The following is a 57671-nucleotide window of genomic DNA, read 5'->3' as shown; positions in this document are numbered from 1 at the left end:
CCTGAAAATTTAGGAATTACTCCAGACGAAATAAGAAGAAGAGTTGATAATTCTCTTAAAAAGGTAGATATGTATGCCTATAGAAAACATGCACCCCATCTATTGTCGGGAGGCCAAAAACAGAGAGTTGCTATTGCTGGTATATTAGCTATGGAGCCAGAATGTATAATATTTGATGAGTCTACAGCTATGTTAGATCCTCTTGGAAGAAATGAAGTTATTAATACAATAAAAAGTTTAAATGCTAATAGTAATATGACTATAATTCTTATAACTCATTATATGGAGGAAGCAATTGCTGCTGATAGAATAATAGTTATGGATAAAGGAAAAATCATAAAGCAAGGATCTCCTAGAGAAGTATTTAGAGAAGTAGAGATTATGAAAAATATTGGTTTAGATGTTCCACAAATGACTGAACTTGCATATGAACTAAGGAAAAGTGGCATTGATATAAGGAATGATATATTAACTATAGATGAGATGGTGAATGAATTATGCCGATTAAAATAGATAATTTGACACATATTTATATGCCTGGTACGCCTTTTCAAAAAAAAGCTTTAGATAATGTCAATATAAATATTAGTGATGGTGAATTTGTTGCACTAATAGGTCATACAGGATCGGGAAAATCTACTTTGATACAACATATAAATGGATTATTAAAGCCTACTGAGGGTAAAATAATTATAGATAATTTTGATATAACATTAAAAAATATTAAATTATCTGATATTAGAAAAAAAGTTGGATTAGTATTTCAGTATCCGGAATATCAGCTTTTTGAAGAAACGATTGAAAAAGATATAGCGTATGGACCAATAAATTTAAAACTTACTGAAGATGAAGTTAAAAATCGTGTAAAAAAGGCTATGAATCTAGTTGGATTAGACTATGAGACTTTTAAAGATAAATCTCCTTTTGAATTAAGCGGAGGTCAGAAAAGAAGGGTTGCTATAGCTGGAGTTGTTGCTATGGAACCTAAAATTTTAATTTTAGATGAACCTACTGCGGGTCTTGATCCAAAAGGTAGAGATGATATTTTAGAGCAAATTCTAAAACTTCAAAAAGAATACAGAATGACAGTAATATTGGTATCTCATAGTATGGAAGATGTTGCAAAAGTAGCTAGTAGAATTCTAGTTATGAATAAGGGAAAATGTATTTTAGATGGAAAACCAAGTGATGTATTTAAAGAGATAAATACTCTTGAAAGCGTCGGATTGGCAGTCCCACAAGTAACTTATTTAATTAAGAAATTAAGAAAAAATGGATTTGATATATCAGAAGATATTTTCACTGTTGAAGACGCAAAAACAAATATTTTAAAGATTTTAAGGGGCGGTGAAAATGCTTAAAGATATAACAATTGGGCAATATGTACCAGAGGATTCTTTTATTCATAAATTAGACCCAAGGATAAAGATAATATTATGTATGGTTTATATAATTGATTTATTTTTGATAAATCAATATTTTGGATATATATTTGTAGTTTTATTTATTGGGATAACTATATTAGCTTCTAAAATGAAATTTATATATATATATAAAGGACTTAAACCAATATTTATACTATTAATTATCACAGCTTTATTAAATGTATTTATGACTCAAGGACAAAATTTAATTTTTCAATATGGCATTATTAAGATTTATAGAGAAGGTCTTAATATAGCTGGTTTTATGATTTTAAGATTGGTATTTTTAATTATAGGTACATCATTACTTACATTGACTACATCACCTATAGAACTTACTGACGGATTGGAAAAATTAATGAGTCCTCTTAAAAGAATAGGAATATCATCACATGATTTAGCAATGATGATGACTATAGCATTAAGATTTATTCCAACACTTATAGATGAAACTGATAAGATTATGAAGGCACAAATGGCAAGAGGAGCAGAATTTGAATCAGGAAATTTATTGCAAAGAGCAAAAAATTTTATACCAGTATTAGTACCATTATTTATAAGTTCTTTTAGAAGAGCAGATGACTTAGCTATGGCTATGGAGGCTCGATGTTATAGAGGTGGAGAAGGAAGAACTAGAATGAAAGTGCTAAAATTTCATCCTAGAGATGGAATAGCAGTACTAGTAATTATTGTGCTTGTTTCATTGTCAATTTGGAGTAGATTTTATTATTAACAATTCTAATATCAGTACTATAGAACTATAAATTAGTTAATTAAAAATTTATTTAAAATCTAAGGTATAAAGTATGAAAAATGTTAAACTTATTATTGAATATGATGGAACTAATTACTCAGGATGGCAAATACAAAAAAATGTTATAACTGTTGAGCAAGTCATTGAAAAAAGTCTAAATGATATAACTGGTGAAAATATAAAAATTATAGGATCCAGTAGGACTGATGCCGGGGTTCATGCAAAAGGTTTTGTGGGGAATTTTTTTACTGAGAGTAAAATACCTTGTGATAGATTTAGGAATATTTTAAATGGCAAATTACCTAAAGACATTGTAATTTTAAATTCAGAAGAAGTACAATTGAGTTTTAATTCAAGATTTGATAGTAGAGGTAAAACATATAGCTATACTATTTTAAGTACACCACAGAGACCAGCAATAGGAAGAAATTATGTATATCATTTTAGAAAAAATTTAGATCTAGGATTAATACTAGAAGCAAGTAAGGAGTTTATTGGAACTCATGATTTTGCGGCTTTTAAGAGTAGCGGTGGAAATACAAAAACTACAGTAAGAACAATAAGTAATTTAGAAATTATAAAAAGAGATGACTACATAATATTTACTATAACGGGTGATGGATTTTTATATAATATGGTTAGGATAATTATAGGTACTTTAATTGAAGTCGGTTTGGAGAAAATTAGTCCTAAAAATATTAAAACTATACTTTTGTCAAGGAATAGAAATATGGCTGGACCATGTGTTCCGCCTGGGGGCTTATGCTTAGAAAAGGTATATTATTAAATATATATAATTATTGACACACCTGGCAGATTGTATTATAATATATATGTTTGTATAACGTTGCTTAAAAAAGATCCACTAGCCCCGGATCTTTGACATAGAACGTAATTTATGTAAAGTTCAGGGAGGGAAAAAAATGAAATCATACATTGCAAAACCGCAGGAAATTGAAAGAAAATGGTATGTTGTTGACGTTGATGGATTAACTTTAGGTAGAGCAGCAAGTCAAATTGCATCAATATTAAGAGGTAAAAATAAGCCAATATTTACACCTAATGTAGATACTGGAGATTTTGTTATTGTTATAAATGCTGAAAAGGTAGTTTTAACAGGTAAAAAATTAGACCAAAAAATGTTAAGACATCATTCATTATATCCAGGTGGATTAAAAGAGATTTCTTATAAAGAAGCATTAGCTAAAAAGCCTGAATTTGTTTTTCAGGAAGCTGTTAGAAGAATGATTCCAAGTGGAGTATTAGGAAGAGAAGTTCTTAAAAAGCTTAAAGTATATAGAGGAAATGAACATAACCATGAAGCACAAAAACCAGAAATATTAAAATTGACATATTAATTTGTGATTGAAAGGAGGATGTAAAATGGCTAAAGTACAATATATTGGAACAGGTAGAAGAAAAAAATCTATTGCAAGAGTTAGACTTGTACCAGGAGAAGGTAAAGTTATAGTAAATAAGAGAGAAATAGAAAATTATTTTGGATTAGAAACTTTAAGAGTTATAGTTAATCAACCATTGGTTTTAACTGATACAAAGGATAAATTTGATGTTCTTGTAAATGTAAATGGTGGTGGCTTTACAGGTCAAGCTGGAGCTATTAGACATGGTATATCAAGAGCATTATTAAAAGCTGATGAGTCATTAAGAGGAGAACTTAAAAAGGCAGGTTTCTTAACAAGAGATCCAAGAATGAAAGAAAGAAAGAAATACGGTCTAAAAAAGGCAAGAAGATCTCCACAATTTTCAAAGAGATAATCGGACTTTTAAAGGGGAGGAATATCCTCTCTTTTTTTATTGTTAAAAATAAATATATTATATATTATTTATTAAGTATATTTCCTAATTTATATATAATAGTTATTCATGAATTTTTACTTATATTACTATAAAAGATAAGTTATTTTATTAAAATAAAATTACATATTACATAGTTTAGGTATGATTATCATACTCTTATAATTTATATAATTGTATGATATAATTATTCAGTTATGAAATATTTATTCAATAACAGTTGATATTATAATGAATTTTATAGACGATAGTAATGGATTTGTGAGGAATGAATTTAAATTTATTTAGAATAGCTTGTTATTTATTGATATTAATATAGGAGGGTTAGTATGTTTAGTTTATCTCCAAAAGATGAAAAATTTTATGATTTATTTATTGAAAATGCACGTACTATTTATGAAACTTCTTTATTATTTAAGAATTTTGTAGAAGACGTTTCTGATCCAGATGAAAAATTAAAAGAAATAAAGCAAATGGAAAAAATAAGTGACAATCAGCAACATAATATATTAAATGAACTTAATAAAACGTTTATAACACCCTTTGATAGAGAAGATATATATTCTATATCTAAAGAAATGGATGATATAGTAGATTTTATAGAAGCAAGTGCTAGCAGATTTGTCATGTTTAACGTAGATGTAGTAAAAGATGAATCAAAAAAGTTAGTGGATTTTGTGGTTAGTTGTTGCTTTTACATAATAAAGTTAATGGAAGAATTTAAAAATATGAAGAATAATGATAAGCTTACAGAAATCATTATAGAAATAAATAAAATTGAAGAAGAGGGAGATTATTTATTTAGAAATGCAGTAAGAGAGTTATTTATAGATGATATACCAGTTTTAGATGTAATTAAGTGGAGAGAAATATATCAGTATATAGAAAATACTTTGGATGCTTGTGAGGCGGTTGCAAATATTATTGAAGGAGTTGCTATGAAGAATGCATAGTTCGATAATATATTTATCTGTGATTATTGTAGTTTTAGCCTTAATCTTTGATTTTATAAATGGATTCCATGATAGTGCAAATGCAATTGCAACTTCTGTATCTACTAGAGTATTGAGTATGAAATGGGCTATAATTATGTCAGCGGTACTTAATTTTATAGGGGCTTTTATGAATGAAAAGGTGGCAAAAACTATAGGAGATGGTATAGTAAATACTAACTTGATATCACCTAGTGTTATAATTATAGCAATTTGTAGTGCTATAATTTGGGATTTATTAACTTGGTATATAGCTATTCCAAGTAGTTCTTCACACGCATTAATAGGAAGTTTGATAGGAGCTTCTATTGTTTATCAAACATCTTTTTCAGTAGTCAATTGGACAACCTTCCTTATTAGAGTTATTATACCGTTATTTTTATCTCCAATAGTAGGATTTATTTTTGGATATTTATGTATGATTATTCTTCAGTGGATACTTAGAGGTATAAAACCATCAACTGTTTCTAGCTTTTTTGCAAAAGCACAAATAACATCAGCAATGCTTATGGCATTAAACCATGGAGGAAATGATGCTCAAAAATCAATGGGAGTTATATCTATGGCATTAGTAAGCGGAGGATTAATTAGTAATTTTTATATTCCTACTTGGGTAAAGGGATCTTGTGCTTTAGCAATGGCATTGGGGACTTCTATTGGTGGGTATAAAATAATAAAAACAATGGGGATGAATATGGCAAAGCTTGCACCTGTAAATGGATTTGCAGCTGAAACCAGTGCAGCAGCCGTTATTTTTTCATCTACAATGATGAATGCTCCGGTTAGTACTACTCAAATTATATCATCATCTATTATGGGCGTAGCTGCATCTCATAGGTTGTCATCTGTTAGATGGATAATTGCAAAAAATATATTATGGGCATGGATAATTACTATACCTGTGTGTATTTTAATTTCAAGTATAATATCTTTAGTAATAAAAATGTTATAATTAATGCAAAAATAATTTTTTATATTTAATAAGCATAAGTAGAAATTTAATCTATTTAATGCTTATTATTTTTTTATATAAAAATATGTGTATTAGGTAAAAATATTTATGAGATTATTGTTTTATGGATGTAATGATGAAAGTATATTTATTAATTAGATTTTATATTAAGGTTATAAATTAAATTAGTCCGGATAAAATTGCTATAAAATTTCAGATTAAAAGTATTTAATATAGTAAATAATAAAATTTGACTAAAAATTATATATTTTTTATAGAGGTGAACATAATGAAAAAGAAATTACAATTTTTTAACATAGCTTTATTATTAATAGCCATATTTTTTTTAATGAATGATTCTATTAATGCCCTTGAAATTGAAAAAGATTCAGAATTTAAAGTTGATGATAAAAAAATAATATTAATAGATCCTGGGCATGGAGGAATGGATGGAGGAGCTATATCTAAAAATGGCACTGTAGAAAAAAATATTAATTTAAGTATAAGTTTGAAATTGAAAAAACATTTAGAAAAAGAGGGCTTCAAGGTAGTAATGACCCGTGAAGAAGATAAAGGATTATACAGTGATTCTGGTAAAATCAGAAAGAAAAAGAATGAAGATTTAGAAAATAGGTGCAAGATGAAAGAGGATAGTAATTGTGATATGTTTATAAGTATACATCTTAACATGTTCCCTCAGAGTAAATATTATGGATCACAAGTTTGGTATTCATCTAATCCAAATAGTGAAAAACTTGCACATATAATACAAGAAAACTTTAGAGGTGATTTAAAAGATGATAGTAAAAGAATTGAGAAGGCAGCATTAAATTCATATAAAATTTTAAGATGTGGTAAAGATATACCTTCTGTCATCGTAGAATGTGGGTTTCTATCAAATCCATCAGATGAAAGTAAGCTAAAAACTGAAGATTATCAACAAAAAATAGCTGATTCATTATTAAAATCCATAAAAGTATATTATAATAATAGTAAATAATAGATAATAATAGAAAAAGTTTTTTAGCAAGTATTTAATTTAGTAATTTATTAATAGAAATAAACTTTAATATATAGAATTTAAACAATATGTACTTCATAAGATTAAATATAATAAACTGTATAAAGTACTATTATGCAGTTTATTATATTTATTAACATGTATAATAAAACTAATTTTTTAATTGATTATTAAATTTAAATAAGTTTTATAAAAGTGTATAATTATATAAATAAATAATATGGTATTATTAATAATTTAAATTAGTTATTGCAATTCTTTACTATATATAGTGTAATGAATATATGATAAATATAGAATAGGAAAATGAAAGGTAGAAGCATATGAGACAAATAGATTCTAAAGAAATAACCAATGTTGTGAAAAGTCTCTGTATGGAGGCTAATTATTATCTTCCACAAGATATTTTTGATAAAGTTGAAAAATCATACTTTGATGAAACATTTCCTATAGCTAAAGATACTCTTGAAATAATAATAAAAAATAGCAATATAGCTAAAGATGATAAGGTACCTATATGTCAGGATACTGGAATGACTTGTGTATTTATAGAAATAGGACAAGATGTACATATTGTAGGTGATTTAATAGATGATGCTATTAACAAAGGGGTAAGATTAGGATATGAAGAGGGTTATTTAAGAAAATCTGTAGTAAAAGATCCAATTGAAAGAATAAATACTAAAGACAATACACCTGCTGTAATTTATTATGAATTTGTAAAAGGTGAAAATATAAAAATTACTGTGGCACCTAAAGGATTTGGTTCTGAAAATATGAGTAAAATTAAAATGTTAAAACCTTCAGATGGGCTGGAGGGTGTTAAAAATTTCATATTGGATACAGTAAAAGAGGCAGGACCTAATCCATGTCCACCAATTGTTGTTGGGGTAGGAATTGGTGGTACTTTTGAGAAAGCTGCCCTATTAGCTAAGAAGGCACTTCTAAGGCCTATAGATGTTAGAAATAAAAATTTATTTTATAAAAAACTTGAAGAAGAAATGTTAGAAAAAATAAATGAGATTGGTATAGGACCACAAGGATTTGGAGGAAAAACTACTGCATTAGGTCTAAATATAGAAACATTTCCGACTCATATTGCAGGGTTACCTGTAGCAATAAATATAAGTTGTCATGTAACTAGGCATATAAGTAGAATCTTATAAGTTTATAATAAATATCAGTATGATTAGATTAATTTCAGAGTTGTATAAATGTAACTATAATAGAAGTGTAAATTATAAAATAAGTTATTAGATTTATTGTAATAAGGTTAATATTTAGGAGGGATATGATGGCTATAAGTATTAATATTCCATTTACTGAGGAAGAAATATGTAAATTAAAAGTAGGAGATAAAGTATTGATCTCAGGAACAATATATACTGCTAGAGATGCTGCTCATAAAAGATTAATTGAGCTTTTGGATAGGAATAAAGATTTACCAATAGAAATAAAAAATCAAATTATATATTATGTAGGTCCAACACCTGCAAAACCGGATAAAATAATTGGGTCAGCGGGACCAACTACTAGTTATAGAATGGATTCTTATACTCCAAAGCTTTTGGATATGGGGCTAAAAGGAATGATAGGAAAAGGATTAAGATCAAAAGAGGTTGTGGAATCTATCGTAAAAAATAAAGCTATTTATTTTGGAGCTATAGGTGGGGCGGCTGCCTTAATATCTAAATGTATAAAAAAATCAGAAATAATAGCTTATGAAGACTTGGGGTCCGAAGCTATAAGGAAGCTTCAAGTAGAAAATTTCCCTGCTATTGTAGTAATCGATAGTTTAGGAAACAATCTATATGAATATGGTCAAGAAGAATATTTGAAATATACAAAAATGGTCTAATAATTAGTTTTATAATGGGGATGTTGGAAGGGAGATAGAGGAGAATATATTAAGAATTAATTCTTCGGTAGATATGGAATATGATAAACGTGAAATATTTTTAGATAGAAAGAAAAGATATGTTTTTCAGAAAAAACTGATAGATAAGTATAAAAAGACACTTTTATCAATTAAAGTAAACCATCCTAGTAATAACACTACTACTGTAAATATAATTAAGTCCATGGATGATATAATAACAGATATTTTTAATGATAAAATTTATTTGAAAATTTTTAGAATTACTTTAGAAGGTCCTGTTGTTATTATTCTTTTAAATATTGATGAGATAGAGGCTAAAAAAGTTTGTATGGAGATAGAAGATAAACATATGTTGGGTGGATGTATAGATGTCTGTGTATATAATTCAAATCATAAGCTTATAAGCCGAAAGGATTTTGGGTATGAGAAGAGAAGATGTTTTATATGTAATAATCTAATTGATTACTGTGTTAAATATAAAATACATACTGATATTGAAATATTAGAAAAAATGAGAAAAATATATTTATCATATGTAAATAAATATTACTCTAGTAGATTTAATAAATAATGAATTTGTTATAAGTAGATTATATAAAAGCACGCTAAAAAGCGTGCTTTTATAAATAAGGGGTAATTTGTAATAAGTAAGTTTTCTATATATATATAAATACTTATTATCTAATTAAATAAAAAAGATCTAATAATATATTTTTTGTAATTAAATAATATTTAATTATAATTTAGCATACTTTTACTTTAGTTTAATAAAAAAATATATTATTACGTTTATAAATTACTTGACACTATATATTGTAATATTATTTTAGAAGTATTACAATATATAGTTATATACAAAAATATACTATAATGCCTATATTTCTACATAAAACGTCAATAGAAATTGAAACTAAATTATATAATTTTTATATCCTATAAAAAATCATGTATAAAAGTTAAAAAAAGGATGATATTTATAATAATTTGTATGAATTTAAATTAAAAATATTTATTATAAATTCAGTAAAAGTATTCATTTAATAAATTAGCATATATGATATAATATGTGCTAAAGAAATGAATGAATATGTGTATAATAATTCATTTAAAATTATAAATTTTAACCTATTAAAATCACTCAATGTGGAATGATTAAAGGAGGAAAATATGTATAAAAATCATAAATTTAAAATTAAATTAATAGTATTAATTGTATTTTGTATAATAGGTATTGGTATATTAGTTTATAATGGGAAAATTAATTACAAAAACAAATATATTGTTAATAAAAATATAAATTCTGTTAGAGAAGAAAGTAAAAATAAAGAAGATAAAAATAAAAAACAATTAGATGCAAAAAGAAAAGAATTAGATGATTTGTGTGAACAGGGATATAATGATTTTGAAGCAAAAAAATATGCTGAAGCTATAGAGAAAGAAAATCAAGTTCTAACTCAGGATCCTGATAATTATAGAGCGTATACTATAAAAGGTATAGCTATTTGTTATTCAAAACTTACTTCTGAAAATTATAAGGAAGGAATAAAGGAAATTGATAAGGCATTAGAAATTAAATCGGATTATGGATATGCACTTTTTAATAAAGCTTTAGCATTTGAGCTATATGGATATTACGATGAGGCGTTAATTTGGTATGATAAAGATTTAGCTGTAGAAAATAGGGTATGGAGTTATTATGGTAAGGCTTCTATATATGGTAGAAGAGGAGATGTTACTAATACAGTAAAAAATCTAAAAATAGCCATAGACATGCAAAACAATATAAAGGATGTAGCAAAAGAAGAAACTGACTTCGATAATGTAAGAGATAGTTATGAATTTAAGCAATTAGTAAATTAAATATTAGTCTAACAATCTACATAGAGTATGTAAAAAATTATTTTGTTTTTTGATAAAACAAGGATTATAGGATTTGTCTTTATTAGTATAAACAAATAAAAATTTAAATATGTAGGAATATGATTACAATACATTATATTTTATAAAATAATTACAAATAAACAAAAAATATATTGACAGTTGATCAGTAAAGGTTTACAATAAAAGCATAAAGTAACATAAATAAAAATTGATCAAGATGAGAGTGATAGGTATGTTTGCAGAAGAACGACAGAGAGAAATTAGTTTAATCTTAAATGAAAACGGCAGCGTAAAGGTAAATGAACTTTCTGAGCATTTTAATGTTTCTGAAGCTACAATAAGACGAGATCTTCAAGAAATGGATAGTAAAAGGCTTTTGAAGAAAACTCATGGTGGTGCAGTAAAAATTGACATTACAAATTTTGAACCATCTTTTATGGATAAAAAAGATGAAAGAAATGAAGAAAAACAATCTATAGCAAAATATGCAGCTAGTATGATTAAAAATGGGGATACTATAATTCTTGATTCTGGTACTACTACTTTAGAATTAGCTAAAAATATAACATCAGAAGATATAACTGTTATAACAAATTCAATAGATATAGCAGCTGAATTATCTAATAACAGTGGAATAAAGTTAATTTTAACAGGAGGGGAATTAAGATGTAGAACTAGGGCCATGGTAGGGCATATATGTGAAGGGATGTTGAAAGATTTTAGAGTGGATAAAGCATTTATTGGTGCTAATGGAGTGTCATTAACTGAGGGAGTAACTACACCGGATATAACGGAAGCTCAAACTAAAAAGGCCATGATAAACTCAGCTAATAAGGTGATACTTGTAATAGATAATTCTAAACTTGAAAAGATATGCCTTTCTGTAATGTGTTCTATTACAGAAATATCTACAATTGTTACTAGTGGAGATGTTCCTAGAGAAGTAGTTAATGATTTTATAAGACAAGGCATTGAATTTATAATTGGTAAATAAATATTATAGAATGAAAATATAATGAATTTATATAGAGATTTAATACTGAAAATAATATTATTTTCAGTATTAAATCTCTATATTATATTTTTTACATTTTAAAGCTACTGTTCTGTGAGTAATTCCGAGAGCCTTTCCAGCTTTATTATAACTTTTATATTTTTTCATTGCTAAGATTATTATTTCTTTTTCATAATCTTCAAGCTTCATTAAATCATCATTTTCTTTAAAATTAATTAGGCCCATATTTTCAGGTGTTATATTTGTAATATACATAGGTAAATCTTTTGCAGTAATAATATTTTTATCACACATGTTAATGGCTCTTTCTATGATGTTTTCAAGTTCTCTTATGTTTCCTGGCCAATGATAGTTTTGAAGATATTGTAGACTTTCACTGTCAATAGAATACATAGGCTTATTTAATTTTAAAGTAAGCTTTTTTATAAAATGTTCTACTAGTAAATTTATGTCTTCTATTCTTTTTCTTAAAGGTGGCAGAGGGATTGTGATGACATTCAATCTATAATAAAGATCCTCTCTAAAATCACCTGTTTTGATCATTTCTTCTAAATTTCTATTAGTTGCAGCTATTATTCTTACATCTACTTTATGTGTAAATAATCCTCCAACACTTTCAAATTCTTTTTCTTGTATTACTCTTAATAATTTTACCTGCATAGGCTTGGGCATGTCTCCAATTTCGTCTAAAAAAATTGTTCCATCATTAGCTATGCTGAATTTTCCAGGTTTATTTTTTAATGCTCCAGTAAAAGCACCTTTTTCATATCCAAATAGTTCACTTTCAAATAAGTTTTCTGGTATAGCAGCACAATTTATTCTAACAAAAGGTTTATCTTTTCTTGAACTATTATTGTGTATAGCTTTTGCTACTAATTCCTTACCAGTACCACTTTCACCTCTTATCAAAACAGTAGAGGTAGTAGCTGAAGCTTTATCTGCTATAATAAGGGCATCTTTTAGAACTCTTGAATTACCAATAATATTATTAAAGTTTCCACTAAGCATAGTATGTCTTTTTAATTCAGATTTGTAATAATTTAATTCTTCTTCAGATTTCTCCAGTTTATTGGCCATATCTTTTATTTCATTTACACTTTTAGATATAGAAATAACCCCTTTAAAATAGTTGTCTATAAATATTGGTTCTACTGTAGATATTATATCCACATCATTTTTACTGTATAATTGATTTTCCATAGGATTTTTTGTATTAAAAACCTTCATTCTATATCCATTTGGTGAAATATCTATGAGATCTTTACCCAGTATGTCAGAAGATTTTAGGTTAAAGATGGTTTCATAGGGAGGGTTTACGTAACTTATTTTTCTGTGTTCATCTACAAAACATATTAAATCATGAGAAGCTTCTAATATTTTTTTGAATTTTTCATTTAATTCTTTCATACCAAGTACTTCCGAAATATCTTGAAACACTCCAATAGCACCTATTAATTCTCCATTTGAAATTATTGGAGAGCGATTTACAAGAACAATTTTATTGTTTATATGTTGAGTTTTACCAAGTTGTTTTTCCTTAGAAGAAAGAATAAAGGGAAGTTCAGAAGTTGGTATAATATCTGAAACAGATTTCCCAAGTACTTCTTCGGATTTTTTTTCAATTAGATTAAGTGCATATTGATTCATTGAAATAATATATGAATGAGTGTCTATTACTATTATTCCTAAAGGGATATTCTCAAGTATTTGTTCTTTTGCAATAGTATTTTGCTCAATTATATCATCTAAATTTGATATAGGAGTATCATCAAGATCTATTCCTGCAGTTATAAAATCACATAGTTCAAGAACCGCTTTTTGACCTAAATTAGTGTCTTCCTTACAGGATATTTGAATCATTTCCCCGTTTTGTATTCTTTGAGAAATTAAAGCAAGTATGCTTATTGCCATAGGTTCTGTAGCATCAATTTTTTTTATATACAAATTTATATTATATTTATCTTTAAGTTCTGAAGATTTATGAACTATCATAGCAGCTATTCTTGTATGAATACCATTTTTACAATTCACAATAATACAATTTTTAAACATGATAATCTCCTTTACTTGTTGTTGATAAAAAATATCAAAACAGCATAAATTGTTTGATATTTTTTATCAATTCAATTGTACACCTTATATGATGATAAATCTAGAGGTTTATTTTAAAAGAATGTAAAATTAATGTAGAAATATGTTGATAAAAAATATCAATAAATTATGTACATAAAAATTTATTTTATATAGAAAACTACTATTTATAAGGCTTATAAATTTTTGTTTTAATTGGCACGATTTTTGCTTTATAAATATATAAAATTATTTATCTAGTGGGAGGAAAAAATATGAAAAAAGGAATTGCGGCTTCAAAAGGATATGCAATAGGTAATGTTGTAATAAAGGCTAACATTGAAATTGAGATTACTGATAAAAAAGTGGATGATATAGATGTTGAAAAGAAGAGATTAAGTACTGCTATTGAGAATTCTAGAGCACAATTACAAAAGATTAAGGAAAAAGCAGAAAAAGAATTAGGCGCTGACAAAGCAGCTGTTTTTGAAAGTCACATTATGCTTTTAGATGATCCAGAATTTACTGGAGCTGTTGAAGGTAAAGTAGCTTCAGAATCAACAAATGCAGAAAAAGCTGTTTCAGAAGTGGTAGAAATGTATATGGGAATTTTTGCAGCTATTGAAGATGAATATATGAGAGAAAGAGCAGCAGATGTTAAAGATGTAGGAAAGAGAATAATAGGAAATTTAGCAGGAACAATAACTGGAGATGGTGATTTAAATGAAAATACTGTAATAGTAGCTCATGATTTGACACCGTCAGATACAGCACAGCTTGATAGAAGTAAAGTTATTGGTTTTTTAACTAATATAGGAGGAAGAACTTCTCATAGTGCAATAATGGCTAGAACTCTTGAAATACCAGCAGTAGTTGGCCTTAATGATATAACAGAAAGTGTTAAAGATGGTGATTTAGTTATTGTAGATGGTATCGAAGGTGAAGTAATAATAAATCCTGATGAATCTACACTTAAGATATATACTGAGAAAAAAGATAAGTTTGAGAAAGAAAGAGAAGAGCTTAAAAAATTAATAGATGTAGAAACCAAAACTAAGGCAGGAAAACGTGTAGAGGTTTGTGGAAATATAGGTAAAGCTCAAGATGTAGAAGGAGTCTTAGCTAATGGAGGAGATGGTATAGGATTATTTAGAACTGAATTCTTGTATATGGATAGAGATTCAATACCAACAGAAGAAGAACAATTTGAATCTTATAAATATGTTGTAGAAAAAATGGAGGGAAGACCTGTAGTTATAAGAACTCTTGATATAGGAGGAGATAAAAAACTACCTTATTTACCATTGCCAGAAGAAATGAATCCTTTCCTTGGATATAGAGCTATAAGACTATGTCTTGGAAGAAAAGATATATTTAAAGTACAGTTAAGAGCATTACTTAGAGCTTCTGCTTTTGGTAACCTAAAGATAATGTTCCCAATGATTTCTTCATTAGAAGAATTTTTAGCAGCAAAGGAAGTTTTATCAGAGTGTATGGAAGAACTTAAAGCTGAGGGAAAAGAATTTAATGCTGAACTTGAAACTGGAATAATGGTAGAAATACCAGCAGCTGCTGTTATGGCCGATGAACTTGCTAAATATGTAGATTTCTTTAGTATTGGAACTAATGATTTAATTCAATATACATTGGCAGCAGATAGAATGAATGAAAATGTATCTTATCTTTATAATCCAATGCATCCAGCAGTACTTAGATTAATAAAGATGACAATAGAAGCAGCACACAAAGAAGGAAAATGGTGTGGAATGTGTGGTGAAATGGCTGGAGATGAAAAAGCTATTCCTACACTTACTCAGTATGGCTTAGATGAGTTCTCAATGAGTGCATCTTCTATATTAAGTGCTAAAAAATATATAATGAATAATTAATTAATTATTATTATATAGAAAAAGCGGTTTTATAACTTATATAGGTTATAAAACCGGCTTTTCATTTATACTATTAGGTTCTTATTTTTAATAATTATGGATAGGAATATTCCTAAATTTAATAATGTTTATTCCTTGTGAAACGGTATTTTTCACAAGGAATATTAATCAAAAAAATACATATATTCTTCATATCCTTCTTCTTTAAGTTTATCCTTAGGTATAAATTTTATAGAAGCACTATTTATACAATATCTTAATCCACCTTTTTTGGCAGGACCATCATTAAAAACATGTCCTAAATGAGAATTTGCGTATTTGCTTCTTACCTCTGTTCTTATTACTCCATGAGAGGTATCCAGATTTTCTTTTATATTTTCCATATCTACAGGTTTTGAGAAACTAGGCCATCCACATCCTGAATCAAATTTGTCTCTTGAAGTAAATAGAGGCTCACCGCTACAGACGTCTACATATAATCCATCTTCATAGAAATTCCAGTATTCATTTTCAAAGGCTTTTTCTGTAAAATTTTCTTGTGTAACTTTATATTGTAATTTTGTAAGCTTTGTTCTTAGTAAATCTGTATTATTTTTAATATAGCTAAATTTTTTCATAATTACCTCCTAAAGTAATTAATATTATCAAATTGTAATAATAAATAGATAATATTAATTAATAGTCGTTAAAAGTATTATACTTTATTTTCAGTATTATGCAATGGGTTATTGTATTTATTTATGATTTACAGTTTAAACAATGAAATAAATATATACTACAATAGATTATGTTAAATATAAAAGATATATTATATTTTCAATTATATAATTTTTAAAAAGTAGTTATATTATATTTGAAAGAATATAGTAATACAGTTTATAATGTAGATAATGATACAAAATAGTATTAGTGTATTAAAGAATGGAGGAGTTATATATTGAAAAGAATAGATAGAATATACGAATACATTATACAACAAACCGAAAAGTTCACTTTAGAAGAACTAAAAAATAATTCGGGCTTTAGTGCAATGGAAATATCTAAAAAACTTAATATACTTAGAAATAATGTAAGTATGGAATTAAATCAATTACTTAGAAATGACAAGATAATAAAGATAAAATCTAGACCTGTGTTATATCTAGACAAAAGATGTGTTGAAAGAATTCTAGATAAGAAATTAGAGAATAAGTCTATTGAAATAAATAGTATAGATGATATTTTATTACAAGGTAATGCAATAAATAGTGAAAGCTCTCCTTTTGATAAACTTATAGGAGCTAAAACTAGTCTTAAAAATCAAATTGAGCAGGCTAAAGCTGCAATTTTATATCCACCTAATGGATTAAATACTTTGATTGTAGGTCAGACAGGGGTTGGAAAAACATTATTTGCCAATATGATGTATAATCAAGCAAAACATGTAGAGAAAATTGGTAAAGATTCACCTTTTATTGTATTTAACTGTGCAGACTATTATAATAATCCGCAACTTTTAATATCCCACTTATTTGGTCATGTTAAAGGTGCATATACTGGAGCGGATGCAGATAAAGCTGGAATAATTGAAAAGGCAAATGGAGGGATTCTATTTTTAGATGAAATACACAGATTACCTCCAGAAGGTCAAGAAATGCTGTTTTACTTTATGGATACAGGCAATTTTAACAGGTTAGGTGAAACAGAGAGAAATAGAAAATCATGTATTCTGATAATTGGAGCCACTACTGAAGATCCCAATTCATCTTTATTGAAAACGTTTATAAGAAGAATACCTATTATTATAACTATACCAAGTTTTGAAGAAAGAGCTTCAAAAGATAAAGTTGACTTAATAAAATTTTTATTTTCTAACGAAGCACACAGAGTGAATAAAGCTATAAAAATTGAAGAGGAAGTAGTAAAAGCTCTCATAGGTAGTACTACTTATGGCAATGTTGGTCAGTTAAAATCCAATATACAACTCATATGTGCCAAGGGTTTTTTGAATAGTATGGCTAATAAGGAGTATATTGAAATTCAATTTAAAAGTCTTCCTTCAGATATTAAAAATGGATTATTCTATTTAACCGGTAAAAGGAAGGAGATGGAAGAAATATCTAATTACCTAGAGTCACAGTTAGTAGTAACACCAGATGGTTATAATGAATTAAGCCATATAGACTCCTATGATTTACCCTTTAATCTGTATAAAATTATAGAAGATAAAGCTGCTATATTAAAGGAAGGTGGAGCAGATAAAGAATATATAAATAATTTTATAACTACAGATATCAATATTCACATTAAATCTTTTTATAATAAAGTTAAGAATAATGAAAATGATAGGAATAAGATTTTAAAAATAGTAGATGAGGATATATTAAAATTTTCAGAAGAAGTAATTCATATGGTTGAGAAAGAAATTAATAAAAAACTATCTGACAGGTTTTTATATGCATTGAGTTTACATTTAAGTTCTTTTCTAAATAGATTAAAGAATAAAAGGGCTTTAAAATATACAAATATGGATGGAATTATTGATGATAAAAGAGAGCAGTTTAATATAGCACTAAATATAAAAGGTATGGTAGAGAAGAAGTTTAATGTAATAGTTCCGGAAATTGAGGTAGTATATTTAACTTTGTTATTAAATTCCATTCAAGAAGAGAAGAGTAATGGCCATGTTGGCATTATTGTAGCCGCTCATGGGAGCAGTACTGCTAGCAGCATGGTTGATGTAGCAAAGCAACTCTTAGGGAATAGCAGTATAGAGGCTCTAGATATGCCGCTGGATGTTAATCCTACGGAAATTCTTGAAAGAATAATAGAAAAAGCAAGAGAGCTTGATACAGGTAAGGGAGTTTTATTATTAGTAGACATGGGATCACTAGCAAATTTTGATACAGTAATATCTGAGAGAACAGGAATAAAGGTAAAAACTATAGATATGGTGTCTACGCCTATAGTGTTAGAGGCTATTAGAAAAGTTAATATTTTAGATATGGATATAGACAGCGTTTATCATTCAATAAAAGATTTTAAAGGTTATGGGCGATCAGAATTAATAAGAAGTGAAGATAACAATTTAAAGGCAATAGTTACTATTTGTTCCACTGGTGAGGGAACCGCAGAGAAACTGAGAGAACTTATAGAAAATATTATTATGAATATAACCAGTGATGAAATAGAGGTTATTCCTGTTGGTGTAAGAAATCTGCAGGAGAATATAAAATCCATAGAAAAAAAATATAAAATTATAGCTTCTGTTGGTATCATTGATCCTAAAATTCAAGTACCTTTTATTTCTATTGAATCTTTAATTGGGGGTAATGGAGAAGAATTATTATCAAATATAATAAAAAACAAATTTACTTTTATAGAAGAAAAACAACATAATATAGTATCAAAAAAAATATGTGAAGATAGTTTAAATCAATTTTTAACTTATCTTAATCCATCTAAAATAATAAGTGTATTATTTGATTTTATAAGTGTATTGGAAAAAAATTTAAATATAAAATTTAATAATTCTATGAGTATCAGATTGATGGTACATGTAGGCTGTGCACTGGAAAGAGCTATAATAAGAGATCCATTAGTGTATAAGTATGATAAAAGCATATTAGATAAAAAAGTTATTGAAAGCATAAATAGAGCAAGTAATATTTTTAAAAGCACAATAAATGTGAAACTTAGTGAAGATGAGATTTATTATATATCAGAAATGATTAAATAAATGTATTAAAGTATCTATAGAGTATCAAAAATGAAATAAGTGTATCAATTATTGAGTTTTTGATACAAAATATTATGTATAAAATCAGTAAAATAGCCAAGTTGTAAAAAATATTTTTTGATACACAAAATTGGCATGGTAGTTGCTATATAAATAAGTGTAAACAATTTAATATTAAAAAACTTAAAGGGGGGAATGGGAATGACAGCAATAATTATAGGAACACATGGTAAGTTCTCAAAGGAAATATTAAGATCATCAGAAATGATTTTTGGAAAACAAGAAAACGTTTCAGCGGTTACTTTTGAACCAGGAGAAGGACCAGATGATCTTTTAGAAAAGTATAAGAAAGAATTAGAACAATTGGATTCAAAAGAGGGAACACTTTTTATGGTAGATTTATTTGGGGGAAGTCCATTTAATGCAGCCAGTAGAATAGTAGCAGAAAATGAAAATATGGATATTGTAACAGGAATTAATCTGCCAATGCTTTTAGAGGTATATGGTGCTAGAAGTTTTTCAAGTATTGAAGAACTGGTTAATATAGCTAAACAGTCAGCTTGTGAAGGAATAAAATCTTTAAAAGAGGCTTTGTTGCAGCAAGATGATGAAGAACTGTAATAAATAAAACCATAAAATTAAATGAATGAAAGTAATATTATCTTGATTTTAAGCAATCATACTAAATTTTATATTTAATGATAACGTTTAAATAATCTGATGAAAAGTTATAAGACCAGCTAGTAAAAGTCAATAAAAATTAAAAAAATAATTTATGAGTAAAAATTTGCATAGCAAATAATCCATTGAAAAAGCACGAACAATGGAATTAATTGTAAGATGATTAGTCTTTAAGTTTTTAGCCGTTAGGCTGCTGTAGTAGAACCATTATTAAGATACATTTTAATATGTATTTTAGGATCACGTATTTCATACTCTTTTTGGTTCCTTAGGACGGAGAATATGTAATTAACAAGTTTATGCATTATTGCCACTAAAGCAACCTTTTTGCTTTTACCATTTAGGTTTTCTTTATAGTAGGTAAGTAAAACTTTGTTTATAGGTTCACCGCTTCTACTGGTTCGTATGGATGCTAATGCCACAGCATATAAGGCTCTTCTGCCTATTCTGGTACCACGTTTAGACATAGTATTTTTATTACTGTTAAACTTACCAGATTGATTGACAGATGGGTCAATACCAAAGTAAGCAACTAAATGTTTAGCTTTTACAAAACCTTTAATATTGCCTATTTCACTCATTATTGTGATGGCAGTTAATTCACCAATACCTGGTATTGAGTAAATCAATTGAACATTTTTCTTAAATTGCTCTGAAATCCTATTGCTTTTCATCAATGAATGAATTTCATTTAATAAATTGTTAAGCTGATTTTCTAAAGTTTCTATTACAGAAATTGTGTTCATGATTTTTACAAACAGGCTAGGCGATTTAAGACCAATGTAAATAGCTTCTTCAGCAGCATCAATTAGCTTTTTATAGATTTTTTCACTATATGTTAGTCCTTTTCTTGAATGACTGCGAATAAGATCTATTAACTCATTTTTATCAGCATTTAAGATAGCTTTAGGACTTGAATATTCTTTTAAAATTGCTATTGATGTTTTGCAAGTAATGTTTGAAAAAACAGAGCTATAGCTAGGAAAAATAATTTTTAAGTCGGTAGAAAGCTTTTTCTTAAAAGTAGATTTACTATCAGTAAACTTATAGTAATCTCTACAGAGAGCTTTTAAGGTATAAATTTCAATATCAAATGCAGAAGTATATTTAACATTTTGAAATTTGCCTATTTTAGCAATGGTTAATGCATCTTTTTTATCATTTTTCACTTTTCTTATGTCTCCATTCTTGTTACAATTAGTAATGAGTGGATTTAAGATACATGTTTCAAATGTATCCCTAAGAAAGTGGAAAAGAGTAAGATGGTATACACCAGTAGATTCCATGAAAATTGCCGTTTTCATGTTAAACTCTTCTTCCGCTTTTTTTATTTGATCTACTAGGTAATCAAAACCATTTCTATTGTGCTTAATTTTAAAAGGCTTTCTATAAACTTCACCGTCAGGTGCTAGTATAGCAACTACTGAAAAGTCTGCTGATACATCGATTCCAACTATTGGTCTATAAAAAAATTTACTCATAAAATAATATCTCCTTTGCTTTGTGAGATAGAATAGATATTCCATTTCTATCAGTAATTCTATAACCTTGTTTGTGACACGGGTAATTCCCAAAGGGAAACCCAACCAGCTAAACATAGAACTCTCACTGATGGAATGATACGCTAATTTTCGGGTATCAATGACTCGTTAGAGTTACTTCCCAGGAGGAATACATCTATCTTCTATTCAGGAGATATTATACATCAATATTTACTAGTATGGATTCCCACTTGGGAAAAATAGAAAACTAAGTTAGATGAGATTAGTACACCCTATCGGGTAGAAAATCTTCGAATAAATTAAAAGAAATGAGTTGTAATGTTCGTTAGAATTCAAGATAGTTTTCTATTGAATGTTATGACTACATTATACAAGGAGGAATTAAAAATGAATATAAATTTTGTAAGAGTTGATGACAGATTAATACATGGTCAGGTAGCTACCGTTTGGGTAAAGGAAACAAAATGTAACAAAATAATAATTTGCAGTGATGAGGTTGCTAAAGATACTCTAAGAAAGACATTAGTTTTACAGGTAGCGCCTCCAGGAATAAAAGCTTATGTATTACCTATTGAAAAAGCCCTTGAAGTCTATAAAAATCCTAAATATGACTCTTTTAAAGCGTTAATACTTTGCACAAATCCAGTGGATGTTTTAAGACTTGTAGAGGGGGGGATGGATATTAAATCTGTAAATCTTGGAGGAATGTGCTATAAGGAAGGAAGAACACAAATTAGCAGTGCAGTATCTCTTGGACCTGAGGATATTAGTGCTCTAAAGAAAATGCATGAAATGGATATTGAGCTTGAACTTAGAAAAATTGCAAGTGATTCAAAAGTTGATGTAATGAGTAAAATCAAAGATCTATAGAAATAGTTTTGAAATTATAGTTAGTCAAAAAAGATATCTCTCTGATTTAAATTAATTAGTAATAATATTTATTAGGATATATTAAGGGAGAAATCTTTTCTGATATATTTCTAATCCTTAGATTTAAAGAATAAGGAAGAGGATAGGAAAAAATAAAATATATTAAAAGGGGGATTATACATGTCTACTATTCAATTTATTTTAGTACTTGTTGTTGCAATGATAACTGGTATGGGAAGTGTACTTGATTCTATGGAAACTCATAGACCAATAATTGCTTGTACATTAATTGGACTTGTACTAGGAGATGTAAAAACAGGAATTATTTTAGGAGGAACGCTAGAACTTCTAGCCTTGGGGTGGATGAATGTTGGAGCAGCTATGGGACCAGATAGTGCTCTTGCCAGTGTAGTTGCTACTATACTTGTAATAACCGGACATCAGCCTATAGCATCTGGTATAGCTATAGCAATACCAATTGCAGCAGCAGGTCAGGTTTTAACTATATTTGTAAGAACTATAGCTGTGTTCTTTCAGCATCTTTCAGACAAATATGCTGAAGATGCCAATTTTAGAGGGATAGAAATAGCTCATTTCACAGCACTTTTGCTTCAGGGACTTCGTATTGCAATCCCAGCTGCACTAGTAGCGGCAGTAGCTGGAACCAGTGGAGTTGAAGCAATGCTTGCAGCAATACCAGTACCAATTACAAGAGGACTTCAAATTGCTGGTGGTATGATAGTTGTTGTTGGTTATGCTATGGTTATTAACATGATGGAGGCAAAATATCTAATGCCATTCTTCTTTGTTGGGTTTGTAATAGCAGCATTTACTACATTTACTCTTGTTGGATTCGGTATAATTGGTCTATGTGCAGCTATATTCTATATACAATTAAATCCTAAATATAGTCAGCAGGCTCAAGTTTACGATGAATTAGATGATCTATAATTAAGAAAGTAAGGGGGTTGTAATATGAGTGAAAATAAATTAACTAAAGGCGATTTAAAGAGTATGTTCTGGCGTTCATGGTGGTTACTTGGTTCCTTTAACTTTGAAAGAATGCAAAGTATGGGATTTTGCGTATCAATGATTCCAGCTATAAAGAGATTATATAAAGACAAAAAAGATCAATCAGCAGCGTTAAAAAGACATTTAGAATTTTTTAACACACAACCATATATGGCTGCACCTATTATGGGGGTTACAGCAGCTATGGAAGAACAAAAATCCAATGGAGCTCCAATCGATGACGCAGCTATCAGTGGTGTAAAGATAGGACTTATAGGACCGCTTGCAGGTGTAGGTGACCCTATATTCTGGGGAACTTTAAGACCGGTTTTTGCAGCATTAGGTGCATCAGTAGCTCTTACAGGAAGTATAATTGGACCCTTGCTATTTTTCATACCATTTAATATATTGAGAATATTAACACTATGGTTTGGTGTACATTATGGATACGAAAAAGGAACATCTATAGTATCAGAAGCAGCCGGAAATACACTTCAAAAAATTACAGAAGGTGCTGCAATAGTAGGACTTTTCATAATGGGTGCTTTAGTTTGCAAATGGACTAATATAAATGTACCATTAGTAATTTCTTCAGTTAAAGGTTCAGATGGAAAGATGGTTGTAACTACTGTTCAGAATATGTTAGATTCATTAATTCCAGGATTATTACCATTATTATTGACATTCCTATGCATGCATCTATTAAAGAAAAAGGTTAGTGCTATTGTAATAATATTTGGAATGTTTGCTCTAGGTATACTTGGATATATTGGTGGATTCTTAAAATAAGTGTTATAATTTAGAAAAGCTTTATTTTGTAGAATAGTCATTAAAGAGGAGTTTGTAATATAAGTTAAGGCTATCTCATATTATAAGAGGTAGCCTTGATTTATATAAACACACCTATATGATTCAGGAAGTAAAGTTTCTTTTTAAATTTTAGAATTGATTATCTAGGGAGTCGGTGCAATTCATAAGTCTTAGAAGTCTTTGTTAACGGTGTTATGTTGTTATCTACAATGAAAGTGGGGAGCTGCAAGGCATCAATATTAGACGGAGGAGGGTATTATAGTATGATACTCAATATTATGATTATTATTGTGGTAGCAATAATAATTATTATATTTTTATACTTATTAATTATTAATTTTTATCAGAAAAAGTATTATGATCAGGCATATAGACCTAGGGCTATAAAGTTTGGAAGAATTCCAAGATATCCTGAAAAATGTATTATAGAAGGAATAGTAGGGTTATCCAGTGAAAAGCAGTATCAAGAGGCAGCAGCCCTTAAAATGATAAATGATAGGATTTATCCTAAGGAAGATATATCTATAGAAAATATTAACTTTCTTATGGGGTATACCTATGGAGTTACTTTTAATACAATAAAAAAAGATTTTATACCCTTTAGGGAACCTATAGAGGGATTGAGAATTGCTGCACCGTTTATAGGACTTCATATGGATTATTTTACAACCTACAGTCCAAATGCTTTTATCAGTACTATGAAAGAATATATTTCACAAGGTTATCTTGTATTAGTTCAAATAGATATGGCTACTCTATTAGGAACAAAGGGTTTTTATTCAAACAGTGAACTTTTGGTGGGTTATAATAGAGCAGGCTTTTATTATTATGAAACTATGGGGAAGGACAACAGGGAAAGAAAATATATTTCTAAGCAGAAGTTGATAGATGCAACAAATAAATTAAACGCTAAATTTAGAAAGCCTTGGAGATATGGGTTTTGCATTTTTACTACTAGAGAGAAGAAGAAAAATATCAATAAGATTTTAAAGAGAAATGGCAATAGTTTAATTGGAGAAAAGGTTAAATCTGTTTTTTCTGGTGTACAGGCAATAGCAGAGTTTGGAAAATATATAGAAGAGACAAAGTCTTTTAACAATGAATGGGTACTTCAAACCTTAGCATATACAAGGGAAGATAATGCAAAGTTTCTTGAAAATTTTTTTAAGAATAATGATGAAATAATTAAGGCGTCAAAGTTATTCAAGATGGCAAGTGAAAATTATGAAAAAGCACTTAAAATAATTAAAAATAACAGTAATGATGAGGGCATAAAAAATTTAAGGGAACTTTTAATTGAAAATTGTAAACTGGAAGAACAAATTGGGAATATTTTTAAGAAAGTTTCGGATTGTAATACGAATTGAAGAAGCAATAAATGAGTATGTGTAATATTGTTGCTTTGTGTTAACAAAATATTAAAATAATATTAAAATAATGTTAAGAGTAGGTTAAATCAAATAATGCCATGTCAATTAATATAAGATGGTGTCGATATATAATATTATATTAACTGAATGGAGAGTGTATTTATGAAATGCTTTAATGATTTAAGAATTTCACAAAAATTAGTATCAGCATTTATTTTAGTAGCATTATTTATTGGAATTGTTGGATTTATGGGAATAAATAATATGAGGATAATAAATTCAAATGCTATTTCAATGCATGATTATAATTTAGAATCCATAAAGAATTTAACCACTTTAAAGCAGAATTTTTCCGAAGCACGGGCAGATTTATTAAAACTTGTTTATCAAAAAAATAAAAGTCAAAGTAATGAAGATCTTAAAAAAGAAATTAACGATTTCATAAATAAGAATAAATCAATTATACAAAAGTATGAAACAACAATACTATCTGATGAGGAAAAACCAGCTTTTTCACAGCTAAAAAAAGATGTGGATTCCTATAGAGCCATTATTGAAGCTGTCATAAAGCATGTTGACGAAAATAACTATGATGCTGCAGGAGATATTTTTTCAAAATCTGAAGTAAGAGAAAAATTATATAATGATTTAAATAAATTAATTGAAATAAATACTAATCAGGCAGACAATTCCTATAAAGAAAATAATGTAACCTATAAAAGCTCTTTATATAGTGCAATTTTTGTGGCTGCTTTAGGTTTAATTATTGCTATTGTATTTGGGACATTAATATCAACTATGATTTCAAGACAAGCAAATCAGGTTTTAACATTTGCTAAGGCCCTTGGAAATGGTGATTTAACGCAATCTATAAATATAAATTCAAAAGATGAAATGGGTAATCTTGCTAAGGCCTTAAATCAAGCAGGCTCTAATGTAAGAAAATTAATATCTGAAATAATAGACAGTGCCAGTGATATTAGTGCGGGCGGTGAAGAATTATCTGCTATTACTGAAGAGGTTTCTTCCAAGGTGGAAATAGTTAGTGAATCAACTGAGCAAATAGCCAGAGGAGCACAAGATTTAAGTGCTACTACTGAAGAAGTAAATGCTTCAGTGCAAGAAATTAGTGCAACTACAAATGAATTTGCAAGTAAGGCAAAGGATGCTACTATTTCCGTAAATAATATAAAAAAACGTGCTTTTGATATAAAGGAAAAAGCTACAAAAAACATAGAAGAGGGAAACTTGATTTATAACGAAAAATATTCAGATATTATAAAGTCTATAGAAGAAGGCAAAGTTGTTGAAGAAGTAAAGACTATGGCTGACTCTATTGGAGATATAGCAGCTCAAACTAATCTTCTTGCGTTGAATGCAGCTATAGAGGCTGCAAGAGCAGGTGAACAAGGTAAAGGCTTTGCTGTAGTTGCAGAGGAGGTAAGGAAGCTTGCTGAGCAATCTTCACAAACGGTTCTAAATATTCAAAATATGGTATCCCAGGTAGAGGAAGCATTTGATAACTTATCTCAGAGCGGACGTGGAGTGTTAGAATATATTGTAAACAATGTAAAACCAAGTTATGAGCTGCTTATGGATACTGGTGTTCACTATGAAAAAGATTCAGAATTTGTACGTAATATGTCTGAGGAGATTGCAACTTCCTCTAAACAGATGAATGAAGTTATAGAACAGGTAAATAGTGCTATACAAAGTGTTTCTACTACAGCGGAAGAATCAGCATCAGGTTCTGAAGGAGTACTAAGTGGTATAAATGAAATATCAATGGCTGTTAATGAAGTAGCAAAATCTGCCCAAAGTCAGGCTGAACTTGCAGAGAGGCTTAATAATATGGTTCAGAAGTTTAAAATTTAATAAACTAATTTAGTAATATCCTAAAATATTGTAGATATAATTGTGGTATATTATAAAAAACAGATATAGTATTATATACTTATGAAATAAAGTAATTAGTTAAAAGGGGATATTATGGATAAAACAAATACATATTATGAAAAAGCATTAAATTATTACCATAAAGGGTACATAGATAGAGCCATAGAATTATGTGAAAGAAACATTTCCGAAAATATAAAAAATAGAGCTGCCATAGATTTAAAAGGACTTTTGTATTATTTAAAAGGTGATATAAAAAATTGTAAAACTCTTTGGAAACTTAATTTACAGTTAAATGATGATAAGGTTGCAAAAAAATATCTTGAAGGATTAGAAAAGGATGAAAAAAGGTTAAAAGTCTATGTGAAAGCAATAAAAGAGATTAATAGTATGAGAATAAATGAAGCTTTGGAACTTCTATTGGAATGTGATAATAGTGATTTTAACACTATTAATGTAAATAATTATCTATGTATTTGTTATATAAAACAGGGAGATTTTGAAAAGGCAAGAGAAAAGTTGGAAAAAGTTATATCTTTGGATAAAAATAATTCTATGGCTTTGGAAAATAAAAGGATATTAGTAAAATACGAAGAATTTAAAAATAAAGTTTTTAATAAAAAATATTTTTATGGTTTAGCAATAATAACTATTTGTTTAGCTATAGTATTTATAGTCAATTTAAATACAAAATTATTTAATATGTCTTTTTTAGAGTCTAAAAAAAGTATTCCTTTAAGTAATAATAAAACTAATGAAAAAGTATCTAATAAATCTTTACAGATTAATTCAGCTAAAGGTAAAAATGAAAATTCTGAAAATATACAATTTCCATATGACAAATTTAAAAAAGCTGTTGATAATAAAGATTTTGAAAATCTATATATTTATGTTGAGCAGTGGAAGAATAGCGATTTAAGGTTGAATTATAAAGAAATGCTATCTCATGGAGAAAAACTTTTAAAAGAAGAAGGTATTGGTTATTTTTATAGACAAGGAACACTAGCTTTTGATAATAAAGATTATAGTAAAGCCATTAATGAATTTTTAAGAGCCTTTAACTATGGTAAGGATAATTATCTGTATCCTCATGTAATATATTTTATAGGAGAAAGCTATAAAAATATAGGAGATTATGAAAATGCTGTAAAGTTTTATACAATGTATGATGAAAAGTTTTATAAAGGCGATTATAAAGATATAGTACTCTATAATATGGCAATGATAAGTAAAAATATAGACATTAATAAAGCAAAAGAATATGCAAAACGTTTATCTAGAGAATATAGTCAGTCTAGTTAGCAACCACCATTTCAAATGGTGGTTTAATTTTGGTCCCTCCAGGACACGTTACTGGCACGCCTAAAGGCGGTTTCGCAAAGCCATTTTTACTGGTTACCTCTCATGCGAGGCCTTTGCTATTTTCTTCCGTCTTCTAGTTTATCACTCTCTTCTTGTTGCCTTATATACTCTATTATTGTATCTTCATTTACATTTCCTACCGTTGCTACATAATAACCTCTTGCCCAGAAATGTCTTTCTCCCCATCTACTTCTATACTCTGGATGCCTATCAAACAACATTAATGCACTTTTTCCTTTTAAATATGCCATACACTCAGATACACATAATTTTGGTGGAATTGCTATATACATATGAACATGATCTTTACAAACCTTTCCTTCTATCAATGTGATCTGCTTCATTTCACATAACTTCTTTAAAATTTCTACTATATCTTTTTTTGTTTCACCATACATTATTTTTCTTCTATACTTTGGAATAAACACTATATGATATGTGCAATTCCATCTAGTATGTGCTATACTTGCATTATCCATTTGGATAACCTCCTTTGATTTGATACGGCCTGCGAAACCTGTATCATTATATCATTGGAGGTTCTTTTACTCTAGCCAAATCTACTGCTTATTCTATTCGCCCCATCTCAGATGGGGGATTAATATACTGTGTCATTTATAATAATTCTAATATAAAGGATATATTGAAAAATTAAGTTATATATATAATAATATTAATCTATAATATTTAATCTATAAGGCAATAATATATTTATAATACGTAGAATTTTATAATTATAAATAAACAAATTTCAATAGTTAATTATTTTAAAAATATTTAAAATAATATTTTTATATTATGTATTTTATAACAATGAACTAACTACAAAAAAGATACTTATTATAGTAATTGGTAATAAAATTAGCGATATATTTAATGATTGAATTATTTTTGTTAAATAACCACAGTAATTAATTTATAATTACTGGTTGGAAAAGTGTATATGATGTATAATTAAACTGATAATTATTTGTAGGCTTTATTGTATTGATAATTAATATTATATAATATATAATATTATATAAGTAAAGTCTAATTGTATAAATAAATTGCTTAATTTATTAATAACTGTATACACAATTTTAAATCTTTGTGTATTTAGGGAGGAATTTTTATGGTTAAAGATATTAATGATAGTAATTTTCAAGAAGAGGTTAAAGCTGGAACGGTAGTAGTAGATTTTTGGGCAGCATGGTGTGGACCTTGTAAAATGCTTGGACCTGTAATTGAAGATTTATCAGAAGAATTAAATGATAAAGCTAAATTTGTAAAAGTCAATGTTGACGAAAATCCAATAGTAGCTAGTCAATATAGAATAGCGAGCATTCCTACTGTGTTAGTATTTAAAGATGGAAATGTAGCTGAGACACTAGTTGGTTTTAGACCTAAAGCCGGACTAAAAGAAGTATTACAAAAACATATATAAGGTTTTATAATGGGTGTAGAATTATAATAGATTTACTTAATAATTCTACACCTGATTCTTTAGTGAATTTATCAAGCCTTACAATTGTAAATTTTAATTTTAGGTATTAAGGAGATGATATATAATGGAAGAACGTTACGATATAGCTATAATAGGTAGTGGACCAGCAGGTCTATCTGCTGCTATTAATGCTAAAATAAGAAATAAGAGAATAATTTTATTCGGAAATAAAAATTTAAGTTTTAAGCTGACAAAAGCTCCTAAAATAAATAATTTTTTAGGTTTCTATGATATATCTGGAGAAGATTTGAAAAATAAATTTAATGAACATATTGATAAAATGGGTATAGAAATTACTGAAGAGAGAATAAATGCTGTTTATGCTATGGGTGATTATTTTACACTTATGGTTAATGAAAAGGTTTATGAATCAAAAGCTCTCATACTTGCTACTGGAATGGAGTATACAAAGCCATTAAAAGGTGAAGAGGAATTACTTGGTAAAGGAGTAGGGTATTGTGCTACTTGTGATGCACCTTTATATAGAAATAAAATTGTGACAATAGTAGGGTATACACAAGAAGCTGAAAAAGAAGCAAATTATGTTAGTGAACTTGCATCAAAATTATATTATGTACCTATGTATAATGAAAGCTATGATCTTGTAGATAAAATAGAAATTTTAAAGGATAAGCCTTTAGAAATAAAAGGACAAGATAAAGTTGAAAAACTTATTCTAAAGTCTAATGAGATAGAAACTGATGGGGTTTTTGTATTAAAAGAAAGTGTGGCACCAGCACAGCTTGTACCAGGACTTTTAATAGAGAATGAGCATATAAAAGTTGATAGAACAATGAAGACAAATATAGATGGATGCTTTGCAGCAGGAGATTGTGTGGGATTTCCATATCAATATATAAAGGCAGCAGGAGAAGGTCAAATTGCTGCTTTAAGTGCTGTAAAATACTTAGATTCACTAAAATAATAAAAAAAAATATATATGAATATATTTTAAGCCTCAACAAAATTCATAGCTTGTTGAGGCTTTTATGTTTTAATAGACAATTTTTTATTTACTAATTTACTACAAAAAAAGTATGATTGCCTATTGGTTTTACATTGGTTTTTTTTATGTTAATCATCCAACTTGAACGGGCTGTTTTAGGATTATAAAAATATAGAGCATTAGTAGTAGGATCCTTTCCATCTAGAGCATCAAATACTGCATTATAGCAATCTTTATTTGCAGTAACATTAATATTTCCGTCTACTACGCAGGAAAATGCGTATTTTTGTTTTACAACATCATTTATACTCTTTGGAAAACTTTTATCTCTAAGTCTATTGAGTATTACAGATGCTACCGCCACTTTTCCTTCATAAGGCTCAGCATTACTTTCGGCATATACTACTTTTGCCATTAAATCAATATCTTCTTTTGTTACAGCGAAGGACCTTCCCTCAGGGCTAAATACTTTTATGGAATCAGATTTCTCATTATATAAATTTATAGCCCCTCTATTGGCAGATGAAGAAGTATTTCCTGAGGGTGTTGTGGTTTTAGCATTTACAATACTTGAGGGTAATAATCCTAAAAACAGAATAAACACAATAGCCCAAATGCTTTTTTTCATTTATATTCTTTCCTCCTTTTATTATACGAGGTTAGCTGACGGGTTTGGTAAAGGCAAAACCTACGCAAAAAGCGATTCACCCCAAAATATGGTTCCCCCGTATGACTTAGGCTAAAGGTATTATTCCCAGTTAAAAAAAAATAATACAATAATAACAAAAAATTTAATATTGAATTAAAAATAGATAGAAATATGGTAGATTTAATTAGTAAAAAACATCTTTGAAATTATTTTTTAAATTATTAAAATTTTTATTCATAATATTGTACTTTGTATCAGAATCTTTATACAAATCTGAAATGTCTAAGGAACTATTTTTTGATTCTGATATATACTTTTCTTTTTTTAAAGCCGATGAAAAACTATTTATATAAGTATTATAATCATTAAGAACTTTATTAAAATTTCTATATACTTCAATTTGATTTTGTGGTACATTTATTTGAGAAAATTGCTCTAATATATTATTAAATTTATCTTTATTATTTTGAACTTTTACAATAGCATTATCATAGGAAATAGAATTTTTTCTTGCACTTTCCGCGTAATAGTATAAGTTTACTCTAACTGAATTGAATTTAGCTAGAATATCATTTATATTATTTTCAAATTCCATATTTTGAGTATTTAATATATCTTTGTCATTTTTTATTCGTGTGAAGTTTAATATATAATTGTAAGAGTTATTTATAAATACAGTGCTATCTTTAGAAAGACTAAAAAATTTATGATTTGATTTTATGTATCCATAATATTTAATACAGTTATTTTTGTAATTAATAAAATTTTGTATAGAGTTATTTATATCATTAGATTCTAAATTATTAAATATAGAAAGTAGCTGCTTGTACATCAATATATTATTATCTAAACCTGATTTAAGAGAATCAAATGTATATTTATATCTGGAGTCAGCATCATAGTTTTCTAGATTTTTATTTATTTTTATTAGAGAATTTATGACCGAAGGAAGTTTATCTTTTGCTTTTTCTATGTCAATAGTTTGTCCTTCATTAATAGATGCAGTTTGAGAATTTATAATATTGATATTTTTAATATATGTATTTAATTGATATTTAGATTTATTATATTTACTTAAAGTAGAAATATTAAAAAATATAAATATTAATAAAAATATATTAAAGGTAATGATAGCAGATAGTAATATTATTTTCTTTGTATTTTTATCAAACATAGAAATTCCACCTCTTTTTATATTTTTAAATATAAGATAATTAGTCTATTTTGTACTACATATAAAATTAATTTAAATAATTAAAATTTAATAGAATACAAAATAGACTAAATTGTTAAGTTTATTATTCTAATGAAGATTCTATGTTAATATTTATATTTGTAAAACTTATTATTTATTCTAAATTTATGAAATTCCTGTTTCAATTGTATGCAATTTTAATTTATTATTTACTTCTTTTATTCCAGGTACTGATTGTATTATAGTAACTAATCTATTTATGTCTTCTTCTTTTTCTGCATATCCTGACAAAGTTACTTTACCACGGATGACAATAGCTGAAATATCATTTACGTTAATTTTAGATTGCATTAATATCATGTTTACATCATTAGTTAAAGAAGCATCATCTTTAAAAGAAGCTAAATTTATTGTACTTACTACACTTCTTATTCCAAAGGTTTTATTGGCTTCACTTATAGCTATTTGTCTATCTCTTTCGGTTTCTACGTCCCCTACTAAAAGAACATTTCCTCCAGATACTTTTGCTGTAACTGATAAAATTCTATTTTTAAAAACACTATTTCTTAAATTGGAATTAACAAGATCAGTTAATTCTTTATCTGTTGTATCGCCATCTAATGATATAGTAATATTATTTCTTACTTCTTTAACACCACCCACCTTATAGGCTATCTCTTCTGCCTTATTTTTTTCCGCAAGTACATTTACAAAACCTTGCATAGATACTATTCCATTAAAAGATTTAACTTTTATATCTTTTGAACTGATATTCATAGATTTAGCCAATGCTGACCTTATTGTATCTTCAATTAATCCATCATTAATTTTCACCATAATACACAACCTTTCTAAATGTATAATTTTATCACAAACTACAAATGTTGTAATTTTATTGATTATATTATAATAAAGCTATTTATAAATAGTATTCCAAAAGTTTATATTAATATTTTATAAAATTTTATCATGTTATACTACATTGAGTTACAATAGTGTATAATTGTTAGTAGGCTAATGGAGGTGAAATTATGGATATTATAAATATTTTAGTTGCTGCAGTTAAATCTCTAAGCATATGGTCTATATTGGATATAATGGTAGTGACATACATATTTTATAAAGGCTATATGTTAATAAAGGAAACCAGAGCGGAGCAACTTTTAAAAGGTATATTATTAATATTGTTATTAATGCCGGTTAGTAATTTTTTACACCTTACTATGCTTAATTGGATTCTTGAAAGGACCATAACAATTGGAGTTCTATCCATAATTATAATATTTCAACCTGAAATTAGGAGAGCCTTAGAACATCTTGGAAGAACTGCCTTTAATGATGTACATATTTTAGAGAATAAAGAAAAAATGGAAGAAGTTATAACTCAAATAGTGAATGCTGTTTATAATCTTTCAAAAACAAGAACAGGTGCACTTATTGTAATGGAGCAAAGAACAAAACTTGAAGATATAATGAGTACTGGAACTAAAATTGAAGGAATTGTATCTTCTGCCATTTTAGAAAATATATTTGTAGTTAATACACCGCTGCATGATGGCGCAACAATAATTAGAAATGATAGAATACTGGCATCAGGATGTTTTTTGCCTCTTTCTTCTAATTATGATATAAGTAAAAAACTTGGAACAAGACATAGAGCTGCACTTGGAATATCTGAAAATTCTGATGCAATTGTAATTGTAGTTTCTGAGGAGACTGGAGTTGTGTCTCTTGCTATTAACGGAAAATTAACTAGAGGATATACTAAAGATAAATTAAAAGATATTTTAATAAGAATAATTCTTATCAGATTTTCAAAGAATAATTCGTTTAAAGAGAAGGTGAAAATGTGGAGAAGAAAACCAAACAGCAAATAGTAATAAAAATATGTTGCGTAATTGCTGCATTTTGCCTGTGGCTATATATTTCAAATTGGGAAAATCCAATAAAAACCTATAGATTAAGAAATGTTTCTGTAGAATTAATAAATACAGATATATTAACGCAATCTAGACTTACTCTTTCACAAGGCCAAAATTTTAATGTAACATTGACTTTAAGAGGAACAGATTTAGAAGTTATGCGAGCAAGACCAGATGATTTTAAAATAGTAGCAGATATGAGTGAATATGCTGTTAAAAAAGGTGAGAATAGAATACCAGTTCAGATAATTCACTATCCTAGTAATATTAATATAGAAAACACTAATACTATGTGGGTAAATGTAAATTTAGATGATTTACATCAAAAAACTGTGCCCATAAAGGCTAAAATAGAAGGATCACCTAAAGAAGGGTATTATTCTTCAGAAGCAGTAATAAGTCCGGGAGATGCAATAGTGAGTGGACCGGATAAGCTTGTAAATACAGTTAAAAATGTAATAGTAGATGCTAATATATCTGATCTAGATAAAGATGTAGATTTAAGTGTACCATTAGAAGCAGTAGATGATTCAGGTAAAATTGTCAATGGTGTAAAGGTACAGCCTCAAAATGCCAGTGTCACAATTCCTATAAAAAAAGCTAAGTCTGTTGGTGTAAATATAAAAACAACAGGACAACCAATTAGTGGAATTGATATAAAGGAGATAAATCCCGTATATCCAACCATAGATATAATTGGAGATAGTGATAATCTAAGCAAAGTATCGGCGATAGATACAGTTCCTATAGATTTATCTAAAGTAACTGAGAATAAAACTATAAAGGTAAAATTAAATCTCCCTAGTGGTATAAATACAGTTAACGGTGATGAATCTATAGATGTAAAGACAAATGTAGAAGGCATAATACAGAAAATATTTACAGTTAATATTAATTTAATAAATGTTCCACAACAATTTAATGCGTCTTTAGAGCAGAAAAGTACGGATATAACTGTATCAGGAGATAAATCAATTGTAAATTCCATAAAAGATGGAGATATAAAGGCCAATGTAGATTGTTCTTCACTTCAAGAAGGAATTCATAATTTGCAGATTTCTGTGGCACTTCCCAAAGGTGTTGCTAATATTTCGGATAGTCCTAGTAATGTAAATGTAACTGTTAGTAAAAAATAAAAGTAAGACATATAAAAAATATTATCTATTTTAATGTGTCTAAATAAAATTATAAAAGGAATGTTAAACATGTCAATTAGAATTAATAATTTAAGTTTAAATATAGAAGAAGATATATCGCAATTAGAAAAGAAAGCTGCTTCAAAATTAAAGATATCGGAAAAGAATTTTAGGAATTTTAAAATATTAAAAGAATCCATTGATGCTAGAAAAAAAGATAACATAAAATTTAATTATGTAGTAGAAGTTTGTCTAGATAGGGAGAAAAAAATAATTAATAAAATTCATGATAGAGATGTAAGTTTTCAAGAAAAAGATAATAAAGAAGAAATTATTTATGGAGATTTACATTTGGATAACAGACCTGTAATAGTTGGTATGGGACCAGCAGGAATGTTTGCAGCACTGTTGCTAGCGGAAAAAGGTTACAAACCATTAGTTGTAGAAAGAGGGGAAAGTGTAGAAAAAAGAACTAATGCTGTAGAAGAATTTTGGAGAACAGGAAGACTTAACACAGAGTCAAATGTTCAATTTGGAGAAGGGGGAGCAGGTACTTTCTCAGATGGAAAACTTACTACTAGAATTAAGGATAAAAGATGTAATTATGTAATTGATAAATTTATAAGCTTTGGTGCACCAAAAGAAATATCATATATAGGAAAACCTCATATAGGTACAGATATATTAAAGAATGTAGTTAAAAATTTAAGGCAAAAAGTAAAAGAACTTGGTGGAGAGGTCAGGTTTAATAGTAGATTAGAGGATATTAATACTAGAAATGGAAAAATTAGATCGGTAATTATAAATGGAGAAGAAATTAATTGTAATGCTTTAATTTTAGCTATAGGACATAGTTCAAGAGATACTTATGAGATGCTTTATAAAAATAATATTTTTATGGAAGCTAAACCTTTTGCATTGGGAGTGAGGATTGAGCATAAACAGAGCATGATAAATGAAAATCAGTATGGAAAATACGCAGATCATCCTAGATTAAAAACAGCAGATTATAGATTAACTTACACCTCAAATATTACCAATAGATCTGTATATAGTTTTTGTATGTGTCCAGGTGGAGAAGTAGTGGCAGCAGCTTCTGAAGATAATAGGTTAGCTACAAATGGAATGAGCTACTATAAAAGGGATAAAGAAAATGCAAATTCAGCTTTAGTAGTAACAGTAGGGGTAGAAGATTTTCGAAAGGAATGTTATAATTTTAACAACGAGACCTTAAATCAGCACCATCCTCTCCTAGGTATGGAAATGCAAAGATATTATGAAAACAGGGCTTTTATTGCTGGAGGAAGTAACTTTAATGCTCCAATACAGCTTGTAGGAGATTTCTTTAAAGATGAAACCAGTAAGAAAATTGGTAGTGTTATTCCAAGCTATAAGCCTGGATATGAACTCTCTAATTTAAAAGACTGTCTTCCAATTTACATAATAGATACTCTGAAAGAGGGAATACTGAATTTTAATAAAAAGATCCAAGGATTTGGAGATGATAATGCAGTGTTAACTGGTATAGAGACCAGAACTTCAGCTCCTGTGAGAATAATGAGAAAGGATAATCTTGAAAGTGTATCGGTATCAGGACTATTTCCTTGTGGCGAAGGTGCAGGTTTTGCTGGGGGTATAATGTCAGCTGCAGTAGATGGATTAAAGTGTGCTGAAGCCGTAATAAAAAAATATATGCCGCTAGATTGAATTTTCTGAAAAAATCATATTTTTATAAAATATTTGATAAAATAGAAATATAAGTTTGTTAATTTTTAGATTTACAATAAAATCATATAATGTATATAATTAAAATATAATAAACGATTTAAAGAAAATATTTTCTAAATATAAAATCTATTTCTTTAAAAATATCCAATCCCAAATAATTAAGAAGAGGTGCTAAAGTATGATTAAAAGTTTTGAAGAGGTTTTATTAAAAGTCAAAAGTAAGGACATTAAAACGGTATCTGTTGCAGTTGCACAGGATATACCAGTACTGGAAGCTATAAGAGATGCTAAAAAAAATGGTATTGCAGAAGCAATTCTAGTAGGAGACAAAGAGGAAATAACTTCTATCGCACTTAAAATTGGAATGGACATAAATCAGTTTAAAATAATAGATGAACCAGATGTTAAAAAAGCTACGCTAAAAGCCGTAGAAGTTGTTTCACAGGGAAAAGCCGATATGGTTATGAAAGGATTAGTAGATACAGCAACTTTTTTAAGATCAGTACTTAACAAAGAAGTAGGTCTTAGAACTGGGAAACTTATGTCACATGTGGCTGTTTTTGAAACAGAAGCATTTAATAGATTACTATTTTTGACAGATGCAGCATTTAATATGTATCCAACATTAAAAGATAAAATACAGATAATTAATAATGCAGTAAAAGTAGCACATGCTGTAGGAATTGAAGAACCTAAAGTAGCACCTATCTGTGCTGTTGAAGTTGTCAATGAAAATATGCCTGCAACTTTGGATGCAGCTATGCTTTCAAAGATGAGCGATAGAGGACAGTTTAAAGGATGCATAGTTGATGGACCATATGCTTTAGATAATGCTTTAAGTGAAGAAGCAGCAAAACACAAAAATATAAAAGGTACAGTAGCTGGTAAAGCAGATGTTCTTTTATTACCAAATATAGAGACGGCAAATGTTATGTATAAAACTTTAACTTATACAACTAATTCAAAAAATGGCGGTATATTAGTTGGAACTGCAGCCCCAGTTATATTGACATCAAGAGCAGATAGTCATGAAACAAAAATGTATTCAATTGCACTTGCATCATTAGTTGCAGGTCATAAATAAATATAATGGATATCTATAATTAGTATAGTAATTGGATTTATGGAATAAATTAGATTATAAAAGGGGGAAATACAATGTATAAATTATTAATAATCAATCCAGGTTCTACATCAACAAAAATTGGGGTATATGAAGATGAAAATCAAGTTTTGGAGGAAAATCTAAAGCATTCAGCAGAGGAAATAGCTAAATATAATACAATATACGATCAATTCCCATTCAGAAAAGAAGTTATTCTCAATGTATTGAAAGAAAAAAATATAGATATTAGTACTTTAAGTGCAGTAGTTGGTAGAGGTGGATTGTTAAAACCAATAGTTAGTGGTACATATGCAGTCAATGACACAATGCTTGAAGATTTAAAAGTTGGAGTTCAAGGACAGCATGCATCAAATTTAGGCGGTATAATAGCAAATGAAATAGCTAAAGAATTAAATATACCATCTTATATAGTAGACCCTGTTACTGTAGATGAAATGCAGGAAGTAGCAAAAATTTCAGGAATACCAGAAATAAAAAGAAGAAGTATTTTCCATGCACTAAATCAAAAAGCGGTTGCCAAAAGATATGCAAAGGAAAAAGGTGTAAAATACGAGAATTTAAATCTTATTGTTACTCATATGGGTGGTGGAACATCCGTGGGTGCTCACTGCAAGGGAAAAGTAATTGATGTAAATAATGCTCTTACAGGAGAAGGTCCATTTTCACCAGAAAGAAGTGGTGGAGTTCCAGCTGGAGATTTAATTGATATTGCTTACAGCGGAAAAGTAAGTTATGAAGAAATGAAAAAGAAAATAAACGGAAAAGGTGGAGCTGTTGCATATGCTAACACAAATGACTTTAAGGTTGTTGCTGATAAAGCAGATGCAGGAGACAAGGAAGCTAAATTAATATATGATGCATTTATTTATCAAATAGCAAAAGAGATTGGTCAAGATGCCGCAGTATTATCAGGAAAAGTAGATGCAATACTTCTTACAGGTGGAATAGCTTATAATAAAGGAATTACAGGTAAAATAGCAGAGAGAGTTTCATTTATAGCTCCAGTAGTAGTTTATCCAGGAGAAGATGAACTTTTAGCTTTAGCTCAGGGTGCTCTTAGAGTATTAAATGGTGAGGAAAAAGCAAAAGAATACGTATAAAATATAAATATACAGTATTAATTTGCCGATGTTATCTTTAGTTTACAAAACTAAGAATAACATCGGTTATTTTTTATTTTCTTTACATCGTAACAATGTTATGTTACACTAAATTTAAGGAGGGGTACTTATGAAAGAAGAGTTAATTTCTAAAAAAGAACTTTTAGAATCAACGGATATATCTTATGGTCAACTTTATAGATGGAAGAGGAAAAATTTAATTCCTGAAGAATGGTTTATAAAAAAATCTTCTTTTACAGGACAGGAAACTTTTTTCCCTAGGGAGAAAATTCTTGATAGAGTGGAAAAGATAAAAAATATGAAGGATGATACATCTTTAGATGATTTAGCACAAATTTTTTCAACTGAAGTTTCAGATATTAAAATTTCTTATAATGAAATTATTGAAAAAAATATTATTATGGAGAATGTTGTAGATATATATAAGGATTTTAGTTCAATGAGTTCAGTTTATTCATTTAATGAAATATTGTATATGACCATACTACAAGAATTTTTAATTGAGGGAAGTATTTCAATTGAAGAAAGTAAAAATCTTCTTCAGACTCTGAAGGACAATTATAATAAATATGCAGGAAAAAGCTGTGAAATATTATTTGTAAGAAAAATGGGTGTAGGAATAGCTATTATGTTATCCGCTTCCAATGAAATTTATTTTGAAAAATTATCAAAAATTGTGATGAGAATAAGTATTAATGAGATTATAGAAAAATTAAAATTAAAAATTAAGGAGCTGTTTTAAATGGAAGCTAAACAAGATCTTAAAATATCCGGAGCAGGATCTGCAGGTGGAGGAATATATGATGAAGTTAAAATTAGTGGGTCAGGTAACATTAATGGTGATTTAGAATGTAATACTTTAAAATGCAGCGGTTCAGCAGATATAGAAGGAAATGTGGCAGCAAAGAATATAAAGTTTAGCGGATCTGCTAAAATCAGAGGAAATATTAAAGCAGAAACAATGGATGTTAGCGGGTCAGTGAAAGTTAATGGAAACATGGATACTGATGAAATTAAAGTAAGTGGTGGATCACAAATTATTGGAGATGTAAAAACTAAGAAAATAAAAATATCTGGTACCAGCAGTATTGATGGAAATTTACATGGAGAAGAAATTGATATATCAGGCAGCATAAATATAAAAAAAGACTGTGAAAGTGAAATTTTTAAAGCTTCTGGCAGCATGAATATAGAAGGACTTTTAAATGCAGGAGAAATAAATATAGCTTTGCATGGAAGATGCAGGGCAAAGGAAATTGGAGGAGAAAATATTAGTGTCAGGTTATCTGCTTTTGGAGACTCAATAGTAGCTAAATTTTTAAAATCAATGTTTTCCTATAGAAGAGAACTTATTACTGAAGCTATAGAAGGAGATAATATTTATCTTGAGGGAACTACGGCAAAGATAGTTAGAGGAAACAATGTTGCAATAGGTAAAGGCTGTTATATAGAAATAGTTGAATATAGTGGAGAGATAAAAATTGTAGATGATGGAAAAGTTGAAAAAAAGGTGAAAATATAGGGGCTGTCATTGTGAATTATAATTAATTTTACCTGATTCTTAGAAATCTGTTGTATTATCAATAAGCTAAGTCATAATTATAAATAGGCTATAGAAATATATAATATGGTTAGATTCAGGGGAAAGGTCCTACGGGCAGGTAATAGAACCTATGAATGTTACATCTAAAATTAAAAAGAAAATTATACAGCTAGTTAATCTATTCGATCTACGGTCTAAAAACGTATATTGACATCTATAATTGTTAATTTATTAGTTTGTAAGCTTTTTTCGTAACATAGCGAAGAAAAAGCATCAATAACTCTTAATTTTTAACTCTTAACTAAATAAATTTGATATTTGAACTTTTTTAATTCTCCACTGTTAACTATCAACTTTCAACTGAAAAAAGTGTTTGGAACTTTTCTCCTTTTATCATCTGTCACCTTATAATTGTTTGACGAATATTAATATGATATAATGTTATGCATGAATATTTTTATTATGTAAATTAAATTAAGATTTATTTATAGAGTGAGGTAGAAAATATTATGAGTAGGATGTTTGGTACAGATGGTGTAAGAGGTGTAGCTAACTGTGAATTAACGCCAGAAATTGCATATAATCTTGGAAGAGCTGGTGCTTATGTATTATCAAAGGGATCACATAAACCAAGGATATTAGTGGGAACGGATACGAGAATATCTAAAGACATGTTAGAGTCAGCATTGGTATCTGGAATACTTTCTGTAGGTGCAGAGGCGGTATGTGTTGGAGTAATACCTACACCAGCTATAGCCTATCTTACAAGAAAATATAAACTGGATGCTGGAATTGTAATATCAGCTTCTCATAATCCTGTAGAATATAATGGTATAAAGTTTTTTAATTCCCAAGGTTACAAGCTTTCAGATGAATTAGAAGATCAAATACAAAATGTTATAGAAAGTGGATGTGAGGGAATTCCATCACCTTCTGGTGCAAATTTAGGAAGAAAGGTAATAGAGGATTCGGCATTGGAGGATTATGTAGCATTTGCCAAAAGCACAATTAATTGTGATCTTAAAGGAATGAAAATAGCTTTAGATTGTGCTAATGGAGCTAGTTATAAGAGTGCGGTTAAAACTTTTAGAGATCTTGGTGCGGAAATCGTTGTAATAAATAATGATCCTGATGGTATAAACATAAATAAATGCTGTGGATCTACTCATCCTGAGGAACTAATGGAATATGTAGTAAAAAAGAAATGTGATTTAGGTTTGGCTTTTGATGGAGATGCAGATAGATGCCTTGCTGTAGATGAAAGAGGTAACCTCATAGACGGTGATTTTATAATGGCTATATGTGGTAAATATTTAAAAGATAAAGGAAAATTAAATGAAAATGTAGTTGTTGTAACTGTAATGAGTAATATGGGACTTTTTATTGCACTTGATAAAGAAAATATAAATACAGTTAAGACAAAAGTTGGAGATAGATATGTATTAGAGGAGATGCTGAAACAGGGTTACAAGCTTGGTGGTGAACAATCAGGCCATATAATATTCCTTGATTATAATACTACTGGAGATGGACTAGTTACCGGGCTTCAATTATCATCTATAATAAAAAATAGCAATAATACACTGTCACAGCTTGCCGGTATGATGAAAAAATTACCTCAAGTATTAGCAAATGCTACTATACCTAATAGTAAAAAGAACATATACAAAGAGGATGAAGAAATTATACAGGAAATAAAAAAAATAGAAGAAAAGCTTCAGGATAAAGGAAGGGTTTTAATCAGACCTTCTGGAACTGAGCCTTTAGTGAGAGTAATGCTTGAAGGAGAAAATCAAGTAGAACTTGATACCATGGCACATTCCTTGGCAAATCTCATAGAAGAAAAGGCTAAAGAGGCTATATTTGAGAGTTAAGGGTTAATTCAATAAAATATATTTACTTAGAAAGTCTTAATGAATGTAAAAATTATAATTTTCATTAAGGCTTTTTTGTTACAAATAATGGCAAATGTGTATTGAAAGATTTAAATAAATAAGATATAATTATGTTCGAGAGTAAAATTATGCAAACTTTGAGTATAATATATTTTAGGAGGTAGGACTATGACAAAAAAATTATCTTTAGACCTAACTAAATTAGATTCTTTTTTAAATGAAAATGAGATTACATATCTTCAGCCAATGGTTACAGAGGCACATAATATGCTTCACAGTAAGACTGGCCAAGGAAACGATTTCTTAGGATGGATTGACCTTCCGGTAGATTATAACAAAGAAGAATTTGAAAGGATAAAAAAATCTGCAGAAAAAATAAGAAATGATTCAGATGTACTTATAGTAATTGGAATTGGTGGATCATATCTTGGGGCAAGAGCTGCTATAGAAACTTTATCACATACTTTTTATAATACTATTTCAAAGGATAAGAGAAAATCACCAAATGTATTTTTTGTAGGAAATAATATAAGTTCTACTTATATGGTGGATTTATTGGAAACGATTGAAGGAAAGGATATTTCAGTTAATGTTATATCAAAATCAGGTACTACTACTGAACCTGCTATAGCATTTAGAATCTTTAAAGATTATCTTGAAAAGAAATATGGTAAGAATGGTGCTAAAGAAAGAATATATGCTACTACTGATAAAGAAAAGGGTGCTTTAAAATCTTTAGCAGATGCAGAAGGTTATGAAACTTTTGTTATTCCAGATGATGTTGGAGGAAGATTTAGTGTATTAACACCCGTTGGGCTTTTGCCAATTGCAACTGCAGGTATTAATATAGATGAACTTATGAAAGGTGCAGCAGCTGGAAGAGAAGCATACAGTTCTCCTAAATTAGAAGAAAATGATGCTTATAGATATGCAGCAGCTAGAAATGCCCTATATAGAAAAGGTAAGACAACAGAAATACTTGTTAATTATGAACCAAGTTTACATTATTTTGGTGAATGGTGGAAGCAATTATATGGTGAAAGTGAAGGAAAAGATGGTAAGGGAATATTCCCAGCAGCAGTTGACTTTTCAACAGACCTTCATTCTATGGGACAATATATTCAACAGGGAATGAGAAATATATATGAAACTGTAATTAATGTAGAAACTCCTAGAAAAAATATTATTATTGAGAAAAGTGATGAGAATATCGATGGTTTGAATTTCTTAGCAGGTCAGACTATGGATTATGTAAATAAAAGAGCATTTGAGGGAACAGTTTTAGCTCATAATGATGGAGGAGTACCAAATATTGTGGTTAATGTGCCAGAATTGACTGATTATTATTTTGGATACTTACTATATTTCTTTGAAAAATCTTGTGGGGTCAGTGGGTATTTGTTAGGAATAAATCCATTTGATCAACCAGGAGTTGAAGAATATAAGAAAAATATGTTTGCTCTTCTTGGAAAACCAGGTTATGAATCTAAAAAAGAAGAACTGGAGAAAAGGTTAGGTAAGTAATAAAGACAAATTCTGCTGATAGTGCTACCATCAGAGGATTTTGTTAAAATAATATTATATAAATTTTAACAATAAATCAGGAAGCTTAGTTGAATTATGTTTTACTGTATAGAAAATAACTAAGATTTCTGATTTTTATTTTTAAAAATTAATTAGATGGCAAAAGATTAAATTCTCATTATTAGGAGGAAATAAATATTATGGAAAAATTAATTAATACTGTACTCCATTTTGACAAATACCTAAATATAATTATTCAAAATTATGGTTCTTGGACTTACGTTTTACTTTTCTTAATTATATTTTGTGAAACGGGATTAGTGGTTACTCCTTTTTTACCAGGAGATTCTTTGATTTTTGCAACAGGGGCACTGGCAGCAAGAGGATCCCTTAGTATAATAACACTCTATATCATATTTTTAGCGGCTGCGATAATTGGAGATACTGTCAATTATCATATTGGTAAAAAAATAGGTATAAAGATTTTTGAAAGGGAAGATTTAAAATACATAAATAAAGAGCATCTTAAAAAAGCAGAAAGCTTTTATAAAAAACATGGTTCTATGACTATAGTATTGGGAAGATTTATACCTATAATAAGGACATTCGTGCCTTTTGTAGCAGGTATTGGAGAAATGCATTATTCTAAATTTATAGTTTATAATATATTGGGGGGATCTTTATGGGTATCTCTATTCTTAATAGGTGGATATTTCTTTGGAAATTTGCCAATAGTAGAAGAGAATTTTTCTTATGTAGTCATAAGTATTATAGCAATATCAATTATTCCCGCAATTATTGCATTTATCAGAGAGAAGAAAAATAGTAAAACTCAAGTGTTAGATATGATGGAAGAATAGATCTAATATTTTAATTAAAACATGAAGAATTTATTATATTAAATTCTTCATGCTTTTTTATTTTAAAATTATCAGTTTATTATAAAAATAAGTAAATGAATTTTATATATAATTAATTATATATTCCCATAAAATCACGAATATAGTAAAATTAAATATATGTTATATTATGTTGAATTTAATTAATAAAATACATAATATAAAGAAATTAAGGAGGTGGTTAAATGTGGAAAAGCATGATGAAAATTTATGGAAAGCATTTACTGGAAAAACCGAATCTTTAAATTTAAAAAATGAAGTTAAATATAAATTGATGTTAGAAGCAGTTAATGATATTATGTGGGAATGGAATATAGAAAATAATAAACTTAATATGTTTGGTAATTATAAATTTATTATTGATTTTGATGCGAAGGGTATAAATAGTATAAATGAATTCATAAATAAGATAGTTTGTTTAGAATATAGGGATAAAGTCAGATCAGATTTACAATCATATTTAAAGGGTAAATCTATATATTTTCAGAGTGAATTTAAAATACATACAAAAAATAATGAGGAAAAATGGATTTTTATGAGAGGAAAAGCATTGAAGAGTCCCTCTGGAAAACCAATTTGGATGGCTGGGTCAATAGCAGATACTACACAAAGAAAATTGGTGGAAGAACGTATTGAATATTTGGCATACCATGATTTATTGACTAGATTACCAAATAATATTTATTTGTCTTCAAAGTTAAAAAAAGTTATGGAAAGTGAACAAGGTGCTATTATTTTTATTGGAATAGATAATTTCAAAAATATAAATGATACTTTAGGCCACGATTATGGAGATCTATTATTAATATTATGTTCAGAACTAATTCAATCCTTAATTGTGGATAAGGGAATGGTAGCACGATTTTGTGGAGATATATTTTCAATAATTTTATATAATACAAAAGAAAAAGAAGTATTGAAAAATATATGTGATGAAATAATTAATATATTTAAAAATCCCTTTGAGCTTAAAGATATTCAAGTATATTGTACTGTAAGTATTGGAATTGCTATTTTCCCCGATGATGGAAAGACAGTAAATGAAATATTAAAAAATGCAGATACAGCTATGCATAATTCAAAGGCTATGGGTAAAAATAATTACTCATTTTATGATGAAAAAATAGCTAAAAAGATTATAAGAAGAAGTAATATAGAAAATGGACTTAGAGAAGCTATAGAGAATAATGAATTACAATTATATTATCAGCCACAAATAGATATAAAAAATAATAAAATAAAAGGTCTAGAAGTTCTTTTAAGGTGGATATCACCTAAATTAGGTTTTGTTTCTCCAGATGAATTCATACCTATAGCAGAAGAAACTGGATTAATAGTAAAAATAGGTGCCTGGGTGCTTAAAAATGCTTGTGATCAATGTAAAAAATGGATTCATAAAGGATATGAATTTCAGACAATTTCTGTAAATATTTCTCCTGTACAAATTAATAAAAGCCACTTTTTAGATCTCATAAATAATGTAATAACTAAAAATGGTTTGAAACCTAAAGTTTTAGAATTGGAAATAACAGAGGGAACTTTAATTAAGTCAATTAAAGAAGATGCTGAATTATTAAATAGAATTATAGATACAGGGGTTAGAATTTCAATAGATGATTTTGGAAAAGGGTATTCATCTTTGAATTATTTAACTGCACTTCCTATAAGTACATTGAAGATTGATAAATCTTTTATAGATAGTATTAATAAAGATAGTAAATATAGAGCTATAGTTAGCTGTATAATCAGACTTGCAAAGGATTTAAAATATAGCGTTATTGCTGAAGGAGTAGAGAAAAGTGATCAGAAAGAATTATTAGAAGCCATGGGATGCAACTATATACAAGGTTATTATTATAGCAAACCATTGCCAGAAAAAGAATTTGAAAAACTATTTATTACTAATAATTTCAGTTAAACAAATATACAATAGGAGGATATAAATATGAAATCCCAAGAACAGTGTAATTTGTATAAAAATATTATTAATAATATAAATGATGCTATTTTGGTTGTTGATTATTTAGGAAATATAACTTTTGTTAATAAATCAGCTATAAATTTATATAGATATAGTTTTGATGAATTTTTAAATATGACTATTTCTCAGTTAATGCATTCTAGTAAATTTTTGGAGTCACAATTTAAAGATAATTATACGGATATGATAAATTACAAAAAGGATAATTCTAGTTTCTTTGCAGTAATTAAATATTTTAAAATGCAAGATTATATTATATTCTATATAAGAGAAAGAACTAAAAGAGAACTAAAAGAAAAAGAAAATAAAAATTTAGCATCTATAGTAGAGTCTTCAGATGATGCTATTTTAGCAAAAGATATAAATGGTATTATATATAGTTGGAATACTGGGGCTGAAAAAATATATGGATATAAAAGGAAAGAAATATTGGGAAAACATATTTCCATTGTTATTCCTGAGGAAAGTGATGATAGTATAGATGTAATTTTAGATAAAATAAAAAGAGGAGAAAAAATAGATCATTATGAAACTATAAGAAAAAGAAAAGATGGTGCTATTATTAATGTTTCGGTTACTATATCACCTGTTTATGATGAAGAAGGAAATATATTTGGTGCATCTACTATAGCAAGAGATATTACTGGAGAAAAGCTAAAAAACCGTGAGCTCGCTTCAAAATATGAAGAATTATCAGCAGTATATGAAGAACTTACTGCAACGGAAGAGGAGCTTAGAGCTAATTATAAAGAATTGGAAATGGCCAAAGAAGAGGCAGATAAAGCCAATAAAGCCAAAAGTCAATTTCTTGCTAATATGAGTCATGAAATAAGGACACCAATGAATGGCATATTAGGAGTTACACAATTATTAGAATTTACAGAATTAAATAAACAACAGATGGAATATTTAGAAATATTGAAAGTGTCATCCCATCATTTACTAGATATTATAAATAATATTCTTGATATATCAAAAATAGAATCTGGTAAATTCCAATTAAATTTTACTTTATTTAATATTAGAGATGTAGTAGATATGATCACTAAAGAAATATCTGTAGCGGCAAATAAAAAAGGAATAGAAATAATGTATTATTTAGATCCATTTATAAAGCAAGAACTTTTTGGTGATGTTTTACGTTTAAATCAGATATTAATAAACTTAATGAACAATGCTATTAAATTTACAGAGCGTGGACATGTATATTTAAAGGTAAAAAAAATATATGAAGATATACGCAAAGTAAAGTTAGAATTTTCTGTAGAAGATACAGGTATTGGTATAGAAGATGATTTTAAGGATAAAATATTTAAAATATTTACCCAAGCAGAAACTACGTATACTAAAAATTATGGTGGAACAGGTCTTGGTCTTGCCATATCAAAAGAACTTGTAAATATGATGAGTGGAGATATATGGTTTGAAAGTGAAACTGGAAAAGGAAGTATCTTTTATTTTACTGCAGAATTTTCTTTAGGTGAAAAATATGTAAATGATGACAGTGAAAAGTGTGTAATAAAAAAATCCTCTGAAAACAGTAATGTGGCTGAAGACAGTATCGTTCTTATAGTAGAAGATAACGAAATAAATAAAAAAATAATATCTAGTTTTTTAAAGCAATTAGGTTGTAAATATTTAACTGCTTCAAATGGACAAAAAGCTATTGATATTCTAGAGAATAAATTTGTAAAATTGATATTAATGGATATTCAAATGCCAATTTTAAATGGATATGATACTACAAAAATTATAAGAAAAAAAGAGATTAATACATCTAAGCATATTCCAATTATAGCTATGACAGCTTATGCAATGATTGGAGATAGAGAAAAATTTATAGAGTCTGGCATGGATGAGTACATTTCTAAACCATTTAGTATAGCTGAACTTGAAAATATATTAAAAAAATATTGTAGTTAATTACTAAAATTTATTCTTTAAATTATTATATTTTAGTAAATAGCTAATCTGGTTACAATAAGAAATAAGTAATTTTATAAATTACTTATTTCTTATTGTTATTTTAGTATAATGAATAGATATTAATTAAATTGTAGGTGATAAATATATGAATATTTCATTTTTAGGGGGAGCTAATGAGGTTGGAGGAAGTTGTATACTTATTAGCGTATCCAATAAAAATATATTATTAGATTGTGGAATAAGACAGAGTAGTTCTAAAGATCCATTACCAGATTTTAAAACTATTCAAGATAAAGGCGGATTAGATGCCATAATTATAAGTCATGCTCATATGGATCATATAGGTTCTTTGCCAATTATAAGTAAAGAATATCCTTTTGCAAAGATATATACTACTATAATGACAAAGGATTTAATGAAAGTTCTTCTTTATGACAGCTTAAAAATAATGAATAATAGAGAACTTGAAATTCCATTGTATGCAGAAGCGGATGTAGAAAATATGATGAATAGAATTGTTGCTATAAATTATATGAGAGAAATAGAAATTTTGAAAGGCATAAAATTAACTTTTCATATAGCAGGTCATATTGCAGGTGCAGCTTGCAGCTATATTATTTCAAATGAAGGTACTATATTTTATTCAGGAGATTTTTCTATATTTTCTCAAAAGACTATAGATGGATTAAAAGTGCCCAAATTAAGGCCAGATGTGGCGATTTTTGAGACTACTTATGGTGATAGACTTCATTCAAACAGAGAGGTTGAAGAACAAAGACTTTTAGATTTCATAAGGGAATGTGAAGTTAACAAAGGCAAAATCTTAATACCCGCTTTTGCACTGGGGAGAGCTCAAGAAATTTTACTTATTATAAAAAAGGCTCTGAATAAAAATATAATAAAGAATATAAAAGTTTATGTAGATGGCATGATAAAGGATATAAATAGAGTATATAAAATTAATCCATTATATTTAAAGAATTCCTTGGGGAAAAAGATATTAAAGGGTGTGGAGCCCTTTTATGATGATAATATAATTCCTGTAGACAATAAAGAACTAAGAAATAAAATATTGGAAGAAAAAGAACCTTGTGTGATAGTATCTAGTTCTGGAATGCTTACAGGTGGGTATAGTCAATATTATGCTGAGAAGATAGCATCTATGGAAAATGGATATATAATTATGACAGGATATCAGGATGAAGAATCTCCTGGAAGAAAGCTATTAAATCTTTTGGATAAAGATGAAGATAGGGTAATTGAAATTAATGGTAAATTAATACCTGTAAACTGTAATGTAGAAAAAGTAGGACTTTCCGCCCATAGCGATAAAAGTGAAATAAAATCACTAATAAATTTATTGACACCCAATAATATATTCATGGTACATGGCAATGAAGAAATAGTAAAAAGTTTTACAAAAGAACTCTTTAAAGAAGTAAGAGGAAGAGTATACGCTCCAGAATGTGGAGAGAGTTATGATATAAATATAAAAAATCCAAGAAAACAATTAAAAAGACAAATAAAGAGAATTATAGGAATTAATGATATTTTAGATGAAAGCAATATAAAGAAATTATGGGAATTTATATTTGAAAATTATGGTGAAAGGCTTTTTACAATAGAAGAACTTATTTATATATGGTATGGAGATAATAAGATAAAGTCTATAGACATTGATAGAATTGAAAAATTAGTATTGAACAGTGTATATTTCGATAATGATATGAGAAGATTATTTTTATTTAAATGTAAAACTATAGATGAAGTAGAAGAAGAAACTAAGGAAAGGGAACTTAAGCCCAATGAGATCAATGAAATTGTAAAAAAATACTTTAATGAATTTCATTTTAAGAAAGCTAGTATTATGTATGAAGAGAAAAAAATAATTTTAAGTTTTGATTTTCCGTATACTGTTAATAAAACTATATATGATAGTATAGAAAATTTTAAAGAGAAAATAAATTGGAAAGTGGAGATAAATCCTTCAGTAAATATAAATGCAGTAAATGTTCTTATAAGAGAATTATTTTACGATGTAAGCATAAAGAAAATATCTTATAGAATGGAAGATAAAAAAATACAGTTAATATTGAATTCACAATATAATTGTAATGGGAGTATACTAAAAGAATTTAAAGAAAAGACAGGGTTAGATTTGTTGATACAAAATAGTGTAGAAATAGATAATGAATTAAATAACTCTATTATAGAGGTTAAAAATAAAATATTTAGGATGGAGCAAAATCAAGCTTTGAATTTCATAGATGATGCTTTTAAAGAAGAAGAATTTAAGCCTTATAAAAAAAGTGTAAAATCATCAGGTGAAGGAAAGTATATAGAATTATTTTTTATAACTTCATCAATAGGTAATAAATATAAAGAAAAGCTGAAAAGTTTGGTAGAAAATACAGGATGGAATATGTCTATATCCCATAGTGCAAATCAAAATGAAATAATAAATTTTGCAGTAATGCTATGTAAAAAAAATGATATAATTTTAAAGAGGAATCCATCATTTAATAGTTCTAATTTAAGTGTTTTATTAAAGCCAGAAAACAAAGATGCAAATGAACTGAAACCTATAAAGGAAGAATTTGAGTATAAAACAGGATGTGTGCTTAATTGGTAGTATATTTCAATAATTATATAAAATATGTTATAATAAAAAGGCTATTAAGATGACATAGAAACATTTCTAGAGATATTTTACTTAAACTTAGCTGTAGTATAAATTACAACTAGGTAATAATCATTGATAGTTCAGATTATATATGCAATGCATAATAAATTTTTAGAGGAGAGTAATGCTATGCCCGTTAAAATAAGGGATGATTTGCCTGCTGCTGAAATTTTAAATAGGGAAAATATATTTATAATGCCTGAAAACAGAGCGGTTCATCAAGATATTAGATCATTAAAAATTGCCATTTTAAATCTTATGCCCAATAAAATATCTACAGAGGTGCAATTATTGAGATTAATTAGTAATACTTCTTTACAGACTGATGTGGAATTATTACATCCCAAAACTCATATATCAAAGAATGTATCTCAAGAATACTTGATGACTTATTATAAGACCTTTGATCAAGTTAAAGAACAAAAATTTGATGGACTTATTATAACTGGAGCACCTGTAGAACAATTAAGTTTTGAGAATGTTAATTATTGGGATGAACTTAAAGATATAATGGAATGGAGTATACATAATGTACATTCAACACTTCACATATGTTGGGGTGCACAGGCTGGACTTAATTATCATTATAATGTACCTAAGTATTCTTTAGAAGAAAAAATATCTGGCGTATTTTCACATAAGGTGATTAAAAAGAATACTAAGCTTTTAAGAGGTTTTGATGATGAATTTTTTGTTCCCCATTCAAGATATTCAGAGGTTAGACGATCTGATATAGAAAAAGTAAAGGAATTATCTATACTGTCGGAATCAGAAGAAGCTGGAGTTTATATAGTTTCTGCTAAAAATGGTAGACAAATCTTTGTGATAGGTCATTCGGAATATGATCCTTTCACTCTTAAAGAGGAATATGAAAGAGACGTAAATAATAAGCTTAATCCTAAAGTACCTAAAAATTATTTCTTAAATGATGATCCAAAAGGAGAGCCCATAGTAAGATGGAGAAGCCATGGAAATTTATTGTTTTCAAATTGGTTAAATTACTACGTTTATCAAGAAACGCCATATGATTTAAAAAAGATAAAGTAAGTTTTTTGCAGGAGACTTACTTTATCTTTTTATATTTCATATTAATTTTGTAATTTAAAACTTTGCTATAAATAAAATTTATTAAAAAATAACTTATATAATTTAATTGGAACTTATATATTTTTCTCGTACACTTTGCAAGTCAGTGGTGTTGAGATCATCAGCTACTTCTATAAGTCCTAATGCAGTATTATTTTTAATAACAGCATATACTCCAACTTCAGTTAATTTAACATTTACTTTAACAATGCCTTTTTTACCTTTAAAACTAGTTAATAAATCACCTGTAGTAGCATTTATTATGGAAAAGTCACCTTCTACATCATTAAATTGACTTAAGTTAAAAGTTAACTCTGCAGGAATATTTTTATTTAACACAGATATAATAGGATTAAATTCATTCTTAATGCCTTTAATTTCTATAGATTGAGAATTTTCATATAAGTTAGCTTTATGAACTAATACATCTGTAGAAATTTTGCTTAAATCATTTCCATATATGCTTTCATTTTGTTGTGAACTGTTTTCTGGATCACCACAATTCATATGGTTATTAGAAGCAGGTGGCAAGTCTGTTGTTTTGGAAGTATCGATAGATTCAACATTATCAACAACTTTTATCACTCCTCGTATCATACCCATCCAGCAGCTAAAGCTTATATCTTTATCCTTAGGAATAAATTCTATAATATTATCTCCAGATTTTAAATTTTGTTGTACATCAATGGATGGAATTATTATTCCATTATTACAAGAGGTAAGCTCTTTACCATTTATTATCCACTTTACAGGTATATTTTTTTGAACATAGAGTACATTTGGAGTGTACCCACTGTTATCAGCAGTCATTTTTATTATTTGGACTCCATTTTCTATTGTTGGTTTAGCAATATTTGATGATGAATTATTAATACCTAAAGCTTCAGTATTTTTGTTAAAGCTTATATTTGGAATATTAATACCTGCTAAAGAAAGTCCTCTTGTTCCCATGATTATACCTAAAATCACTACAATTATTCCACTGAATTTTAGTATATTCTTAGTATATCCCTTAGTTAATATACCAGATAATGCCCCGAATCCTAACATTAGAGGTATAGTTCCTAAAGAAAATAAAAACATGGACAGTGATCCTTTAGTTAAACTTCCAGTTCCCAAGGCATAAAGCTGCATAGTTTGAAGAGGTCCACAGGGCATAAAACCATTTAGTATTCCTATAAAAAAAGGTGTTTTAGGTTTTTTCTTAATTGAACACATGGAAATAGGAACTCTTATGTTGAGTTTTCTAAAAATACTAAAACCTGATATATTTAATCCCATTATAATCATAAATATACCTGCAAATATTTGAAGAGCTGATTTAGTAAATATGGATAATGAAAATGCAGATCCTAAAGCTCCAACAATTCCACCTAATATAGTATAAGAAATTATTCTTCCTAAATTGTATAGAAGAGCTGGTTTTATAGATTGAAATTTATTATATTGATTTTTTGCGATGCTTTGAGAGAGCATAATTCCTCCACACATACCTATGCAGTGAAGTGATGTAAATATTCCTATAATAAATAACATGAAATAAGTGGCACCATTTAGTTTAGAATTCATATCAAATCCGGCAGTGGAGGTTCCTAAAAAAATAATAGCTACAGCAATTACTAAGATTCCTGCAATTTTAAAGTTTTTAGGATTATCAGTACTATAACCACTTTTTTTAATAGCTCCTTTAATTTCATCTATATTGCAGAATTTTGTATCATATTCAATAAGTACTTCTTGAGAATTGAAGTTAGCTAAAACATTTTTTACTCCAGGCAGATTTTTTAAAACCTTTTCGATTCTTATTTCACAGGATGTGCAAGTCATATTATAGACTTTTAATCTTTCTTTTCTAATACTCATTTATTATCTCCTTTGATTTTTAAATTAGATAATATTTAATATCTATAATTACAATTTAATTTATTGTTTAAGTATAGCTTATATATATGTAGATAATATAAAGAAAATATATTTTTATATTAAATATTATTCAATAAACAATTTATCTTTAAACAAATTTAATATGATATAATTGCTAGTGGATATTTTATTTAATTAGGAGTGAATTAGATCATGAAAGTATATGTACTAGATACAGGATGGTTGGAATGTGATAAAAATTCCATGGTAGCAATAAAACATGTATCACAATATTATGAATAAAATTTTAGCTGGACTTATATTTATTTATAAAGTTCAGCTATTACAATTATTTTAAGTTTAGCATTGTTATCTGAAATTTAGAATGTCATTTAACTTTATATCATTAAATTTGTTTAACTTATTTAATGAATAAGTTAATTTTTTATAATCGATATTCTCTGGTATATTTTCAATTTTGGCCCCTTTAATTTTAGAATCAATATAAGTTTCTCCAAAATTTGATAGATCATAAAGAGAAGATGGATTAAATAAAAGAAGTTCTTTATAAGTATTTATATTATAGTTTTTTGCATACTTTTGTATTTCTATAGGAAATATAAAAGTAAAAGTGTTAATTGGATTGATTAATCCTAAATATTGTCCCATTATTGTTATAAAATAGCTTTCAATGAAACATCCAAGTTTGTTAAATAATTGTAAAATTTTTGATTCATTTATTGATAGTTCATTTGGTTTTTTCACAATAAGTGACATTATATATTTTAGGTCCAAATTTAATTTTTTTAAAAAATCATTTTCTATGTCATTTTCCATATGAACTCCATTTTTTATTAATGATTTTAAATAATTAAAATTGAAATAAGTATGTACTTCAGTAAAAGATTCTGATAATTTTCTGGCAGAAATATCAATAGATGATGATACAATTTTTTTAAATTGCATTATACTATCGCTTTCCCAAAAATCAGAATTATAGCAAATTTGAGCACGATTACAGTTTATAGATGGAAGCTTTTTTATAATCTTCAACTGAAAAGATAATTTTGTTATATAATTTATATAGAAAACATCCGGTATAGTAAATTTGTATTTTATGCTTTCAATAAATTTTCTTTGTAAAAGTCCGTTATAGTTTATTTCTCTATCTGGAGTAAAGAAACTTGTAAGAAGGCAAATATCTTTTATAATAGGGTGATTTTCTATATTGTATTCGTAGAAATCAAAAGTTATATCACAAATTTTATTATGATTTAATATTGGCTTTGCTACAGTAAGCATAGTACTGCTAGTAAGATTATTTTGTAAAAATATTTTATTTATTATATTTGATGGAGATAAATAATTATTAAATATCAGTGAAGAATAATACCATCTTCTATAGATATGTTGAAAATATTTTTTCATTAATTTCTTGGTTTCTATAGAAGAATTATTATATTCAATAAAAAAATTTCTTTTAAATAAATCTAGAATTATATTGGATTTATTTTCAATTTTATTTTTCTTAAAATTGTACATAGTACCACCTTCTTGGACTCTTTATAGTATAGATTAATGATAGAATATAATTACAACCTATAATAAATAATTTTGACACTAATTTTATGTTTTATTCAACTGAAGCATAAACAATTATTCTGAGTTTTTATGTAAGTTATAGAATGAATTTAATTTATGGAGTGATTATTTAATGAAATTAAATAGGAAATTTTACAATAGAGATACAGTTGAAGTGGCTAAAGATCTTCTAGGCAAGATATTAGTTCATAGAGTTGAAGGAAAAATAACTTCTGGAAAAATAGTAGAGGTTGAAGCTTATAAAGGATTTAAAGATAAAGCGGCCCATACTTATAACGGACGTAAGACTAAAAGGGTGGAAATTATGTATGGTAAACCAGGATTTTCTTATGTTTTCTTCATATATGGAATGCATTATTGTATGAATGCAGTTACAAGAGAAGAAGGTATAGGTGAAGCAGTACTTATTAGGGCGCTTGAGCCTATAGATGGTATGGAAATAATGAGT

Annotated in this window: 49 protein-coding genes and 1 riboswitch (2 of these 50 cut by a window edge); of the genes, 40 read left to right on the top strand and 9 right to left on the bottom strand. The window is 27.8% G+C overall.

The features are described 5' to 3' along the window. From CLPA_RS17720 to CLPA_RS17655, 14 genes are all read left to right on the top strand, one after another. Positions 1 to 513: the 3' portion of an energy-coupling factor transporter ATPase gene (locus tag CLPA_RS17720; RefSeq protein ID WP_003448038.1), read on the top strand. 333 nt of this gene lie to the left of the window's left edge; only the last 513 of its 846 coding nucleotides appear in the window; its start codon lies off the left edge, out of view; its stop codon occupies positions 511 to 513. Next, on the top strand, positions 498 to 1361 hold the full coding sequence (locus CLPA_RS17715) for an energy-coupling factor transporter ATPase (protein WP_003448039.1): 864 nt from the start codon (positions 498 to 500) through the stop codon (positions 1359 to 1361). The genes CLPA_RS17720 and CLPA_RS17715 overlap by 16 nt, the downstream gene beginning before the upstream one ends. Continuing rightward, positions 1354 to 2157: an energy-coupling factor transporter transmembrane component T family protein gene (locus tag CLPA_RS17710; protein WP_003448040.1), complete on the top strand. Its 804-nt coding sequence runs from the start codon at positions 1354 to 1356 to the stop codon at positions 2155 to 2157. Before CLPA_RS17715 ends, CLPA_RS17710 begins: the two co-directional genes overlap by 8 nt. Before the next feature lie 73 nt (positions 2158 to 2230). After that, positions 2231 to 2965 (top strand): tRNA pseudouridine(38-40) synthase TruA, encoded by a 735-nt coding sequence (gene truA, locus CLPA_RS17705; protein ID WP_003448041.1) that lies wholly within the window; start codon positions 2231 to 2233, stop codon positions 2963 to 2965. A 136-nt stretch (positions 2966 to 3101) separates the two neighbouring features. Further along, on the top strand, positions 3102 to 3536 hold the full coding sequence (gene rplM, locus CLPA_RS17700; protein ID WP_003448042.1) for a 50S ribosomal protein L13: 435 nt from the start codon (positions 3102 to 3104) through the stop codon (positions 3534 to 3536). Between the two features lie 25 nt (positions 3537 to 3561). Then, on the top strand, positions 3562 to 3954 hold the full coding sequence (gene rpsI, locus CLPA_RS17695) for a 30S ribosomal protein S9 (protein ID WP_003448044.1): 393 nt from the start codon (positions 3562 to 3564) through the stop codon (positions 3952 to 3954). 368 nt (positions 3955 to 4322) lie between these two features. Next, complete coding sequence (locus CLPA_RS17690; protein ID WP_003448045.1) at positions 4323 to 4946, top strand: DUF47 domain-containing protein; 624 nt, start codon at positions 4323 to 4325, stop codon at positions 4944 to 4946. Further along, the gene (locus CLPA_RS17685; protein WP_003448046.1) at positions 4939 to 5937 is read left to right on the top strand and encodes an inorganic phosphate transporter; all 999 of its coding nucleotides are present in this window, start codon (positions 4939 to 4941) and stop codon (positions 5935 to 5937) included. Before CLPA_RS17690 ends, CLPA_RS17685 begins: the two co-directional genes overlap by 8 nt. 280 nt (positions 5938 to 6217) lie before the next feature. Then, positions 6218 to 6937, top strand: coding sequence for an N-acetylmuramoyl-L-alanine amidase CwlD (gene cwlD / locus CLPA_RS17680; RefSeq protein ID WP_371877734.1), 720 nt, complete (start codon positions 6218 to 6220; stop codon positions 6935 to 6937). 344 nt (positions 6938 to 7281) lie between these two features. After that, positions 7282 to 8124, top strand: coding sequence for a fumarate hydratase (locus CLPA_RS17675; protein WP_003448049.1), 843 nt, complete (start codon positions 7282 to 7284; stop codon positions 8122 to 8124). A 128-nt stretch (positions 8125 to 8252) separates the two neighbouring features. Further along, positions 8253 to 8816 carry a Fe-S-containing hydro-lyase gene (locus tag CLPA_RS17670; RefSeq protein WP_003448050.1) on the top strand — a complete coding sequence of 188 codons (564 nt, stop codon included), beginning with the start codon at positions 8253 to 8255 and terminating at the stop codon, positions 8814 to 8816. Positions 8817 to 8889: 73 nt separating this feature from the next. Beyond that, positions 8890 to 9408 (top strand): citrate lyase holo-[acyl-carrier protein] synthase, encoded by a 519-nt coding sequence (locus CLPA_RS17665; protein ID WP_003448051.1) that lies wholly within the window; start codon positions 8890 to 8892, stop codon positions 9406 to 9408. A gap of 596 nt (positions 9409 to 10004) precedes the next feature. Beyond that, entirely contained in the window at positions 10005 to 10697 is a 693-nt protein-coding gene (locus CLPA_RS17660; protein ID WP_003448052.1) for a tetratricopeptide repeat protein, read from the top strand. A 253-nt stretch (positions 10698 to 10950) separates the two neighbouring features. Beyond that, complete coding sequence (locus CLPA_RS17655) at positions 10951 to 11712, top strand: DeoR/GlpR family DNA-binding transcription regulator (protein WP_003448053.1); 762 nt, start codon at positions 10951 to 10953, stop codon at positions 11710 to 11712. 69 nt (positions 11713 to 11781) lie between these two features. Here the strand turns inward: CLPA_RS17655 and CLPA_RS17650 are convergent, their stop codons facing one another. Continuing rightward, positions 11782 to 13785 (bottom strand): sigma 54-interacting transcriptional regulator, encoded by a 2004-nt coding sequence (locus CLPA_RS17650; RefSeq protein ID WP_003448054.1) that lies wholly within the window; start codon positions 13783 to 13785, stop codon positions 11782 to 11784. A gap of 293 nt (positions 13786 to 14078) precedes the next feature. Between CLPA_RS17650 and ptsP the strand changes: the two genes are divergently transcribed. After that, the gene (ptsP, locus tag CLPA_RS17645; RefSeq protein ID WP_003448055.1) at positions 14079 to 15692 is read left to right on the top strand and encodes a phosphoenolpyruvate--protein phosphotransferase; all 1614 of its coding nucleotides are present in this window, start codon (positions 14079 to 14081) and stop codon (positions 15690 to 15692) included. A gap of 164 nt (positions 15693 to 15856) precedes the next feature. On the opposite strand, the gene msrB is transcribed toward ptsP, so the two are convergent. Then, entirely contained in the window at positions 15857 to 16309 is a 453-nt protein-coding gene (gene msrB, locus CLPA_RS17640) for a peptide-methionine (R)-S-oxide reductase MsrB (RefSeq protein ID WP_003448056.1), read from the bottom strand. 320 nt (positions 16310 to 16629) lie between these two features. Between msrB and CLPA_RS17635 the strand changes: the two genes are divergently transcribed. Then, positions 16630 to 19410, top strand: coding sequence for a sigma-54-dependent transcriptional regulator (locus CLPA_RS17635; protein ID WP_003448057.1), 2781 nt, complete (start codon positions 16630 to 16632; stop codon positions 19408 to 19410). Between the two features lie 201 nt (positions 19411 to 19611). Beyond that, positions 19612 to 20031 carry a PTS sugar transporter subunit IIA gene (locus CLPA_RS17630; RefSeq protein ID WP_003448058.1) on the top strand — a complete coding sequence of 140 codons (420 nt, stop codon included), beginning with the start codon at positions 19612 to 19614 and terminating at the stop codon, positions 20029 to 20031. Positions 20032 to 20276: 245 nt separating this feature from the next. On the opposite strand, the gene CLPA_RS17625 is transcribed toward CLPA_RS17630, so the two are convergent. Continuing rightward, the gene (locus tag CLPA_RS17625) at positions 20277 to 21572 is read right to left on the bottom strand and encodes an IS110 family RNA-guided transposase (protein WP_003440352.1); all 1296 of its coding nucleotides are present in this window, start codon (positions 21570 to 21572) and stop codon (positions 20277 to 20279) included. Positions 21573 to 21980: 408 nt separating this feature from the next. Here CLPA_RS17625 and CLPA_RS17620 point away from each other — a divergent pair, with 408 nt between their 5' ends. From CLPA_RS17620 to CLPA_RS17595, 6 genes are all read left to right on the top strand, one after another. Further along, positions 21981 to 22463, top strand: coding sequence for a PTS sugar transporter subunit IIB (locus tag CLPA_RS17620; RefSeq protein WP_003445675.1), 483 nt, complete (start codon positions 21981 to 21983; stop codon positions 22461 to 22463). A gap of 180 nt (positions 22464 to 22643) precedes the next feature. Next, on the top strand, positions 22644 to 23414 hold the full coding sequence (locus CLPA_RS17615; protein WP_003445677.1) for a PTS mannose/fructose/sorbose transporter subunit IIC: 771 nt from the start codon (positions 22644 to 22646) through the stop codon (positions 23412 to 23414). 24 nt (positions 23415 to 23438) lie between these two features. Continuing rightward, complete coding sequence (gene manZ, locus CLPA_RS17610; RefSeq protein ID WP_003445679.1) at positions 23439 to 24263, top strand: PTS mannose transporter subunit IID; 825 nt, start codon at positions 23439 to 23441, stop codon at positions 24261 to 24263. 284 nt (positions 24264 to 24547) lie between these two features. Further along, on the top strand, positions 24548 to 25651 hold the full coding sequence (locus tag CLPA_RS17605; RefSeq protein WP_003445681.1) for a hypothetical protein: 1104 nt from the start codon (positions 24548 to 24550) through the stop codon (positions 25649 to 25651). A 165-nt stretch (positions 25652 to 25816) separates the two neighbouring features. Beyond that, complete coding sequence (locus tag CLPA_RS17600; protein WP_003445682.1) at positions 25817 to 27529, top strand: methyl-accepting chemotaxis protein; 1713 nt, start codon at positions 25817 to 25819, stop codon at positions 27527 to 27529. Between the two features lie 114 nt (positions 27530 to 27643). Then, positions 27644 to 28852, top strand: coding sequence for a tetratricopeptide repeat protein (locus CLPA_RS17595; protein WP_003445684.1), 1209 nt, complete (start codon positions 27644 to 27646; stop codon positions 28850 to 28852). 116 nt (positions 28853 to 28968) lie between these two features. Here CLPA_RS17595 and tnpA read toward each other — a convergent pair whose 3' ends face one another. Continuing rightward, positions 28969 to 29391, bottom strand: coding sequence for an IS200/IS605 family transposase (tnpA, locus tag CLPA_RS17590; protein WP_003441862.1), 423 nt, complete (start codon positions 29389 to 29391; stop codon positions 28969 to 28971). 635 nt (positions 29392 to 30026) lie between these two features. Here tnpA and trxA point away from each other — a divergent pair. Both trxA and CLPA_RS17580 read left to right on the top strand, forming a co-directional pair. Next, a complete protein-coding gene (trxA, locus tag CLPA_RS17585) occupies positions 30027 to 30338 on the top strand; it encodes a thioredoxin (RefSeq protein WP_003445685.1) in 312 nt (103 codons plus the stop codon). A gap of 124 nt (positions 30339 to 30462) precedes the next feature. Continuing rightward, positions 30463 to 31323, top strand: a complete 861-nt coding sequence (locus CLPA_RS17580) for an NAD(P)/FAD-dependent oxidoreductase (protein WP_003445687.1) — start codon at positions 30463 to 30465, stop codon at positions 31321 to 31323. A gap of 91 nt (positions 31324 to 31414) precedes the next feature. On the opposite strand, the gene CLPA_RS17575 is transcribed toward CLPA_RS17580, so the two are convergent. The 3 genes from CLPA_RS17575 to CLPA_RS17565 all read right to left on the bottom strand — a co-directional run bounded on the left by CLPA_RS17575 (position 31415) and on the right by CLPA_RS17565 (position 34025). Next, positions 31415 to 31972, bottom strand: coding sequence for a cell wall hydrolase (locus CLPA_RS17575; RefSeq protein WP_003445688.1), 558 nt, complete (start codon positions 31970 to 31972; stop codon positions 31415 to 31417). 7 nt (positions 31973 to 31979) lie between these two features. Beyond that, a riboswitch (cyclic di-AMP (ydaO/yuaA leader) is annotated at positions 31980 to 32111 on the bottom strand. A 66-nt stretch (positions 32112 to 32177) separates the two neighbouring features. Beyond that, on the bottom strand, positions 32178 to 33167 hold the full coding sequence (locus tag CLPA_RS17570) for a hypothetical protein (RefSeq protein WP_003445690.1): 990 nt from the start codon (positions 33165 to 33167) through the stop codon (positions 32178 to 32180). A 186-nt stretch (positions 33168 to 33353) separates the two neighbouring features. After that, positions 33354 to 34025 carry a BON domain-containing protein gene (locus tag CLPA_RS17565; protein ID WP_003445692.1) on the bottom strand — a complete coding sequence of 224 codons (672 nt, stop codon included), beginning with the start codon at positions 34023 to 34025 and terminating at the stop codon, positions 33354 to 33356. A gap of 194 nt (positions 34026 to 34219) precedes the next feature. Between CLPA_RS17565 and cdaA the strand changes: the two genes are divergently transcribed. The 14 genes from cdaA to metA all read left to right on the top strand — a co-directional run bounded on the left by cdaA (position 34220) and on the right by metA (position 53719). Continuing rightward, positions 34220 to 35065 carry a diadenylate cyclase CdaA gene (gene cdaA / locus CLPA_RS17560; RefSeq protein WP_003445693.1) on the top strand — a complete coding sequence of 282 codons (846 nt, stop codon included), beginning with the start codon at positions 34220 to 34222 and terminating at the stop codon, positions 35063 to 35065. After that, positions 35038 to 36246, top strand: a complete 1209-nt coding sequence (locus CLPA_RS17555; RefSeq protein WP_003445694.1) for a CdaR family protein — start codon at positions 35038 to 35040, stop codon at positions 36244 to 36246. Before cdaA ends, CLPA_RS17555 begins: the two co-directional genes overlap by 28 nt. A gap of 69 nt (positions 36247 to 36315) precedes the next feature. Next, entirely contained in the window at positions 36316 to 37953 is a 1638-nt protein-coding gene (locus tag CLPA_RS17550; RefSeq protein WP_003445695.1) for an NAD(P)/FAD-dependent oxidoreductase, read from the top strand. 199 nt (positions 37954 to 38152) lie between these two features. Continuing rightward, entirely contained in the window at positions 38153 to 39058 is a 906-nt protein-coding gene (gene ptb / locus CLPA_RS17545; protein WP_003445696.1) for a phosphate butyryltransferase, read from the top strand. Positions 39059 to 39132: 74 nt separating this feature from the next. Continuing rightward, entirely contained in the window at positions 39133 to 40200 is a 1068-nt protein-coding gene (gene buk / locus CLPA_RS17540; RefSeq protein WP_003445697.1) for a butyrate kinase, read from the top strand. Positions 40201 to 40330: 130 nt separating this feature from the next. Next, the gene (locus CLPA_RS17535; protein WP_003445698.1) at positions 40331 to 40963 is read left to right on the top strand and encodes a YhbD family protein; all 633 of its coding nucleotides are present in this window, start codon (positions 40331 to 40333) and stop codon (positions 40961 to 40963) included. Further along, the gene (locus CLPA_RS17530; protein ID WP_003445699.1) at positions 40964 to 41743 is read left to right on the top strand and encodes a polymer-forming cytoskeletal protein; all 780 of its coding nucleotides are present in this window, start codon (positions 40964 to 40966) and stop codon (positions 41741 to 41743) included. 530 nt (positions 41744 to 42273) lie between these two features. Continuing rightward, positions 42274 to 43638 carry a phosphoglucosamine mutase gene (gene glmM / locus CLPA_RS17525; protein WP_003445700.1) on the top strand — a complete coding sequence of 455 codons (1365 nt, stop codon included), beginning with the start codon at positions 42274 to 42276 and terminating at the stop codon, positions 43636 to 43638. A 189-nt stretch (positions 43639 to 43827) separates the two neighbouring features. Then, the gene (locus CLPA_RS17520) at positions 43828 to 45183 is read left to right on the top strand and encodes a glucose-6-phosphate isomerase (RefSeq protein WP_003445701.1); all 1356 of its coding nucleotides are present in this window, start codon (positions 43828 to 43830) and stop codon (positions 45181 to 45183) included. 191 nt (positions 45184 to 45374) lie between these two features. Beyond that, a complete protein-coding gene (locus CLPA_RS17515) occupies positions 45375 to 46043 on the top strand; it encodes a DedA family protein (protein WP_034829830.1) in 669 nt (222 codons plus the stop codon). A 226-nt stretch (positions 46044 to 46269) separates the two neighbouring features. Beyond that, positions 46270 to 48000 (top strand): bifunctional diguanylate cyclase/phosphodiesterase, encoded by a 1731-nt coding sequence (locus CLPA_RS20970; RefSeq protein WP_003445704.1) that lies wholly within the window; start codon positions 46270 to 46272, stop codon positions 47998 to 48000. 27 nt (positions 48001 to 48027) lie between these two features. Beyond that, positions 48028 to 49986: a PAS domain S-box protein gene (locus CLPA_RS20965; protein ID WP_003445706.1), complete on the top strand. Its 1959-nt coding sequence runs from the start codon at positions 48028 to 48030 to the stop codon at positions 49984 to 49986. Between the two features lie 148 nt (positions 49987 to 50134). After that, a complete protein-coding gene (locus tag CLPA_RS17500) occupies positions 50135 to 52621 on the top strand; it encodes an MBL fold metallo-hydrolase (RefSeq protein WP_003445708.1) in 2487 nt (828 codons plus the stop codon). A gap of 180 nt (positions 52622 to 52801) precedes the next feature. Further along, a complete protein-coding gene (gene metA / locus CLPA_RS17495) occupies positions 52802 to 53719 on the top strand; it encodes a homoserine O-acetyltransferase MetA (RefSeq protein ID WP_003445710.1) in 918 nt (305 codons plus the stop codon). Between the two features lie 102 nt (positions 53720 to 53821). On the opposite strand, the gene CLPA_RS17490 is transcribed toward metA, so the two are convergent. Then, entirely contained in the window at positions 53822 to 55621 is a 1800-nt protein-coding gene (locus CLPA_RS17490) for an urease accessory protein UreH domain-containing protein (protein WP_003445712.1), read from the bottom strand. A 369-nt stretch (positions 55622 to 55990) separates the two neighbouring features. Further along, positions 55991 to 57163 (bottom strand): hypothetical protein, encoded by a 1173-nt coding sequence (locus tag CLPA_RS17485; RefSeq protein ID WP_003445718.1) that lies wholly within the window; start codon positions 57161 to 57163, stop codon positions 55991 to 55993. Between the two features lie 172 nt (positions 57164 to 57335). Here CLPA_RS17485 and CLPA_RS17480 point away from each other — a divergent pair, with 172 nt between their 5' ends. Further along, positions 57336 to 57671, top strand: partial view of a DNA-3-methyladenine glycosylase gene (locus tag CLPA_RS17480; RefSeq protein ID WP_003445719.1) — the 5' portion only. The gene runs 276 nt beyond the window's last position; only the first 336 of its 612 coding nucleotides appear in the window; it begins with the start codon at positions 57336 to 57338; its stop codon lies off the right edge, out of view.

Source organism: Clostridium pasteurianum DSM 525 = ATCC 6013, from assembly GCF_000807255.1.
Taxonomy (GTDB): Bacteria; Bacillota; Clostridia; order Clostridiales; family Clostridiaceae; genus Clostridium_I; species Clostridium_I pasteurianum.
This window is presented reverse-complemented; position numbering and strand designations above follow the sequence as displayed.

What these genes read in the sequence shown, in the direction of transcription:
- CLPA_RS17715 (WP_003448039.1), top strand. Translation starts at nt 498, where the DNA reads ATGCCGATTAAAATAGATAATTTGACACATATTTATATGCCTGGTACG.
- CLPA_RS17710 (WP_003448040.1), top strand. Translation starts at nt 1,354, where the DNA reads ATGCTTAAAGATATAACAATTGGGCAATATGTACCAGAGGATTCTTTT.
- truA (WP_003448041.1), top strand. Translation starts at nt 2,231, where the DNA reads ATGAAAAATGTTAAACTTATTATTGAATATGATGGAACTAATTACTCA.
- rplM (WP_003448042.1), top strand. Translation starts at nt 3,102, where the DNA reads ATGAAATCATACATTGCAAAACCGCAGGAAATTGAAAGAAAATGGTAT.
- rpsI (WP_003448044.1), top strand. Translation starts at nt 3,562, where the DNA reads ATGGCTAAAGTACAATATATTGGAACAGGTAGAAGAAAAAAATCTATT.
- CLPA_RS17690 (WP_003448045.1), top strand. Translation starts at nt 4,323, where the DNA reads ATGTTTAGTTTATCTCCAAAAGATGAAAAATTTTATGATTTATTTATT.
- CLPA_RS17685 (WP_003448046.1), top strand. Translation starts at nt 4,939, where the DNA reads ATGCATAGTTCGATAATATATTTATCTGTGATTATTGTAGTTTTAGCC.
- CLPA_RS17675 (WP_003448049.1), top strand. Translation starts at nt 7,282, where the DNA reads ATGAGACAAATAGATTCTAAAGAAATAACCAATGTTGTGAAAAGTCTC.
- CLPA_RS17670 (WP_003448050.1), top strand. Translation starts at nt 8,253, where the DNA reads ATGGCTATAAGTATTAATATTCCATTTACTGAGGAAGAAATATGTAAA.
- CLPA_RS17665 (WP_003448051.1), top strand. Translation starts at nt 8,890, where the DNA reads ATGGAATATGATAAACGTGAAATATTTTTAGATAGAAAGAAAAGATAT.
- CLPA_RS17660 (WP_003448052.1), top strand. Translation starts at nt 10,005, where the DNA reads ATGTATAAAAATCATAAATTTAAAATTAAATTAATAGTATTAATTGTA.
- CLPA_RS17655 (WP_003448053.1), top strand. Translation starts at nt 10,951, where the DNA reads ATGTTTGCAGAAGAACGACAGAGAGAAATTAGTTTAATCTTAAATGAA.
- CLPA_RS17650 (WP_003448054.1), bottom strand. Translation starts at nt 13,785, where the DNA reads ATGTTTAAAAATTGTATTATTGTGAATTGTAAAAATGGTATTCATACA.
- ptsP (WP_003448055.1), top strand. Translation starts at nt 14,079, where the DNA reads ATGAAAAAAGGAATTGCGGCTTCAAAAGGATATGCAATAGGTAATGTT.
- msrB (WP_003448056.1), bottom strand. Translation starts at nt 16,309, where the DNA reads ATGAAAAAATTTAGCTATATTAAAAATAATACAGATTTACTAAGAACA.
- CLPA_RS17630 (WP_003448058.1), top strand. Translation starts at nt 19,612, where the DNA reads ATGACAGCAATAATTATAGGAACACATGGTAAGTTCTCAAAGGAAATA.
- CLPA_RS17625 (WP_003440352.1), bottom strand. Translation starts at nt 21,572, where the DNA reads ATGAGTAAATTTTTTTATAGACCAATAGTTGGAATCGATGTATCAGCA.
- CLPA_RS17620 (WP_003445675.1), top strand. Translation starts at nt 21,981, where the DNA reads ATGAATATAAATTTTGTAAGAGTTGATGACAGATTAATACATGGTCAG.
- CLPA_RS17615 (WP_003445677.1), top strand. Translation starts at nt 22,644, where the DNA reads ATGTCTACTATTCAATTTATTTTAGTACTTGTTGTTGCAATGATAACT.
- manZ (WP_003445679.1), top strand. Translation starts at nt 23,439, where the DNA reads ATGAGTGAAAATAAATTAACTAAAGGCGATTTAAAGAGTATGTTCTGG.
- CLPA_RS17605 (WP_003445681.1), top strand. Translation starts at nt 24,548, where the DNA reads ATGATACTCAATATTATGATTATTATTGTGGTAGCAATAATAATTATT.
- CLPA_RS17600 (WP_003445682.1), top strand. Translation starts at nt 25,817, where the DNA reads ATGAAATGCTTTAATGATTTAAGAATTTCACAAAAATTAGTATCAGCA.
- CLPA_RS17595 (WP_003445684.1), top strand. Translation starts at nt 27,644, where the DNA reads ATGGATAAAACAAATACATATTATGAAAAAGCATTAAATTATTACCAT.
- tnpA (WP_003441862.1), bottom strand. Translation starts at nt 29,391, where the DNA reads ATGGATAATGCAAGTATAGCACATACTAGATGGAATTGCACATATCAT.
- trxA (WP_003445685.1), top strand. Translation starts at nt 30,027, where the DNA reads ATGGTTAAAGATATTAATGATAGTAATTTTCAAGAAGAGGTTAAAGCT.
- CLPA_RS17580 (WP_003445687.1), top strand. Translation starts at nt 30,463, where the DNA reads ATGGAAGAACGTTACGATATAGCTATAATAGGTAGTGGACCAGCAGGT.
- CLPA_RS17575 (WP_003445688.1), bottom strand. Translation starts at nt 31,972, where the DNA reads ATGAAAAAAAGCATTTGGGCTATTGTGTTTATTCTGTTTTTAGGATTA.
- CLPA_RS17570 (WP_003445690.1), bottom strand. Translation starts at nt 33,167, where the DNA reads ATGTTTGATAAAAATACAAAGAAAATAATATTACTATCTGCTATCATT.
- CLPA_RS17565 (WP_003445692.1), bottom strand. Translation starts at nt 34,025, where the DNA reads ATGGTGAAAATTAATGATGGATTAATTGAAGATACAATAAGGTCAGCA.
- cdaA (WP_003445693.1), top strand. Translation starts at nt 34,220, where the DNA reads ATGGATATTATAAATATTTTAGTTGCTGCAGTTAAATCTCTAAGCATA.
- CLPA_RS17550 (WP_003445695.1), top strand. Translation starts at nt 36,316, where the DNA reads ATGTCAATTAGAATTAATAATTTAAGTTTAAATATAGAAGAAGATATA.
- ptb (WP_003445696.1), top strand. Translation starts at nt 38,153, where the DNA reads ATGATTAAAAGTTTTGAAGAGGTTTTATTAAAAGTCAAAAGTAAGGAC.
- buk (WP_003445697.1), top strand. Translation starts at nt 39,133, where the DNA reads ATGTATAAATTATTAATAATCAATCCAGGTTCTACATCAACAAAAATT.
- CLPA_RS17535 (WP_003445698.1), top strand. Translation starts at nt 40,331, where the DNA reads ATGAAAGAAGAGTTAATTTCTAAAAAAGAACTTTTAGAATCAACGGAT.
- CLPA_RS17530 (WP_003445699.1), top strand. Translation starts at nt 40,964, where the DNA reads ATGGAAGCTAAACAAGATCTTAAAATATCCGGAGCAGGATCTGCAGGT.
- glmM (WP_003445700.1), top strand. Translation starts at nt 42,274, where the DNA reads ATGAGTAGGATGTTTGGTACAGATGGTGTAAGAGGTGTAGCTAACTGT.
- CLPA_RS17520 (WP_003445701.1), top strand. Translation starts at nt 43,828, where the DNA reads ATGACAAAAAAATTATCTTTAGACCTAACTAAATTAGATTCTTTTTTA.
- CLPA_RS20965 (WP_003445706.1), top strand. Translation starts at nt 48,028, where the DNA reads ATGAAATCCCAAGAACAGTGTAATTTGTATAAAAATATTATTAATAAT.
- CLPA_RS17500 (WP_003445708.1), top strand. Translation starts at nt 50,135, where the DNA reads ATGAATATTTCATTTTTAGGGGGAGCTAATGAGGTTGGAGGAAGTTGT.
- metA (WP_003445710.1), top strand. Translation starts at nt 52,802, where the DNA reads ATGCCCGTTAAAATAAGGGATGATTTGCCTGCTGCTGAAATTTTAAAT.
- CLPA_RS17490 (WP_003445712.1), bottom strand. Translation starts at nt 55,621, where the DNA reads ATGAGTATTAGAAAAGAAAGATTAAAAGTCTATAATATGACTTGCACA.
- CLPA_RS17485 (WP_003445718.1), bottom strand. Translation starts at nt 57,163, where the DNA reads ATGTACAATTTTAAGAAAAATAAAATTGAAAATAAATCCAATATAATT.